The following is a 57,671-nucleotide window of genomic DNA, read 5'->3' on the forward strand; positions in this document are numbered from 1 at the left end:
GTGGCCGTAGCGGTCGTTGATGAGTTTGAACTCGTCGAGATCCAGGAAGCACAGACCGATCCGGTCGGTGGAGTCGGCCGCCGAGACGATCGCCTCCAACCGTTCGAGCAGGCAGTGCCGGTTCGCCAGCCCGGTCAGCGGATCGTGCCGGGCCTGCCACGCCAGTTTCTCCTGGATGGCCCGTCGCTCGGTGATGTCCTCCCCGACGGCCAGCAGGCGCAGGTCGCCGCCGCCAGCGCCGCGCACCAGCGTCATCGTCCAGGCACCCCAGCAGACGGTGCCGTCGGGTCGGCGGAAACGCCCCTCGAAACGGACGGTGCCCTGTTTGCGCTGGTACAGGTCGACGACCACCTGACGGAGTCCCTCGCGGTCGTCGGGATGCATCAGGTCCAGGCCGTCCACCCCCGGCAGGTCCTGCTGGTTCATCCCGACCATCCGGGCCGTCGTCGGATTGGCCTCGAGCGTGATGCCGTTGCTGTCGTAGAGCGCGATCGCGACCGCGGCATTGTCGAATACCACCCGAAACCGCTGGTCGGCGGCCTCCTGACTGCGGGCGTGCACCCTGGACAGCTCGGTGGCGTACCCGCGGCCCAGCTCACCCAGCAGCGCGCCGAACCGCTGTGCCCGATCCGATCGCGGCGACCGCTCCAGCAGGCTGGCCAGCGCCGCGGCGGTCGGCCCCATCATGCCGGGGCTGGTCAGATTGGCCCGCACCATCTCGCCCCCGATGCGGTACGCGGTCGCCGGATCGAACGCCTCGGCCGACAACGCGGCCTCCAACTCGGCCAGCCACCGCGCGGTCGACCGCCGAATATCACCCGACGCACCACCACATTCGATCAGCGCCGCCGACCAGTCCCGCACCGTGTCGGCAACCTCGCACCCGTTCATCCACGAGGACCTTCCTCCATCGCCGACCCATCCAGGCCCAGCACCGTCACCCCTCCGATAGCTACCACCCAGCATACGAAAGAACCCCTGCGCCCGTGCCGATCCCGACCAACCAGCCGCCCCCCGTGGAACTTGTCACCTGACCGGTTCGGAATACCCGGGAATATGCGCGAAATGTCCGGTGTAGCAACGTGATCGGATAGCCGCGCCACTCGATTGCCGTCCCGGGCCACCGACCCCGACCGAACTCCGCGCCCGTCCACCCGGGTTGCCGCCGCCGCTCGAGCGAATTCGTTGTCGCCGACAGGAACTCGTCCGCGATCGACACCCGCGACGCGTCCGGCACTCGCGACGCGTCCGGCACTCGCGACGCGTCCGGCATCCGCGACGCGTCCGGCACTCGCGAGGCATCCGGCATGGGTTCGCGAGTGGTTGAACGTGAAGCTGCATGCATCCGATTGGATCAGAGCCTGCCGACCGCTACGTCGACCGGTCGCGCCTCCGCTGGTCGCGCCTCCGCTGGTTGCGTCTCTGCCGGTTGCGTCTCCGCCGGTTGCGTCTCCGCTGGTCGCGTCTCCGCTGGTCGCGTCTCCGCTGGTCGCGTCTCCGCCGGTTGCGTCTCTGCCGTCGTGTCGACGATCACCAGCAGCAGCCCGGCCCAGAACACCGGGCCGAAAAGGTGTGGCAGCCGCACACGTTCGGCCTGCGATCAGATCAAGCGCGCTCGGGACCTGTCGACATGCGGCATTGTCGGCAGCGCCGAGTAGCTCGCTTGCGCAGTGACTCGAGTCGTATGGATCGCGTCCGGTCTGGGTGGAGTCCCTGTCGGACGGTCCAGACGCAGTGGCAATGCATCCAAATTTGATAGTATTGCGATTAATAGTATCAAGATTGATCGTATTGACGCGGAGGGGTGGGTCACGTGGACGGCTTCATCGGCCGAGAGCGTGAACTCGAATTGCTGCAACGGTCGGTTCAACGGGTCGTGGCGGGCGGCCGAGCGGGTCGACCGGGCCGCGCGATACTGATGCGAGGGCGTCGGCGAGTCGGCAAATCGCGTCTCGCCGAGGAGTTCGTGGAACGCTCCGACCTGCCATTTCTCTACTTCACCGCCTCGGCGCAACGATCGGCCGCACTGGATCTGCGGTTGTTCGTGGAGTCCGGCGAGGCCTCGTCGTTGCCGGGGGCGGATCGGTTCGCCGGGCAGCACCCGAGGGACTGGAATGCGGCACTGACGTTGCTCGCGTCGGCGTTGCCCGAGGACCGGCCCAGCGTCGTCGTCATCGACGAGATGCCCTATCTGATCGGCAACGATCCGGGTTTCGAGGGCAGTCTGCAGAAGGTGTTCGATCGGGAGTTGTCGCGCAAGCCGGTGCTGCTGCTGTGTATCGGGTCGGACCTGGCGATGATGGAAGCCCTCAACGCGTACGGCCGGCCGTTCCATCAGCGCGCGAGCGAAATGGTCGTTCCGCCGCTGAATCCCGCTGCGGTCGCGGAGATGTTGGGGCTGCCCGCCGCCGAGGCGTTCGACGCCTTTCTGGTATCCGGTGGTCTGCCGCTGATTCTGGACGAATGGCCGCATGCCGCCACACCGGCGGAATATCTGGCCGACGTGGTCGCGGATCCGACCTCGGCCCTGCTGATCAGCGGCGAACGCGCACTGGCCGCGGAATTCCCCGAAGACGCGCAGGCCCGGCGGGTGCTGGGCGCGATCGGGGCGGGAGAACGCTCGCACGCCCTGATCGGCAGAGCGGCGGATCTCTCGGCGGCCAGCCTCGGCCGGGCACTGCGATTGCTGACCGACAAGCGCATCGTCGAGGCGCTGACCCCGCTGTCGACACAGCCCTCCCGCGAGACCCGCTACATCGTCGCCGATCCCCACCTCCGGTTCTGGCTCGCCTTCCTCGGCCCCTACCTGCCCGAAATCGAAAGAGGGCGTGGCGATCTCACGCTCGCACGCATCGAGCGCGGCTGGACCTCCTGGCGTGGTCGCGCGGTGGAATCCATTGTCCGCGAATCACTTCGGCGACTACCCGAACTGCTCCCCGACAACACCAACGCCATCGGCGGCTACTGGACCCGCGCCAACGATCCGGAAATCGACATCGTTTGCGCGGACCGAGACCCCATCGCGAAGAAGATCACCGCGGTCGGTTCGATCAAATGGCTCGAGAAGCGCCAGTTCGACAGCCACGACCTCACCCGCCTGTACATGCACCGCTCACGGCTGCCCGGTGCGGACGACGACACCCGGATGCTGGTCGTTTCCAGAGCGGGCATCAGCGTCCCGGGCGTCACCGGCTTCACCCCGGACGATCTCCTCGCCGCCTGGCGCTGAGCTGTCGAGAAACGCGAACGCGCTACGGATTCACCGATCGGCTGCATCGGCGGTATGCGGAGCGGTTGCCGAATGGGTGATTCAAGTCACATAGATCTGATCTTACATAGATTGGATCTATGTAAGATGCGATCTATCTAATCTCTGTTGAAGGTGGGTGGCCGAGTGGAATTCACAGGGCGTGCGGCGGATCTCGACCTGTTGGGGAGGCAGTTGAACCTGGTGACGGATGCGGCCGGTGCGACGCGCGGGCGTGCGGTGATCGTGACCGGTCGGCGGCGGGTGGGCAAGTCGCGTCTGGTGCAGGAGCTCTGTGATCGCTCCGGTCTTCCATACCTCGTCTTCCAGGCGACGTGGGGGCGTAACTCTGCTGCGGAACGAGCGGATTTCGTTGCTGCTCTTGCGCATTCGCCATTGCGGGGCGCGGAACTCGTCGCGGGAATATCGGCTGCAGATTGGAGTCAGGCACTGCGGACATTGGCCGTCGCGTTACCGGACGATGCCGCGAGCATCGTCGTGGTCGACGAGGTGCCTTGGCTGGTGGAACAGGACTCCGAATTCGAAGGCGCGCTCCAGACGGTGTGGGATCGGTACCTGTCGGCCAAGCCGGTGCTGCTGGTGTTGGTGGGTAGCGACATCTCGGTGATGGAGGCGTTGCAGTCGCACGGTCGACCCTTCTTCGGGCGGGCCACGAAGATGACCGTCCAGCCACTGCATCTGGCGGATGTGCAGGCCATGACCGGCCTGTCCGCGGCCGAGTCGATGGACGCGCTGCTGATCACCGGCGGTTTTCCGGAGATCGTTCAGTCCTGGCGTCCCGGCATGAGTCGGAAGGATTTTCTGAGTGACGCCACGGCGAATCCGTTGTCGCCGCTGCTGGTCGCGGGCGAGCTTTCGATGCTCGGCGAATTCCCCGAGACGTCACGTTCCCGGGCCGTGCTGCAAGCGATCGGCAGTGGTGAACGCACCTACGGTGCGATCGCCGCCGCTGCGGGCAGCACCGGCGCGCTATCGGCCGGGACGCTGACGCCGCTGCTGAATACGTTGCAGGCCAAGCGAATCGTGGCCGCGGATGTGCCGTTGTCCACGAAGCCCGACAACAAGAACAAGCGATACCGCATCGCCGACTCGTACCTCCGGTTCTGGCTGGCCTTTCTCGAGCGTGGAATTCCGCTCATCGAACGGGGCCGGGGTGATCTGGCGCTGGAGCGGATCGAACGCTCGTGGACAACCTGGCGCGGTCGCGCGGTGGAACCGGTGATCCGGGATTCGGTGCTGCGTTTGCTACCCGATGCCCACTGGCCGGAGGTCGAGGCGGTGGGTGGCTGGTGGAATCGGCAGAACAACCCCGAACTCGACCTGATCGGCGCCGACCGCCAACCTGTCGCGGGGTCGGTGCATTTCGTCGGATCGATCAAATGGCTCGAGGATCGGCCATTCGACCGCCACGACTACGACAGCCTCGCACGCGCCGTACTTGCCGTCCCCGGCACACAGCACGACATCGCGTTGGTGGCGGTCTCGCGGTCCGGGGTGGATGGCGGTCTGCCGCTTGCGGCTAGTTGGGGGCCGGAAGAGCTGTTGCGCGCGTGGCAGTAACGGCGAAGGCGCGAACCGGAGCGGTTCGCGCATTCGGGGCGGGGTCCCCGACGTCCCAGCATACGAACCGCGAAATCCTGGTCGACGGGCAGCAGATCATGATCCGGGCGGTTGGGGCGGTGGTGCGGTAGGCGGGCTGTCCGATACCGGTCTTCGGTGTGGGACAGCCCGCCTTATCCCGTATCAGTTGGGCTGTCCGGCCACGGGGTATCGATCGCCGCGCCGTCCACGGCGGAGAATCCGATGAGGCCGATCAGCAGCACGCGTTTGCGTCCGACGTAGTCGGCGATCCTGCCGCCGAGCAGGCCCAGGCCCGCGAACGGCAGGGTGCAGGCAACGATCACCGATAGTGCCGTGGCGGCCCCCGCGGGGCGCCACTTCCGGACCAGGTCTCGTAGGCGACTATAACTTGCTCAGGTCCCGATCGGCGAGGCTCCACGTCTTGACGCCGTAGGAACCACCGAAATCGACCTTCATCTCGGTCGTGCCGACCTCGGTCACCCTGCCCATGCCGAAGGCCGTGCTGAGCACCCGGTCACCGATCGAGTACGCACTTCGCGTCCGCGCCATTGCGGTCGTCGAAAGATTCTTGCGTGGAACGATCTGGTTCAGGAACCGGGAAGGTTCGTTGTTGTGCCCCTTGTCGCTGTGTGAGGCACAGGAGAGTTCCAGCTGCTCCCTGGCCCGGGTCAGGGCGACGTAGAGCAGGCGGCGTTCCTCCTCGATCTCTTCGGGCAAAGTTGCATGAACGATCGGCAAGAAGCCTTCCGTGAGCCCCGGAAGCAGAACGGCGTCCCATTCCAGGCCTTTCACTTTGTGCATGGTGGCCAGCACGACTCCGCCGCTGCCGCGCGGAGTGTGCTCGGCGTCCGCCCGGCGTTGTAGTTCCGCAACGAGAACTCCCACCGTTCCGCGCACGTCGTCCGGCAACCCATCGACGAGCCGCAACAGCGCTCCCAACGCGTCCCACTGTGCCCGCGCGGCACCCACTCCGATCGGCGGAACGCCGGGATCAAAACCGTGCCGTCGAGAACCGTACGCAGCCCGGCCGAACCGACAGTTTGCGGCGATCGTCCAGCGAGATCGGCCAGTGCGCCCATCGCCTTGCGGATTTCTGGTCGTTCGAAGAACTTGTCGTCGTTGAAGGCCTCGGTGACAACTCCCGCATCCTGCAGCGCGGTCCGGTAGGACAAAACTTGGGTATTTGTCCGGACCAGGACAGCGATCTCGGATGCTGTCACGCCTTCGGCGATAAGTTCGTTGACCCGTTCCGCAAGCGCGGTCGCTTCGGCTGCCTCAGTATCGAAGGTGTGCCAGACCGGCTCGGGACCGGCTGGACGCTGTCCCCGGAGCGTTACGTCAGCCGAAGCCTGTGCCATGAGCCGGTTGGCGGTGCCCACAATCTGCGGTGTGGACCGGTAGTCCCGGTTCAGCGAAACACTCACCGTGCCGGGATGGCGGTCGGCAAACCCGACGAGCAAGGAAGGGTCGGCTCCCTTGAACGAGTAGATCGCCTGGTTGGGGTCACCGACGACAGTTACGTTGTCCCCAGGCCCGAGCCACGCGGTCAGCAGCCGCTCTTGCGCGGGATCGGTGTCCTGATACTCGTCCACCACGAAGCATCGATACCGCTGTCGAACCTGCTGTGCCACGTCATCGTTCTGTTCGAGGAGAAGCGCGCACTGCTCGATCGTGTCGCTGAAATCCAGCACACCATTGGATCGTTTCAGGTGTCCATACCGCTCAAACGCGGCTGCTAGTGCATCGGGGGGCAGGTTTCGCCGCCGCCCGGCCTTTTCTGCGGCCGCCGCGTACCCGGATGGGATGATGCGGCACGTCCGAGCCCATTCGACTTCGGCCTCGAGGTCACGGACATCCGTAGACCCGGCGGATGGCGCCACAGCCCTCAACGCAGTGCGAAGGAGTTCGCGCTGACCACCGGAGACATCATGGATCATCCTCAGTTGATCTCCGGGCAGACCGGTTTTCACCCAAAAGTGGCGCAACTGGGCCATCGCCGCGCTGTGGAAAGTTCGAGCCTGCACGGACACTCCCAGCGACCGGATGCGATCCCGCAGCTCGCCCGCCGCCTGATTCGAGTGGGTCACCGCCAGGACCTCAGTCGGACCAACCTGCCTGGTCACAGCCAGATATGCAATCCTGCGGGTTATTGTTCGCGTCTTTCCAGTACCGGCACCTGCCAGGATGCACACGGGCCCAGGTGGCGCCAAGACCGCCGCGCGTTGCTCCGGATCCAGCCCGTCGAGGATCTGCTCCCGCCGCTGAACAGCATCGGTCATGTGAACCTTCCTCAGTCCCTCGCGCTGTGCCGCCTTCGTCGAATCAAGACGATACGACGCAGCCATGTCGTCTAGGCCCAGGGATCGAGCACTCCTCTGGCTGACCGACGCCGACATAGCAATCCCGGACCTCGCTGATGTGCCGGAACCCATCGAGCCGATGCTGGCCTTCGACCCAACGGCCCAGCCGAAGGCCGAGGGAACTGCGCCTTCGTTGACCGTGGCGTTCGGGTCAGCCTATCGATACAGACATCACATCAGCTGCGGCGGATCGGCAGGACCGTCACGTCCGCGTTGCAAGCGGTCAGCTCGCGCAGCGCCTTGACGAGCGAGATCTGGGCGAATGCGAAGAGCGAATCGACGGTGATATCGATCCCGTCCTTGAGCAGGATCGCGAACACGACCTTCAGGGTGCCCATGTCGCTGAGCATCGGGTGGTCGGGTGTATTCAGGCGCACCTGGTCCAGGAATCGGGTCCGTACTTCCTTGTCGAGACGCAAGGTCGTCACGGCTACGACGGCCTGGGCGAACAGATGGTTGAGTGCGGCAGTGGAGGCGGCCTTCTTGACGCAGATCAGCTCGCCGTCGGGGCCGAGAACGTCGCAGATCTCCAGGCCGCCGCCCCGATACTTCGCGGTGACCACGGTCTTCTTGTCGAACAATTGGTATCCGGGTTTCTTGGCCACTTCCCTGTTGAACCAGCCCTCGTCGTGGACGTGGTCGTCGTCCTCGGTCTTCGTCCACGCCGGCACCGCGACGCGGGCGATCTTGGCCAGCAACGCTTCCAGTAGTTCACGCAGTGTGGCGAGGTATCCGGCGCCGATCTCGTGCCAGCGTCCCTGGCGGTAGAAGTATCGGCTCCCATCGGCGGTGTCGACTTCCGCGACGAGCCAATCGGTTCCGTGGGTGTCGGTCTCGAGTGCGGAGCCCTCGTTGTCGTCGGTATACATGACGATCTCCAGGCGGCGCAGGTATTCCAGGCGCCGCCCCGTCGGCTTGCCTTGCACGAAGGCCAGCAAGGAAGGCAGATCCAGTTCCTCAACGTCGAGACTCCGACGTCCGAGGGCCAGCCGAAACCGCTGTGCGGCACCGAATTCGTCCAGCACCGAGTCCGGAATGCCGATGGTGAGTCGATCGCGGTCATCGCCGGCCAGGAGCTTCTCGAGGGCGGCATCGGCCGCCAGTGCGGCAGGACTACGCTTGTGCAGCGCGCGGATTCGCTCGATGAATGTGAGATCGCCCAGCGGATCCTCACGCGCACAGACCTTTTCGATCTGCTCCAGATCCGACAGGAACTCCTGCGGTGAGGTGGCCAGCGGAAGCTTGATCGACGATCCCGAGCATTCCACCCGTACCCGGCATTTCGTGCCGGTCCGAGCGCTGAGCGCCAGGTCGGTGGTACCGCAGATCCGGCGCACCAGCGAGCTGAACCGGTCGACCCCGAATCCGTCGATGTCGCTTCCCCGAGCCATCGTGTATTCGTCGACACGACCACGGCGATCCATGATCTCGTTGCGGATCACCGTGATAGCGCCCGGATCGAGCGCGCGGACCGCGAATGTCAGGCCGAAATCGTCGTCGCGATAGGCGGTGTCGAGCATGTGGTGGCCGAGCCCGTAGGTGAGGGCATAGAGGCCGTGCGCGGTCCGGGTGAGCACCACGCCTCCGGTGAGCCGGGTCGGCTCCATGATCGGCAGCCCGGTCAGGCGTTCGGGGGCGCTACACCAGTCGGCGCGGTCAACCGGCGTCCCGCCGTGCGCGAGCACGCCGCTCAGGCCGTCGTTGTCGAACTCCCGGATTTGATAATCGGAGTCCTGGCGGTATCTCTCGCGCAGGAAGATCCGCGGGTCGACGGTGCCGTCGACGGGTTCGATCAGACGGTGCAGCGTCGTCCAGCGTGTATGGCTCCGGTCGGCGGTGGTGGGGGTCATCGGCTTCTCCTGAGGGGTGAGTCAGAGGCTTCTTCTCTGACCGGCTGCGGCCGTGCGTATGGGATGCGGCCTTCATGGTGGTCACCGCATCGCTCGCTTGTCGCTGTAGTGACAACTTGAGCATGGCATGTACTGAAAATATTCACAAGCGTAAATCTAGAACTTGACGTTTACGTGCCAGTAGTCAAGGATGGTCTTTGTACACGAGAGGGGTGACATGGTGAAACTGGTTCCACCCATGACGGCCACAGAGATCTCCAAGCTGGCAGGCGTGACCCGCGCAACGGTGAGCAATTGGCGTCGTCGACACGAGGACTTTCCGCAGCCTGTGGGCGGCACCGAAGCCCGGCCCGTGTTCGACCGGAACGAGGTGCAGTCGTGGTTGTCGTCGCGGGGCACCGATATTTCCGAGTCACCGCTGAGCCGTCTGCGTACAGCGGTCCGGTCATCGCTCACAGCCGACGAGTCCGTGGAGGTTGCGAAGCTGCTGGTACACCCGGCCGGTTCCACGTCGCCCGATCAGGCGAGCGATGCCGTGTCCCGGATTCTGAAGGCTGCGCGTGCGATCGTGCCATCGGAAGGGCTTGCGGCCGTGGCCGACGTGCTGACCGAGTCGGCCCTCACCGAACCCGGCACCTACGCGACCGCGGAGCCCGTAGCGGAATTGATGGTGACCCTGGCCGCAGCGGGTACGCCCATCGACACGGTGCTGGATCCGGCCTGCGGTAGCGGCTACCTGTTGCTGGCTGCAGCCAGGGAAGGGGCGACCGGCTTATTCGGTCAGGACGTGCTTGCTGTGCAGGCCACGCGGGCCCGACTGCTGATCGGCGCCGAAATTGAGAAACAACCGGAGATCGAGGTCGGCGACAGCTTGCTCGCGGATGCCTTCGCCGGCAAGGGCTTCGACGTGGTGCTGTGTGATCCGCCCGGCTCCGGGGCGGCCCCGAGCGAGGACGACCTCGCGCTCGGGGATCCCCGCTTGGCGTACGGAATTCCCCCCAAGAGCGAAGCGGAACTGGCGTGGGCGCTGCAATCACTGGTTCACGCCCGGATCGGCGGCTACGCGGTGCTGTTGCTGTCACCCGGTGCGGCATCACGTCCCACAGGCAGGCGCATTCGGAGCGCACTGTTGCGGGCCGGCGCGGTGCGCGCCGTTATCGCGTTACCGCAGCGGGTTGCGCAACCGTGGGCGTTCAGCCTGCATCTATGGGTGCTACAAGGGCCTGATCCCTCGACCCGGCCCGGGCACACGGTGCTGTTCATCGATACGGAGTCGCTCGGGGCCGACGGGGCCGTGGATTGGCCTACGGTCGAAGAGACCATCACGACCGCATGGCGAAGCTTCCTGCGGCCACGGTCGCGGCCGATCGCCGTGCCGGGGCTGGTCGCCGAGGTGGATGTGATCGGACTGCTCGACGACACGGTGAACCTGGCACCGTCGGCCTGGATGAGTTCATCGCTGGATCCGGAGACGATGGCGGGTGAAGCGACGGCCGCGCTGTCCGATCTCGAATCGACGGTGGCAGAGCTGGCCGCCGCGGTGACGGCAGTCGACACGTTCGAACCGGCGGTCACGGACTGGCGGACCGCTACTGTCCTGGAACTGGTCAATGGTGGTGCGCTGCACTGGTTCCCGCCGGGAACAACCGGGGTGGACTCCGGCGGTGACCATGCTGTGTGGCGCACGATCGAGCACCGCGACATTGCGCGCGGCACCGGCCCGTCCGGCACTGTACGGCTCGATAACCCAGACAGTCAGCTGATTGTGCAACCCGACGACATCCTGCTGGCGCCGCTACCGAAAAGCAGCACACATACGGACCTGCGCCTCAAGGTCGCGGGGCCCGACGATGTTGGGGCGCTCCCGGGCCGTGGCGTTGCCATTCTCAGAGCCGTGCCGGACCGGACGGATCCGTGGTTCCTTGCCGCCTTCGTCGCCGAGGGTGACGGATTGCCCACCGGAACCACCAGTTGGATTCGCGGCGACCGGCTCCGAACTCGAATACCGTTGCTGGCCATGGCGCAACAGCGACGGTGCGGCGCGGCCTATCGCCGGATTTATGAGGTTCACCTGGCCTCGGCACGGGTGACGGCGGAGGTCCGCAAGGCCACCGACCTGCTTACCGGCGGCCTGACCGCCGGCGTACTGGTCCCGGCCGCCGACGACACGAACGACAACAACTTTCGAGGAGGTAATGCGTGAACACCGGCAAACACAGCGAGCTGGCCAACCATGCATGGAAGGTCGCCGACCTGCTGCGCGGCGACTACAAGCAGTCCGATTACGGCAAGGTTATTCTGCCGTTCACGGTGCTGCGGCGGCTCGAATGTGTGCTGGCCCCGACGCGGGACGCGGTGGTGGCGCGCAACGCGGCGCTGAAAGATCTCAACGTCGACAAGCGCGAGTTGCTGTGTCAGGCCGCCGAGGCGAGGTTCTACAACACCACCGATCTGACATTGAAGAAGATCGCCGACGACGCCAAGCAGGCCCGGGCGAATCTGGAGGCGTACGTAAAAGCGTTCTCCGCGAACGCGTTCGAGGTACTCGAGAAGTACGAATTCACCCAGCAGATCCGCAAGCTCGACGCGGCCGGGTTGCTCTATCAGGTGTTATCAAGGTTCGCTGACCTCGATATGCGGCCGGAGGTGGTATCGAACCATCAGATGGGCTACATCTTCGAGGATCTGATCCGGCGTTTCTCGGAACAGTCGAACGAGACCGCAGGTGAGCACTTCACACCCCGTGAGGTCATCGAACTGATGGTGAATCTGCTGATCGCACCGGACGCGGACCTGCTGTCACAGGCGGGCAAAGTGCGGCGCATCCTCGATCCGGCCTGCGGTACGGGCGGCATGCTCACCTCCGCCGAGGCACATATCACCGCACTGAATCCCAAGGCGACAGTCGAGTTGAACGGACAGGAGCTGAATCCGGAGTCTTACGCGATCTGCAAGTCCGACTTGATGATCAAGGGCGAGGACGCCGACAACATCGTGCTCGCCAACTCTCTCGGGGACGACGACGGGCACAAGGGCCAGAAGTTCCACTACATGCTCTCCAACCCGCCATTCGGTGTGGAATGGAAGAAGATCAAGGACGACGTCGAATGGGAGGCCGAGCATCTGGGTGACTCCGGCCGGTACGGCGCCGGCCTGCCGCGCATCAACGACGGGTCGCTCCTGTTCCTGCAGCACATGATCTCGAAAATGCGCCCGGTATCCGATGGCGGTAGCCGGATCGCGATCGTCTTCAACGGCTCCCCGCTGTTCACCGGCGCCGCCGAGTCCGGCGAGTCGAACATCCGCCGCTGGATCATCGAGAACGACTGGCTGGAAGCCGTTGTCGCGCTACCGGATCAGCTGTTCTACAACACCGGCATCTCCACGTACTTCTGGATCCTGACCAACCGCAAGTCGCCCGAACACGAGGGCAAGGTGTTGCTGCTGGATGCCCGCGACTACTGGGTGAAGATGCGAAAATCGCTGGGCGACAAGCGCAAGCAGATCAGCGAGAGTCAGATCGAGGAGATCACCCGCCTGTACGGCGACGCGACCGCGATCGCGGCAGATCCGGCGCACCCGTTGCACGGCAAGGTGAAGATCTTCGCCAACGACGACTTCGGTTACCGGCGCATCACCGTCGAACGCCCCCTGAAGCTGCGGTTCGAACTGACCGCAGAGGGCCTGGACAAACTGGCGGGCTCGGCGCCGGTCCGCAAACTATACGGCGATTCCGATGCATTCACCCGCCTGCTCGCCCCGCTGATCGGCCAGACCTGGAAGGCGAAGGCCGACGCCATCAGCGCCCTGCGCGACGCGGTCGTCGCCACCGGCGAAACCTGGCCCAGCGGAACCCCGTTCGCGAAGATCTTCCGCGACGCCGTCGGCTTCCGCGACTCGGACGGCGAAGTGCAGCTGATCAAGGGCGCCCCCGAACCCGACCCGGAGCTGCGTGACTACGAGAACGTTCCGCTCGCCGAAGACGTGAACGAGTACCTGACTCGCGAAGTCCTACCGCACGTCCCCGACGCCTGGATCGATCACGCGAAAACCAAAGTGGGGTACGAGATCCCGTTCACCCGGCACTTCTACGTGTACACGCCACCCCGGCCATTGGCGGAGATCGACGCGGAGTTGAAGGCGTTGGAGGCGGAGATTCAGGAGCTGTTGGGGGAGGTGACGCGGTGACGCTGATGCGGGCAAAGTATCTGTATCAATTGATCGATAGACGTGCGGGATCGGATCAGCCTCCGCTATTGGCAGTCTCAATTCACCACGGGGTTGTTCCACGGGAATCGCTGACCAATGATCTCCCTCGTGCTGAAGATCTGAGCAGCTATAAGTTGTGCAATATCGGTGACATTGTTCTGAACCGAATGCGCGCGTTCCAGGGAGCCATTGGAATCAGTCCTATGCATGGAATTGTCAGCCCTGACTATATAGTGCTTCGCCCGGATGCTGATGTGGATGCTCGATACCTGCATCATCTGTTTCGCTCAAGCTGGTTCGTCGGAGAGATGGTTTCCCGACTGCGGGGTATCGGCAACACGGAGAGTGGAGCGGTTCGGACGCCGAGGATTAATGCCGACGATCTTGGCGACATTGCTGTAGAACTCCCTCCGCTGGAGGAGCAGCGCCGCATCGCCGACTTCCTCGACGTCGAGACCTCCCGAATCGACCGTCTCTGCCGCCTGCAGATCAGCGCGTTTTCTGTGCTTTCAGAACGTGAGTCGGCTCTGAGGGATCTGGCGATCGACGAGCTGTTGAATTCTGCGCCACCGGTAGAACTTCGCCGTTATGTGCGGTCGGTTGATCAAGGCTCAAGCCCACAGTGTGACGCGATACCTGCGGAGATCGGAGAGTGGGGGATTCTTAAGGTCAGCTGTTTGCGTCCCGGGGTCTTCGATCCGACCCAGAATAAACGGATTCCTGACGATCTGGTCGTCGATGCGACTAGCGAGGTCAAGAAGGGTGACCTTCTGATTACCCGTGCCAACACCCCACTGCTCGTCGGGTCGACGGCAGTCGTAGGCGACGTGCGTCCTGGGCTCCTGCTCTCAGACAAGATCTTCCGAGTTCGTCTTGATAGCGGCCTTGATCCAAAATTCGTTGCCGAGGTCGCCGCTGGCAGCCGAATTCGAGCCTTGTGTGGAGCTTCGTCGAACGGTGCATCTCAGTCAATGGCGAACATTCGGTTCGAGGAGGTCAAGGCCTGGCCTATTCCGCAGGTAGGGCTCACCAAACAGCAAGACTTTGTCCGCCGCATGATTCGGGGACGCGAGGAGATTAGTCGTTTAAAATCGGCAATCGACCGCCAACTCGCTCTCCTTGCCGAGCGCCGGCAGGCGCTCATCACCGCCGCCGTGACCGGTCAATTCGATGTCACCACCGCCTCCGGGCGAAATCTAACCCAGGGGGTTTAACATCCATGTCGATCTACGACGAGAACACGTTCCGAGAGGCCATCGTTACCTCGATGGTGGAAGACGGCGGCTGGCGGGAGGGGAATCCGCACGAGTACAACACCCAACTCGGGCTGGATATGGGCGAGCTGCTGGAATTCCTTGGGAGGACGCAACAGCAGGAGTGGGAAGAACTGGTCGCCGCGTACGGCGGTCAGGGTGAGGCGCAGCGGGGGTTCTCGAGGCGGCTCGGACAGGAGTTGGCCAGTAAGGGACTGATCACGGTGTTGCGGAAGGGAGTGAAGGATCAGGGGACGCTGATCCGGCTCGCCTACTTCAAGCCGAACCTGGTCGGTTCCGAGGAGGTGATGGAACGGTATCGAGCCAATCGGCTGACCGTGGTGCGGGAGCTGCTGTGCACCACCAAGCCGACCGCTTCCCGGCCGCGACTGGATCTGACACTGCTGCTCAACGGGATTCCGGTCGCCACCGCCGAGCTGAAGAACCCGCTGACACGGCAGGACGTGGAACGCGCGAAGAAGCAGTACCGGGAGGACCGGGATCCGACCGAGCTGATCTTCAAGCACCGGGTGATCGCCAACTTCGCCGTCGATCCGAATCTGGTGTTCGTCACCACCCAGCTGCGCGGTGCGAAAACGGTGTTCCTGCCGTTCAATACGGGATCGGAAGGCCCGGGTGAAAAGGGGGGCAAGGGCAACCCGCCGGCCAGCGAGCCCGGCAAGCACGCCACAGCCTACCTGTGGGAGCGGGTATGGCAGCGTGACGCCTGGTTGGACCTGCTGGAGCGGTTCGTACACACCGCCGAGCGCAAGGGCCCGGGTGGAAAGGCGGTGCGCTCCACCATTTTCCCGCGTTATCACCAGTGGGATGTGGTGAAGAAGCTGACCGCGCACGCCGCCACCCACGGCGCCGGACACAACTATCTAGTGATGGCGTCCGCGGGTTCTGGGAAGTCGAATACCATCGGCTGGCTGGCGCACCGGCTCAGCGACCTGCACACCGCGCAGCTCGAACAGCTCGACCCCGAGGCTCGTGCCGCGGGATTGAAGCCCGGCATACCGGTCTTCGACAAGATCATCATCATCACGGACCGCCGCAACCTGGACTCCCAGCTCCGCGACACTGTTGGCGGATTCGAACAGGTCCAGGGCCTGCTGGTCCCGATCGACGACAAACATGGCGCCAAGTCGCCGCAGCTCGCCAAGGCCCTCAACTCCGCCTCCGGCAAGATCATCACCGTCACCCTGCACACCTTCCCGGCGCTGCTGGACTATCTGCGCCGCGAACAGATCGCACTGGCGGAGGGGCGGTACGCGATCATCGTCGACGAGGCGCACTCCTCACAATCCGGAGACGCCGCGGCGGATGTGAAGACCGCGCTACGGGACCTCGGTCTGGATGCCGACGACGACGATATCGGAGCCACCGAGATCACCGTCGACGATCGCCTGCGAGCCAAGGCCGCCGCCCGGGGCAGGGCGGACAACATCTCCTATTTCGCGTTCACGGCCACCCCGAAGGCCAAGACACTGGAGAACTTCGGCACTCCCGACCCGGACAGCACCCCGGAGAAACGGAAATACCGTGCGTTCCACACGTATTCGATGCGCCAGGCGATCGAGGAAGGATTCATTCTCGACCCGCTGCGCAACTACGTCACCTTCAAGGCCTACTACCGGCTGGTGAACAACAATGCCGATGACGTGGAGGTGCCAGAAGGCAAGGGCAGCAACCTGCTTGGGCAGACCGCGACCATGCACTCGTCATCGGTGGCCGCGCACGCTCGCGAAATCGTCGAACACTTCGTCGCCCATACCCACGGCCGGATCGGCGGGCGCGCGAAAGCCATGGTGGTCACAGGATCACGGCGCAGCGCCGTCGACATGTGCCGGGCCATCCGGCAATATATCGCCGAGACCGGCTACGGCAAGAGGTTCCCGGATCTCGGTGTGCTGGTGGCATTCTCCGGTTCCATCGAAATCGATGGTGTGGAGACCAGCGAGGTCAAGGAGAACGGTGGCCTCAAGGAGTCCGCGCTGCCCAAAGCATTCGCGTACACCCGGGCCGACGATCGCGCCACTAGGTCCGGTGGTAACGGTCAGCCGGAATACCGGATCCTGGTCGTCGCCGAGAAGTACCAGACCGGCTTCGACGAGCCGCTGCTCACCTCCATGTACGTGAACAAGACGCTGGACGGCATCGCCGCCGTGCAGACCCTGTCCCGGCTCAACCGAACCCGGGACGGCAAAACACAGGGCGACCTGGTGGTGCTCGACTTCGTCAACGACGCCGAGAAGATCCGCGAAGCCTTCGTCCCCTACTACGAGGACGCCTTTACCCTCGCCACCGACCCCAACCTGCTCTACACCGCGCAGGACCGGGTGCGGTCCGCGCCCATCCTGGTTGATCAGGAAATGCAGGAGTTCGCGGCCGCGTATCTGGATGCAGAACAAGCGGCCGCCGGGTCGCCTGCCAAGTGGGCGCAACTGCACGCCGAGCTGTACCGGCACCTCGAGCCCGCCGTCCAACGGTTCCGGGAACTGCTGGAAAGCGACGACGAGCACGAAGCCGAGGTCGCCGAGACCTTCCGCGGCGCCCTGACCGACTACGTGCGCAAATACGCCTTCCTCGCCCAGATCGTGCCTTACCAGGACCCTGACCTGGAGCAGCTCTACTTGTACGGTCGGCATCTGCTCAATAGGTTGCCGCGCCGCGCCGACGGCGGCGTCGACCTCGGCGATATCGACCTGAGCCACCTCCGGCTGGACAAGACCGGCGAATACAACCTCAGCCTTTCCCCGGATGGTGCGCAGGAATTGCCTGGTTTCAGCGATGACGCCGGCGCCGCCAAGGATCCCGAGAAGTCGCTGCTGTCGGCATTGGTCGACCGATTCAACGAACAGCACGGCACAAACTTCGCCGAAGGTGACGTCGCCGCCCAGTTCTACGAAGCGGTCGATGAACCCGCGGTGGAGGACGCCGCCCTCTCCAACAACAAGGAAGATTTCGGCATCGTCTTCGACAAGGTGTTCAAGGACAAGATCGTCAAGCATTTCAACACCCAGACCGATCTCGGCAAGCGCTACTTCCACCCCGACCAGCAGTTCCGCAAGGACCTGGACCGACAGGCGCGCACCGCGGCATATCGGTTGATTCGCCGACGGCACGGGCTGCCGGAACTGTAATCGCCCCTTCCGGTGGCACGTATCCGGGCATGTACGCGATACTTCAAGCCGGACCGGAAGCGGGAAGGGCAAGGGGGACGCGGTGCGGCCACCGGATATCGGCGAACGCTACGACCTGATCGAGGAGATCGGATCGGGTGGGATGGGTGCGGTCTGGCGGGGCTACGACACGGTGCTCGACCGGCCGATCGCCGTCAAAATGATCCGGCTGCCAGAACAGCCGACCGGTAGCGAGGCTGCCGAAATCGCCGAACGGTTCCGGCGGGAAGCACGGATTACCGCACAGATCCTGCACCACGGGGTGCCCCAGGTCTACGACGCACTGCTGAAGGCCGATCTCACGCAGGTCTACCTCGTGATGGAGCTGGTCGAGGGGGCCACCACGCTGCGGGAATACATAGATCCGCACGCTCCGTTACCCGTCGCCTGGGTGGCATCGGTCGCCGCCCAAATTGCCACCGCACTGTCGTACGCCCATGCCGTGCCGGTCGTGCACCGCGATCTCAAGCCGGACAACATCCTGGTGACACCGGACGGCACGGTGAAGATCATCGACTTCGGAATCGCGGCTTTGCTGACCCCGGGCACACCCCGGCTGACCAAACTCGGTGGGTGGGTCGGCACCTGCCAATACATGGCACCAGAACAGGGCGCCGGCGCTCGGCCCACCCCACGCGCCGATCTGTACGCACTCGGCTGCATCGTGTATGAAATGCTCAGCGGCTACGCGCTATTCGATGGGATCGACGCGAAGGTCCTGCACGACCATGCGTTCACCCCGCCGACCCCGCCGCGAAATATCCGTGCCGATGTTCCGGACGAACTCGACGAGCTGGTCATGGAGCTTCTGGCAAAGGAGCCCGAACAACGTCCGGTTGACGCCGCCACCGTGTACGAACGGTTGTTTCCGCTGTTGCCTCCGCCCGGCAGCCCGATGCCGCCGAGCGACGGATATCTACCGGAACGCCCCGACCCCACACGGATTTTCCGACAGCCGAACGCCCCACTGCGACCAGACCGCGTGACGCCCGCCGTTCGATTCCCCGGCGCGACACCCGCAACGGTGCCGATCGACGCCGCAGTGCTCAACGAGCGAATCGAGCAGCTCCAGAAGGAGTACCTCGAACTCATCGACCAAGGCCGCTGCGTGCAGGCGGCGGACCGTCTGAGCAGCGTCATCGAAGCCGCAGTGCAGGTGCATGGCGTCGATAGCCGACCGGTGCTCGACCTCCGATTCGATGTCGCTCTCGCGAATCTGGCCGGCGGCGAATTCCGCAAAGCCCAACCGGAATTCGATGCGCTGGCCCCGGCGTTCGCCAAACTGTCCGGATTCTCCGACGAATCGGCACTGCAATGTCGGCGGCACGCAGCCGAATGCCGATTCGAACTCGGCGCGGGGACCGAGGCATTGTCCGGGATGCAGGCCGTACTCACCGACGTGCGGGCTGTTCACAGTGACGGCAGCATGCTGGTTCTCGAAATCCGCCAGGCGCTCGGCACCCTCTTGGCCGCCATGGGCCGGAGCGCCGAGGCTCGCACAACCTTGAACGACCTGTACAGCGACCTGGTAATGCTTCGCAGCACCGACGATGACCTGACTGCAGAAGTGGCGGATGCGCTGGAGCGCCTCCCGGTAGAGGAAGCTTAGATTGGCAGTGACGAACGCCCAAGGCGCGCTCGTCACGCGGGATATCATTCGGGTAACGGCCAGACCAGGACGACCGCACGAGGGGGATCGTGACCACCGCACCGCCGCAGGTAGATCATGTACGGAAAGCCATCCATCGTGAGTCCGATGGCCTCGTCGACATGTCGGACGTTGAGACCAAAGACCCGCAGGTCGCCGAGCAGTGTTTCGTCTCCCGCGGTCTCGCGGCGCTGGCGGCTCGGATCCTCGTCGGGTGCGACGCCGCCACCGCAGCCTCCTATGTCATCGACGGCCGCGGAGACCACGGCATCGACGCCATCGCATTCGCCGATGGAACCCCGGACCTATACCTGATCCAGGCGAAGTGGAGCGACAGGGGAACCGCGGGCATCAAGGCCGCGCATGTTCGAGACCTCGTCGACGGTTTCCGGAAGATCGAGGACCAGAGTTTTACACGCTTCAACACCCGGTTCCACGCCATGTCGGGTCGAGTGAAATCGCTGATCCAGAACCCGAAGGTTCAGGTTACCCTGGTTCTTGCGGTAATGGGCGACGGCTATGTTCACCCGGATGTTCAAGCCGAATTCGATGAGGCGGCTGATCATTTCAACAGTCATGGTCGGTTTGTCCATAAACGGGTCATATCGGCGTCGGAATTCTGGGAGTTCGTCCGTGCCGACATGAGCCCCAGCCCTGTCCAGCTGGTATTGCCGATGTCCCGCTGGCTACCCTGGAATGGGCTCCCGGACTCCTATTTTGGCATCGTCTCGGTGGACTGCCTGGCAAAATGGTACGAGGAGTACGGAAATCGGTTGTTCGAGTCCAACGTCCGGAAGGCGCTCGGGCTGACCTCCGTCAATCAAGGCATGATCGAGACGCTGACCCAGGACCCGGAAAGCTTCTGGGCCAAGAACAACGGAATCACTATCCTGTGCTCGGACGCCGTACGGACCAGGCATTACGGAAGTCGCCTCCGTAATGACGAGCCTCTCGAACTGACGTTATCGGACGCGGCGGTCGTCAACGGCGCCCAAACTGTTCAGGCTGCCCATCGCGCCGCGCAGGAGAATTCTGAGCAGGTGGCTGAGGCCGATGTGATGGTCCGAGTCATCACGGTGCCGGCCGATATGAAGGATCTCGGCAAGACGATCACCCAGAGTACGAACACTCAGAATCATATCGAGCCACGAGACTTTATTGCCCTTGACGATACACAGGCGCGGATCAGGGACGACTTCATGCTGAGTCTTGATCTCATCTACGTCTACCACCGCGGCGAGCCCGATCCACCCCGTGACTCCGGATGCTCGGTCGTCGAAGCCGCGACCGCGCTCGCCTGTGCCCACCCCAATCCGGCGATTGCCATCCGCACGAAGATCAGCCAGGACACGCTGTGGGAGCAGGGGAAAGGCGGTACCTATCCGCTGCTGTTCGGCAATCAGCCTCCGGCGGTTGAGATTTGGCGCTGCGTGCAGCTGCATCGGCGCATCCGCGATCGGCTCGCCGCCGAAACCAAACGGTTGCGCGAGCGCGAACTGGCAGTCGCTGAATACAGCGACCTGCTCGTGGCGCACATGGGTTTCCGTCTTGTCGAATCGGATGAGCTGGAAAATCCCGAAAGTGATTGGGATCAGGTGCTGGATCGGGTCGGCGCCCAGGTCGGGGCCCTCCTGAAGTGGCTGATCGTTGAGAATGACCGGGAGCTCGGCTCCAAGTCGTTCGTTTCGAAGACGTTCACTGACGAGGAGAAATGCCGACTCCTGGCTGGCCAGGTGTTGATACATGTGCGCGATCAGGACGAGGTCCCCAAGCTGTCGTCCGAATTTATGACACTGAGGAAGGTCTCGAAGTCTCGGGCCAAGAGTGCCGTTTCGGTTATTCTTGACGCAAATTACCTCAAGTCGGGCACTCCGTTGCATTACCGTCCGCTGAATCCGCGCGAAGATGCCGCTATATCCGAATGGATACAACAGGATCCGCGCCGGGGTCGTGCGAGCTGGGTAATCGACCGCAGTAAGCCGGTGCTGTGGGAAGCCGACGGGAAAAGATACTCGCCCACCGGGCTTATCATGCACATGTGGAGCCTCGCCGGATGGAACGAGGCCCCGGTCGCGGTGCAGGGGCCAAAGTGCTGGCTGGTGCCCGATCAGGGATCGTTGGCGAGTATTGCTGAGATTCTCCGTAGGCCGCAGGAGGAACTGTCGCCGCTGGACTCGGCCGACAGGATTACAGTTGTCGTCGGCAGGGATCAGATCGAATCAGGCGATGTCGAATCGATACTGAAAGTTCTCGAGCCACTGTTCGATTTACCTGACCACGCCAGGAAGGCCATGGGCATCCTTGAGCTACTCATCGAAGGCTACAACGACACTTCAGTTGAGCTTTCCGAAATGGAACCGGTTCGCGCGTACATCCAGGGTCTCGATGCCCGGTTCCCGTATTGGCTGTACTTCTCGAACCTGGACAGCTCATCATTGGAAATGATCGCCTTGTGTTTCCTGCCGCCATTCCTCGCCGACGAGGCGAAGAAGGCAGAGTTCGGACCGCGGCTCGGAGACTTTCTCACCAACCGTTGGATTCCTGCGCTCAACTATATGGCGCAGTTCGCTGGCTTGACGCCCGGTGAGCTGAAGGAACGGTCCGACGCCGCGATCGGATACTTCGGCGACCGAAGGTGAACGGCAACCTACGGTCTCTTGGTGGCCTATGAGATCCAACCGGTTGTCGTGCTGCGGCCAGAAGTTGCCGACGTTGGCCGCGGACACGTGGAGGTGATCCAGTTGCGGAAGATCCGGACGTTCTGGTTGGCCGCGTATAAGAGATAATGAAATGGCGCACATATGTGATGTAATTCATATGTGGGTCATGACGAAATGAGGGCGTTGATCGAGGACTTGGTAGCCAAGGTAACGACTACCGCCGTCGACCGACTGGTTCCGGTATTTCGTATCTGGCTGGACGATGGCACAGGCGACAGGAAACCTTCTGGTCCCGGTATGCAAACCACCCTTGGGGGGCGGTTTGCATACCGACACGCTTGGGGTGGCTGACGGGACTCGAACCCGCGACACCCAGGATCACAACCTGGTGCTCTACCAGCTGAACTACAGCCACCATGCCGGTAACAACCGGCGCGGTAGATACTAACGCGTACCGGGGTTCGGGACCTAATCGGTGGGTTACGCTGGGCTTTTGCCGGGGGTGCCGAGTTGGGCGGCGATGGTGGCGATCTCGGCGGTGGAGGGGCCGGGGGCGGGGACGAAGGCGGTGCGGCGGTAGTACTCGAGTTCGCGGATGGATTCCTTGATGTCGGCCAGGGCGCGGTGGGCCAGGCCCTTCTCGGGCTGGCCGAAGTAGATGCGCGGGTACCAGCGGCGGCACAGTTCCTTGATCGAGCTGACGTCGATCATGCGGTAGTGCAGGTGTTCGTCCAGGGCGGGCATGTCGCGGGCCAGGAAACCGCGGTCGGTGGCGATGGAGTTGCCCGCCAGCGGGACCGTGCCGGGGGTCGGCGCGAACTCCTTGATGTAGTCCATGACCCGCTGTTCGGCCTCGGCCATGGTGACCGTGGAATTGCGCACCTCCTCGGTGAGTCCGGAACGCGCGTGCATCTCCTGGACGACCGGGGGCATCGCGGCCAGCGCCTCGTCGTCGGCGTGGATGACGATGTCCACACCCTCACCGAGGACGTTGAGATCGCTGTCGGTGACCAGCGCGGCCACCTCGATCAGCTTGTCGCTGTCCAGCCGCAGGCCGGTCATCTCACAATCCATCCACACCACAAGTTTCTCGGACACCTGGGCAACATTAGCCCCGCGACCGGCCGACGGGGCCCCGGCCGGGCCGCGGGCAACCGAATCGGCAGCATCGTCCACCGTCCGAACGAGGTAGTGCGTGCGATGCGACGGTGCGCGGTGCGGCCCACGACCGGTGCCGCGACGACCGGGCCGAGAGTCGTACGGAACCCGCTACCCGAGATCCCGGGCGAGCAGATCCGCCGGAGTCTCGCGGCGGATCCGCTCGTGGCAGCGGCCGTTGCGGACCGAGATGATCGGCGGGCGGCCGACGCCGTTGTAGGTCGAGGCCAGGCTGTGGTGGTAGGCGCCGGTGCAGGGGACCGCCAGCACCTCGCCGGGGCGCAGATCGGCGGGCAGGCGGACGTCGGCGGCGAGGATATCGCCTGCCTCGCAATACCTTCCGGCCACGGTCGCGGTCAGATGCGGGCCGGTGGGGTGGCGATTGGCGACGACGGCGTCGTAGCGGGCGCCGTAGAGGGCCACGCGCGGATTGTCGTTCATACCGCCGTCGGCGATGACGAAGGTGCGACCGCCCTCGACGTGTTTGATCGCCATCACCCGATACAGCGTCACCCCGGCGTGCGCGACGATGGCACGGCCCGGTTCGAGCGAAATCCGCAGGCGCGGAAAGTGATTCAGCGCGCAGGCCGCGTCCAGGGCGTCCTCGAGGATGTCGGCGAGTTCGGGCAGATTCATCTCCGCGTCACCGCAGCGGTAGGCGACCGCGTGACCGCCGCCGAGATCGAGCTGCGGCAGTGTGCGGCCGTATTCGGTTCGGATACGGGACATTTCGGCGATCAGGCGACGCACCGCCTCACCGTAGAAGTCCGGATCGTGGATCTGCGAGCCGAGATGGCAGTGCAGGCCGACCAGGTCGAGCATGGGCTGCCGCATGACGCGATCGATCGCGTCGAGCGCGGCGGCGCTGCCGAGCGGGAAGCCGAACTTCTGGTCCGCCACACCGGTTTTCACCGCCGGATGGCCGTGCACATCGATATCGGGGGACAGCCGCAACAGCACCTGCTGCGGCCGGGTGGCGACCGCGGCCAGCAGGGTGATCTCGGTGAGCGAGTCGATCACGATCCGGCCCACCCCCGCATGCACCGCGGCTTCCAGCTCCGCGAACGGTTTTCCACTGCCGTGCAGGACGATTCGCGCCGGATCCACGCCCGCGGCCAGGGCGACGACGAGTTCCCCGGCCGAGCAGACGTCGACCGACAGCCCCTCCTCGGCCACCCACCCGGCCACCGACTTGGTCAGCAGAGCCTTTGCCGCATAGACGATTTCGGCATCCGGGAAGTACTTGCGGTACGCCCGGCAGCGTCGCCGCACCTCGGACTCGTCCAGGACGTACACCGGGGTGCCGTACTGATCGGCGATATCGGCCAGTGCCACCCCGCCGACGGTGATCCGGCCCAGATCGTCGTAGTGCGTCTCGCACGGCCAGAGGGTGGCGTCCAAACGCGGGGACGGCATTCCCGACCGCAGCGACGGGAAGATCTCGAGCAGCGTCACGGCTTCTCCTGTGTGTTCCCCGCTTTCTCCTGTGGTGCGGGGCCACTGTCAGGATTACGCCGCCCACCCCCGGCCGAAGCGGTCGATTACGCGTCCTTGACCAGCTCCCGAGCGATCTTGACGCGCTCCTGACACCACTGTGATCCGGCCGATCCGGCAGCTGGGAGATGCGGGTACGGCCGACGCCGGGCACCTCTGCCCGACGCACCGGTATTCCCGCGAATCATGTTGCAGCGCGGTGTACTTCGGAGTTCGAATGCGCGCTGCAAAACCGTCTCGCGATGCCCACCCTGCTCGGAGATGGGCACCGAGGGGCGGTATTACCCGCCGAGTTTCTTGTAGAACGCACCCACGATCGGCGCGGTCAGCGCGCGCGGCGAGTACTGCCCCGCGACGCTCATTCCCTTGCTGATCAGCCCCGGGACGACGCGCATCTTGTTGCGCTCGAGGGCGTCGATGGAGAGCTTGGCGGTGTAGGCGGCGGTGACCCAGATGAATTCGGGGACCTTGCTGCCGACCTCGTCCTGGTCCGGGTTGTCGGTGCGGACCGGGCCGGGGGCCAGCAGCGTGACGTTGATGCCGCTGCCGGTCAGTTCGCCGCGCAGGGATTCGGAGAAGCTGTTGGTGAACGCCTTGCTGGCCGCGTAGGTGGCGTTGTTCGGGATCGGCATGTTCCCGGCGGCGGAGCCGGTGATCAGGATGCCGCCGCCGCGCCGGGACAGCATGCCGGGCAGCACCGCGAGGGTCAGATCGTGCACGGCGACGGCGTTGAGCTCCATCACCGCACGTTCGAAGTCCAGATCCAGCTCGGCGACCGGGCCGAAGGTGGCGACCCCGGCGTTGTTGCACAGGATCGCGATATCGCGGGAGGCGAGTTCGGCCGCGAGCGGCGCGCGCTGGTCGCGGTCGGACAGATCCACCGCGCGCACCTCGGCGGTGACGCCGTATCGGTCGGTCAGCCGCTGGGACAACTCGGCGAGCAGGTCGCCGCGGCGGGCGATCAGGATCACCGAATAACCGCGGCGGGCCAGTTCCTCGGCCAGCGCGGTGCCGATCCCCGAGGAGGCTCCGGTGACGACGGCACGATTTTCTGAGGTGGGTGCGGGAAGACTCACGCCGGGGAGCCTACCGGGCGGGCCGGGGTCGTCGACGGCGAGCACGCACCGGATTCCACGACATCGCATTGTGCGCGGGCACAGTGCGCCGGTGCGCGCTCGTCGCAGGGCTCAGCGCGCGGGCTCGTAGAACGCGATGCCCCAGTTCAGATGGCCGGACCACGCGCTCGCGATCCGGCCGCCCTGGACCGCGGGTTTCGGATCGCTGATCGGACCGTTCGCGGCCCGCACGGCGGCCACGGTGGCATCGAGATCGCGTGTGCCGAAAGCGATTCCGGGAAGACTGGCGGGCTTGCCCGAGGCCACCACCTCGATGACGGCCCCACCCGAACGGAAGAACGCCATCTCGGGCCCGGAGGGTCCGCGCGGCCGGAAACGTCGGCGGGGTCCCTCACCCAGCACGGCGGTGAGCGCGGCGACGGCGTCGTCCAGATCGGGCACCCAGTACACGACGTGATCGATGAAGCCGACCGCGTTGGGATGCACTGTGTCACCGGGCAATTCGTCCCGATCCCCGGACAGCAGCTCCGGAATGCCGAGCAGTTCCGGATCGGCGATGGCGTCGTCGAAACCCCAGCTGGGCCGGGTATCGATCGTGCAGCTGATGCCACCGGCCAGGAAACCGCCGTCCGAGACCGTGAAACCCAGTGCGGTCCAAGCCTTCTCGTCACCAGGCAGGCCCAGGCGGGTGAGGATGCCCATCAGATCCCCGCCGCCAGCCGGGTACCCTGATCGATCGCGCGTTCGGCGTCGAGTTCGGCGGCCACGTCGGCGCCGCCGATCAGGTGGATCCGCACGCCCGCCGAGCGCAGCGGTTCGACCAGTTCGCGCACGGATTCTTGTCCGGCACACAGGATCACGTTGTCGCAGTCGATGACGGTCGGTCGGGCGCGGTTCTCCCCGAAGCTGATGTGCAGGCCGCGATCGTCGATGCGTTCGTAGTTGACTCCGCCGATCTGCTCGACGCCCTTGGCCTTCACCGCCGCGCGGTGCACCCAGCCCGTCGTCTTGCCCAGGCTCTTGCCGAACGAACCCGATTTACGTTGCAGCAGTACGACTTCCCGGGTCGCGGGGGAGGGGCGTGCGGTCGCGAGCTGACCGCGCACCTCGGGATCCTCGGCGGTCACGCCCCACTCCTGTTTCCACTCGTCGAGTTTCAAGGACGGATGACCGTCGACGGTGAGGAATTCGCTGACGTCGTAGCCGATTCCACCCGCGCCGATGACCGCGACCTTCTTGCCGACCGGCTTCTCCTCGCGCACCAGCTCAGCGTAGGTCAGCACCTTCGGATGGTCGATACCGGTGATATCCGGAATACGCGGGCGCACACCGGTGGCCAGCACGACCTCGTCGTACCGCCCCTCGATCAGCTCGGCGGCCTCGACCCGGCGATTCAGGAACACTCGTACACCGGTGACCTCCAGTTTCCGCGTGAAATAACGGATGGTCTCGGTGAACTCCTCCTTGCCGGGGATGCGCCGGGCGATGTCGAACTGCCCGCCGATCTTGTCCTCGGCCTCGAACAGATCCACCTTGTGCCCGCGTTCGGCCAGATTCACCGCGGCCGACAGCCCGGCCGGACCCGCCCCGACCACCGCGATGCGCCGCATCCGCCGGGTGGGCAGCAGCCGCAGTTCGGTCTCGTGACCCGCGCGCGGATTCAGCAGGCAGGACACGGTCTTGTGCACGAAGGCGTGATCCAGGCACGCCTGATTACAGGCGATGCAGGTGTTGATCTCGTCCTCGCGGGTCTGCCGCGCCTTGTTCACCCAGTCCGGATCGGCCAGCAGCGGACGCGCCATCGAGATCAGCTGCGCCTCGCCCCGGGTGAGGATCTCCTCGGCGGTCTCGGGCATATTGATCCGGTTCGACGCGCACACCGGAATATCCACGTGCGCAGTGATTTTCGCGGTGAACTCGACGAACGCCGCGCGCGGCACCGAGGTCACGATGGTCGGCACCCGGGCCTCGTGCCAGCCGATGTCGGTATTGAGCACGCTGACCCCGGCGGCCTCCAATTCCGCTGCCAGCGCGAGGATCTCGTGTTCGGTCTGGCCGTGCTCGACGAATTCGGCCATGGACAACCGGAATACGATCAGGAAGTCCGGTCCGAGCGCCGCGCGGATGCGCCGCACGATCTCCACGGCGAACCGGCGGCGGTTCTCCGGCGAGCCACCCCACCGGTCGGTGCGCTTGTTGGTGCGCGGGGCCAGGAACTGATTGATCAGATACCCCTCGCCGCCCATCACCTCGACGCCGTCGTATCCGGCGAATTTCGCCAGTTCCGCACAGCGCACGTAATCGGCGATGGTGCGTTCGACGCCCTTGCCGGACAGCTTGCGCGGCCGGAACGGATTGATCGGCGCCTTGGTCGAGGAGGCCGAAACGCTGAACGGCACATAGGCATAACGCCCGGCGTGCAGGATCTGCAACGCGATCCGGCCGCCCTCGGCATGCACCGCGCGGGTGATCGCGCGATGCCGGTACGCCTCGGTCCGGTTGGTCAGTTTCGCGCCCAGCGGCAGCAGCCAGCCCTCCCGGTTCGGCGCGTACCCACCGGTGATGATCAGCCCGACGCCGCCGCGCGCGCGTTCGGCGAAGTAGGCGGCCAGGCGGTTGGTATCCCAGGCCCGGTCCTCGAGTCCGGTGTGCATCGAACCCATCACCACCCGGTTGCGCAGGGTGAGCGAGCCGATCTCGAGCGGTTCGAACAGATGCGGATACGGGTTGGCCGATGCGGCCGCCGCGGGGTTCGCGGTCATGGATCTCACCTTTCGGGGAAGGAATCCGGTTGTGAGGCAGCGGAATTCGGGCTGTTCCGCGAGGTCCGGGCGAGGCTGTTGCCGAGCGCTCCCACGACCTCGTCACACCATTCGACGAAGCCGGTCTCCACTCGGATGCCGCCGCGCAGCACCAGATACTGATGTAGCGCGGGGCCGGTGAGCCGGTCGGGCGCGGGGAAATCCCGCTTCTCGATCTGCCGGTACAGCTCGAGCCGTCCGGCGTGATTGTCGCGATGCCGGGCGATCTCGGCGCACAGCGCGGGCAGGTCGCCGTGCGCGGCGGCGCGGATCTTGATGCCGAGTTCGCTACGCTGGAAGGCGGCGTCGTCCTCGGTGGGTTCGGCGATCCAGCGGGAGAGTTCGGCGTGGCCGCTGGGGCCGACGGTGTACACCTTCTTGTCGGGGCGGCCGTCCTGCGGGACGGTTTCGCCCACGACCCAGCCGCGTTCCTCCATCCGTTTGAGGACGCGGTAGATCTGCTGATGCGTCGCGCTCCAGAAGAATCCGATGGATTTGTCGAATCGGCGGGCCAGTTCGTAGCCCGAACCGGCCCGCTCGGTCAGTGACACCAGCAGCGCATGCTCGAGGGCCATGCCGCGAGGCTAATTGATACCCGCCGTACTATGCAACGTGGTGCATAGGCTCTTGACGTTCCGATTTGCCGTTCGGTGCGGTAGCGTCGGGCTCGGTGCTCGGAGCACCATCTTGGATACGGGAAGAACGTCTCGCGATCCCGGGAGGCTCGCGGGGCGTTCTTCTGTTTCGATCTACGGCGTCGAACGCCAGGCGGCCATGCCCAGGGCGATCAGCCGGACCTGACGTACGGTGCGCTCCACGAGTTCCGGGCGTTCGCGGGGCAGCGCGGCGACGTAATCGGCGATATGGCTGGCGACCGTCGAGACGATCAGATCCGCGGCCAGCTCCAGATCCTCCGGCGACCAACTGTCCAGTGCGCGCAGGCGCGAGAGGTCCACGACCAATTCCCTGGTGAGCAACTGCATTTCGATCGCGATGGCGCTGCGCAGTGCCGCGGAACCACCGTGCCGTTCGCGGATCAGGAAGCCGTACAGCGCGTCGCGCCCGGCGATCTGAGCGAAGACGAAACGCACCGTCTCGGCCAGGCGGGCGTCCGGGGTGCGGCGCAAATCCCGTAGGGCCAAACGCAATTGGCGCACACCCTCGTCGACCAGGGTGGTGCCCAGCTCGTCCAGCGAACCGAAATGCCGATAGAAGGCGGTCGGCACGATTCCGGCCGAACGCGCGACCTCGCGCAGGCTCAGGGCGGCGAAACCGCGTTCGGCGGCCAGGGCCAGGGTGCCCTCCAGCAATGCCTGCCGGGTGCGCTCCTTGCGCTCACCCCGGGTTTCGGCCTGATCGGTCCGCTCGCTCACGTCGGTGAGCATACATCCGTTCACGATACGTCCATTCCTCAGGATGTTACTGCGGTCACATGACCTGCTGGTTGAACTTCCATGCCCCGCTCGGGCACACTTGGTCAGTGTACAGATGTGCACCGAAATATTGGTGGACTACCACCCCCCGATGAGGTGGACTACCACCCCCGATGAACAGCAGTGGGAGATCGCAATGGCAGGACTCGTCGATCTGGTTCAGACGTTGACAACGCCGCATGCCCTCGATCGCTACCTGGAACTGGTGCGGCCGACGTTGACCGTGCGCGACATGCGCGCGGAGATCATCGCGGTGCGGCGCGGCACCCCGGGTTCGGTCACTCTCACCCTGCGGCCCACCCGGCAGTGGCGCGGCCACCTCGCCGGGCAATACGTGCAGATCGGCGTGCTGATCGACGGTGTCAAGCACACCCGCTGCTACTCGCCGATCGACGTCGCGGCCGGTGCGCAGCGGCGCTTGCAGCTCACCATTAAGGCGCATCCCGAGGGCCTGGTCTCGCAGTACCTGCACCGGCACGCCGCGCCCGGCATGGTCGTGGACCTCTCACCCGCGGCCGGGGTGTTCACCCTGCCGGCGATCCGCCCGGACAAGATCGTGCTGATCAGCGGCGGCAGCGGCATCACCCCGGTGCTGTCCATGCTGCGCACCCTGGATCGGGAGGACTACCGCGGCCCGGTGACCTTCCTGCACTACGCGCAGTCCCCGGAGGCGGTCCCGCACCGCGACGAACTCGACGCGATCGCCGCGCGACGCACCAATTTCCGTGTCGCACTGTGTTATCCGGAACTGAACCTGTCCGAGGTGCTGCGCGGCGCGCCGTGGAGCTGCGCGGCCAGCCCGGTCTCCGGATTCTTCGACCGCGAACAGCTCGAACGGGTCGCGCCGTGGTTCGCCACCGCCGAGACCTACGTCTGCGGACCGGCCCCGCTGATGAACTCCGTGCGCGAGGTCTTCCGGGCCGAAGGGCTCGAAAACCGGCTGCACTCGGAGGAATTCGTACTCACCGCGGCCCCGGTCGATCCCGCGCAGATCACCGGCGCCACCACCTTCTCCGCCAGCGGCGCGGAGGCGCGCAACACCGGCGAGAGCCTGCTCGATCAGGCCGAATCCGCCGGTCTCACACCGGAATACGGCTGCCGGATGGGAATCTGCTTCTCCTGCACCGCGATCAAGCGCTCGGGCTGCACCCGCAACCTGCGCACCGGGGAGCTCGACAGCGATCCCGACCAGCCGATCCAGCTCTGCGTCAACGCCGCCGTCGGCGACGTCGACATCGAAATCTGAGAGGGGAAACGACATGGCAATCCTCACCGAGACCAAGGACGGCCCGCTGGTCCTGAGCCCGGAGCAGGTCGAGGAGATCGGCCGCGTGCTCGACGAACTGCGCGAGCGCGTCACCGCCGACCTGGGCGAGCAGGACCGCGAGTACATCTACTCGATCATCAAGGCGCAGCGCGGATTCGAAGTCGCCGGGCGCGGCCTGATGTACCTGGGCTTCCTGCCGCCGTTCTGGCTGGCGGGCGTGGCGGCGCTGAGCCTGTCCAAGATCCTGGACAACATGGAGATCGGCCACAACGTCATGCACGGCCAGTGGGACTGGATGCGTGAGCCGGGGCTGAATTCCCGTGTGTTCGAATGGGATACGGTCTGCCCGGCCGACCAGTGGAAGCATTCGCACAACTACATGCACCACACCTACACCAACATCCACGGCCGCGACCGGGACATCGGCTACGGCATCCTGCGCATCGACGAGGGCCAGGAGTGGAATCCGTACTACCTGGGCAACCCGGTCTACGCGTTCCTGCTGATGGTGCTGTTCGAGTGGGGCGTGATGGTGCACGACCTCGAGGCGGACAACATCGTCCAGGGCAAGCGCTCCTGGTCCGACCTGAAACCGCTGCTCAGGGGGCAGTGGCGGAAGGCCGGCAAGCAGGTGCTCAAGGACTACGTGATCTTCCCGCTGCTGTCGGGGCCGCTGTTCTTCTCCACCCTGGCCGGTAACGCGACGGCGAACCTGGTGCGCAACGTGTGGGCGTACTCGATCATCTTCTGCGGGCACTTCCCCTCGGGCGTACAGACGTTCACCGAAGAGGAGACCGCGCAGGAGACGCGCGGCGAGTGGTACGTGCGGCAGATGCTGGGTTCGGCCAACATCAGCGGCAGCAAACTGTTCCACATCCTGTCCGGCAACCTGTCGCACCAGATCGAGCACCACCTGTTCCCGGACCTGCCCGCGAACCGGTATCCGGAGATCGCGCCCGAGGTGCGGGCGCTGTGCGAGAAGTACGGACTGCCCTACAACACCGGTTCGTTCAGCCGTCAGATCGGTTCGGTGTGGGGCAAGATCTTCCGGCTCGCACTGCCCCCGGCGCTCGTCGGCAAGGGCCCGCAGCCCGGTGTTATCGTGATGCGTAGCGGCTCGACCAGCAACGAGTCGCGGCCGGATCCGAGCGAAGCGGGCGTTGAATGATCGGAAAATTCGAGAGCAACAAGGATCTGATCCAGGAGCTGACCTCCTCGGGGGCGCGCCACGTCGGCAATATCGCCTCGATCATCACCGGCACGGTGTCCGAGGTGACCCGCGAGATCGGCGACTGGATCACCGACGCGATCGAGATGCGCGAGGCGGCCGCGGCCGCCGAACGCGACCGGGAGGCCGCGGCGCGCGTGAACGCGGGCCGGGAGGAGCCGGACGTCCTCGTGGACGAGCCGAAGCCCAGTGCACGGGTGTCCGCCGAGCAGCCGTACATCGACGCGGACGTCGAGATCATCGATCCGGAGCGCTGAGCCGCCGCGGTGATGCCGAGGGCGGGCCGCCGTGCGGCGTCGTGCTCAGAACACCGGTAACCGGCGTCGTCGTTCGGCGACATCGGTGATGAGATCCTGGTAGCCGTCGGTGAGTTCGGCCAGTCGCACCCAGTGCAGATGGGCTTCGAGGTCCACCCCGCGATGCTCGTCGCGGGGCCGGCCGGACTCGCTGTCGGATCGGAACAATCCCAGCGCGTCCTGCGCCACCACCCATTTCGCGGCCAGCCGGTCGATCACCGCGCCGAGGGTTTCGGTGTGCAGGGTCGCGCCGGTGCGGTGCGGAATGGTGTCGGCCACCCAGATATCTATCGCCGCAACGAGTTTCGCGCGTTCGGCGTCGATGGTGCCGACCGTCCGGCTGCACTGCGCGAGCCGGTCGCTGTCGATGCCGCGGGTGTGCGCGGTGGCCACCGCGTGCTGTCGCCGCTCGTGGCAGCCGACCAGCGCGTGCGCGGCCCGCAGCACCGCGTGCGGTCGCACCTGTCGGTCCGCCGGGGTGTGAAAGGCCCGTAGCAGTTCCGGCGCCGTCGGCAGCTCGTCGAAACCGTTACGGCCACCGGCATATTCGGTCGCCATGGCATTCCCGCCCTCGTATCCGATATCGGATCGTGGTCACCTCCGCGTTCCCGCGCAGGGCGATCCGCTGTCGGACGCACGCTGACGGACCGTGAAATCCGCGACTGTGCGACGGGGCGGTCCGGGAAAAGGGGGCCCTTTCAGGAAAGCGCGTGGCAACATCGCGCGCAACCGGCGCTACCCCCATCGGTGGAAGCTGCCGGTGAATCGTTATACACAATTACGGCGGGGTCACATGATCGCGAAGATCGATGCTTCCGTAACCTGGTATTTCGTGTCCGCCTATGTGTCCTCGCCGGAGCTGACCTTCGGCTTCCTGTTCGCGCTGGAAGATCCCGAGCGAATCGCCGAGGTGGTGCGTGGGCTGATGGAGCGGCAGGTGGTCTCGGTGTTCCGGATGGAGCCGATGTCCGGGGCCGACGGTCCGCCCGAACGCTACGTGGTCAATTGGGCGTCCATTCCGCAGATCGCGATCACCACGGCCGCGCCGGAGCCCGATGTGCTGCACGAGCGTCGCACGATGCTGATCAACGCCTTCCTCAGCGAGAGCGGCGAGATCAGTTTGTATTCCGCTGAAGGTAAAACGCCTGGTAGGTAGGGGAGCGGCGGATATTCGCGGGCTCGGTTCCCGATGCCGGGGTGATCTTAAATACGGTCGCTTCTTATTCTCCTCATAGCTCCGATACAGCGCGCGTAGACATTGCCTTGTCAGGGTGGGATCTGTTCGGCCGACCGGTACGGAAGGCCGACGAGTTCCACTCCCGACAGAGAGGTTGACCTCCATGATCCCGCTGATCCTGAACACCGGCTCCGCCGCACTGCACGGCCTGATCGGCACGGGCAGTGCCGCCACCCACGGCCTGCTGAGCACCCTGTGGACCGGTTCGTTCGGCTAGATCGAGCGAGTACGGATACGCGCCTCGCGCGGAATTCGGCACCGCCCCGGCATCGCGCGGATGCCGGGGCGGATTCATGTCCGGGGTCGGCGGGGATCAGCGGTTCAGCTCGCGCGCACCGAATGCGCGGCCAACCGGGCGGCCAGCACCTGTTCGAGCAGCACCACCAGTACCTGCTTGACCGACTCGCGATCGCGCGCGTCGCATTCCACCAGCGGCACCGCCTCGCGCACCCCCAGCGCCTCGCGCACCTCGGGCAGTTCGAACCGCTCGCCCTCGGCGAACCGGTTGACCGCCACCACGAACGGGGTCTCGTGCTGTTCGAAGAAATCCAGTACCGGATAGCAGTCCTGGATGCGGCCGGTGTCGACCAGGATCACCCCGCCCAGCGCGCCGTCGAGCAGATCGTCCCAGAGGAATTCGAACCGCTCCTGGCCCGGCGTGCCGAACAGGTACAGCACCAGCGACCGATCCAGGGTGATGCGGCCGAAGTCCATCGCCACGGTGGTGGTCGTCTTCTCGGTGCGTTGGCCCGGATCGTCCACGCCCACCGAGACTTCCGTCATCGCGGCCTCGGTGGACAGCGGCTCGATCTCGGAGATCGCGCCGATGAAGGTCGTCTTGCCGACCCCGAAGCCACCGCTGACCACGATCTTGACCGAGAAGGCCGACGGCTCCGGTGGTGCGGGTGTCGGCTCCGGGGTGTTGCGAAACTCAGAGTGCCCGAACAAGATCCCTGATCCTCTCGATGACTGCGGTGGAAATTTCCTGGGCCTGTGCCACCGACGCGTGTCCGGCGGCCACCAGATCGCCGACCACGACCCGGGCCACACCGATCGGAACATGTAGTGCGGCAGCGATTTCCGCGATCGACTGCGGCTGCTGGCACAACCGTACGACAGTTCGCAGCTCGAAGCGCAACGGGGCCGACAGCGCCGAAGGTGTGGCGTGGACCAGGGTTTCGATGCGCAGTCCCTCGATCGTCGGGGTGGTCCGGCCGCCGGTCATCAGGAACGGGCGCACCACGGGTTCGGGATCCGATGGCCCCGCGGGTGCGCCGAACTCGGGGCCATCGGGTGCGTGCCGGGCCGGTCCGATCGGTGGATCGGGGGCCCGGTGCTGACCGCTCATCTGCGTAGCGACTCTCGCAACTCGCTGATCAGCGCCGGAGTCAGCAGCGATCCGGCCCGCTCGGCCAGCACGGCCATCTGGTAACCGACCAGTCCGATATCGCTGTCGCTGTCGGCGATCACGCCGATGCAGCTGCCGTCCGCGACCGCCGAGATGAGCAGGAAACCGCGCCGCATCTCGATCATGATCAACTTGAGACCGTCGAAATCGTAACTGCGCGAGGCGCTTCGGGACAGGCTCACCAGACCCGACACCATCGCGGCCAGCCGGTCCGCCCCGGCGCGGTCCAGCCCGTCCGACATCGCCATGAGCAATCCGTCCGAGGACACCGCCACGGTGTCGCGGACTCCGTCGGTGGTACGCACGAAATCGGCGAGCAGCCAGTTGAAGGTGTGCGGACCGGAATCCGGCAGTTGTGTGGTCACCGGGTTTCCTCCTGTGCGATCGATGCCGGAACCCCTGGGGTTTCGTCGGATTGGCCGCGCCGATGGCCCGCGCGGAAGCTGGTGAGCATCCCGCGGACCTGCTCGGGTGAGCGATCGACGGCGGGCGCTGTCGGATTCCCGGGCGGGACGACCGCCGGTGTGGGTGCGGTGGTCGGTCCCGGAATCTTCTTGGCGCGCTTGACGAGACCGTTGCGGGTCCGTTGCACCGCGGGGTCGGGTGCGGCATCAGTGTAGTGAATTCCGTTGGAGTCCGAAGCAGGTGCCGGATGTTTCGGCGCACCGAGCTGATGACGTTGCGCCGCAGTGGTGTTCAGCGCCTTCTTCAGCGGGCCCGGCGGCAGCGTCGGGAACGGATCCGGGCGGTCGCCGAGTTCGACCGCGGCGGGGTCGAGTGCGGGACGTTCGGGCTGTTCGCGGCCCTGGGGCGACGCTTCGGGCAGTTCCGGGAGTTCGGGGAGCTCGCGTCGGCCCGCGGCGTGGTTCGCCTGCGGCGCGGGCCAGCCCGGGACCGCGAAACCGCTGTACCCGTCCTGCGACGCACCGGCCGGCACCGCGGCCGGGATCGCGGCGGCGGTGCGGCCCGGGGCGAGCTCGGGCAGATCCTGCGACACCGGCTCCAACGCGGGCAACCGTTCGGCGGACGGCAGCGAGACCGTCGTCCAGACCGGTTGTGCCGGTTCGAGTTTGCGCGCGCCCAGGGCGATGTCGGTGCCGATCAGGGCGGTGGGCAACAGGATTCGCGCCGCCACCCCGCTGATCGGCGACGCGGTCAGCTCGACCTCGATACCCAGGCGCTTGGCCAGCCGCCCGACCACGTAGTGGCCCAGGAACCGGGTCGGCGCGACCAGGAAGTCCGCGTCGCCGCGCAGCCGCGCGTTGGCCGCGGTCAGCTGATCCTCCGGCATGCCGATGCCGTGGTCGACCACGGCCAGCATGTACTGCTGGCCCAGGCGGCGGCCGTAGATCTCGACCTCGACGTCGGGCGGGGAGAAGGCCAGGCCGTTCTCGATCAGCTCGGCCAGCATGTGGGCCAGTTCGCTGACCGCCGAACCGGAGATCGCGATCTCGTCGATGCGCCGCAGCACCACGCGGCGGTAGTCCTCGACCTCCGAGAGCGCGGCCCGGATGACATCGCTCAGCGGGATCGGCTCACTCCAGCGCCGCGGGCTCGCCGCGCCGACGAGCACCAGCAGGCTCTCGGCGTTGCGGCGCATGCGGGTGGCCAGATGGTCCAGCTCGAACATGTTGGACAGCGTCTTGGGATCGAGTTCCTCGCGCTCGAACTCGCTGATCAGGCCGAGCTGGCGGCGCAGCAGGTTCTGATTGCGGCGACCGAGGTTGCCCAGCGACTCGGTGATGTTGCGGCGCAGCAGCGCCTGCGCCGAGGCGAGTTCGAACGACGTGGTCTGCAAACGATCGAATGCCTCTGCGACCGAAACGATTTCGCTGCTCGCGTTGTGCGGCGTGCGGATCGGTTCGGGCGGATCGGGCGGGGTCGCGTTCTCCTGCTGCCAGGCGGCGATCAGCGCGGGCAGCCGCTGGGTGGCGACCTCGTCGGCCTCCCGGGCCAGCGCGGCGAGCGGGCGCACGATCGCGCGCACACCCGTGACCACCAGCATGACCAGGATCAACAGCGCCACCACCGCGGCGGCGGTATAGGCGATCAGGGTGATCTCCGAGATGCGGCGCAGATCCTGCGCGCGATGCTGGATGTCCGCGCCGATCGAGCGCTGCACATCGCGTTCGGCGTCGATCACCGAGCTGGTCTGCGACCACCACTGGCCGGGCGGGACGAGCTCGGAGAGCTGGCCGTCCTGCGCGGCGGCGGCGATGGTCAGCGACAACGCGGCCGCGGTCGCGTTGGGTGAATGCAGGGCGTCGTCCAGGCGGGCACGTTGACTCGCGGTGGCGTCGCGCGGAAAGGCCGCCAGCGCAGCCTGTTTCGCGGCATCGATCTGGAGGAACTGCACGTATTCGCCGGGGTGGAAGGCGTTGGCGGCGAAGACCCCGGCGAGGAATCCGCGTTCCTGGCCGGTGAACTCCTTGACATCGCCCAGCGCGTACAGCGCCTGCACGCCGCGCCGGATCTGCGCGTCGTTCGTGCTGTCCTGGCCGGGGCGGGCGCGGTCCAGCGCGGCGACGGCGTCGGTGTAGAACGAGAACGCGTCGGTGCGGTCGATGCGCTGCCCGTCCACCTCGGCGCGGGTGCTGCTCAGCGAGGCCAGCTGCGCCAGGGCCGTGCGCACCTCGGTGGTACCGGGGGCGTCGGCGGTCAGTGCCGCGTTCAACGCCAGCAGCGCGCGATCGGTGGCCGGGCGCTGGGCGTCCAGGGTCTGACGCATCTCCGCGTCGCCGCCCAGCATGCCGTTGGTGAGACCGCGTTCGCGCTGCACCTCGTGCACCAGATCCTGGACCGACAGCGCCAGCGACACCGCGTGCACCGTGTCGCCGCTGTCGCGATAGGCGCGTACCTCGGTGGTCAGCACGACGCCCAGCAGCGCGAGTACCAGCACGACCGAAACCACGAGTACCCGGATCAGCTGCCCGCGGATGGTGCGAGGACGCAACAGCCTGGCCGCCGGGTTGCGCCTTTTGTCACTTTTCGGTGACATCCGCGCTCGACGGAATTGCACTTCCACTCCTCATTTCCCTCTCCGCGGCCCGGTGGCTCGAACGTCGCGGAGAATCAGAAGCAAGGTGTCACATACGGGTCGTTCGCGCAACACGTAAGGTGGGCCCGACCGGGCGATGTGACGCGCCGGGGCCGGATCGGCGCGACGCGCCGGGGCAACTGCCGGATCCGTCCGATAAATGGGTCTGAATGTGACCTCGGTGCGAAACAATTGGGGGTGCCAGGGCTCGGCCGCGAGCCGGTAACGCCCGAGAGGAGCGTGGTCATGCAACCCGATACCCCCGTTTACCCCGTCCGAGTTCGGGGTGATCTGGATCCGGCGCTCTCGCGCTGGCAATGGATCATCAAATGGATTCTCGCGATTCCGCATTACATTGTGCTGTTTTTCCTGTACATCGCCTACTTCGTGGTCACCGTGATCGCATTCTTCGCGATCCTGTTCACGGGCCGTTATCCGCGCGGGCTATTCGATTTCAATGTCGGGGTCATGCGCTGGGGCTGGCGGGTCCGGTTCTACGCGTTCGCCCCGCTGGGCACCGATCGGTATCCGCCGTTCAGCCTGCGCCCGGACGAGAACTATCCGGCCGACCTCGACGTCGAGTATCCCGAGCAGCTGCATCGCTGGCTGGTGCTGATCAAGTGGTGGCTGCTGGCCATTCCGCAGTATCTGATCGTCGCGGTCATCGCCGGTGGCGGGATGCGGTACTGGGGTGGTGGCGGCGGGTATCGCGGCCATCACGGGCACGGTCACCACGGGCATCACATGGCCACGCACATGGGCGGTATGAGCTGGGTGTCGCTGATCGGTGTGCTGGTGATCATCGCCGCGATCGGGCTGCTGTTCACCGGGCGGTACCCGCGCGGGCTGTTCGACTTCGTGATGGGTCTGCTGCGTTGGACGATCCGGGTCCGGGTGTACAGCTCGCTGATGCGTGACGAGTACCCGCCGTTCCGGTTGGACCAGGGTGCGCGTGAACCCGGTGACGCGGGGGCTGTCGTGGCCGCGCCCGAACCCGGTCCCGCGCCCGAACCCGGTGCGGCCGCGGACGCCGGTGCCGAGGCCGAAACGCGCGTCAGCCCGGAGCCTGGAACCGAAAACACCTGAGCCGCAGTATTATCGGCTTCCCTACTCTTGCGCGTCCCCGTCGACAGTCGGCGGGGACGCGCTGCTGTGCGGGGCAGGGTTCTGCGTGCTGTCCTGGGACTGATAGATGCGGCGCACCACGTCCTCGATATCGGGCTCCTCGATGGACAGGTCACGCACCTCCACCCGCGCCGAGACGGCCGTGAGCACCTGGGCGGCGGTGACCACCTGGGGATCGAAGGCCAGTCGCTGCCGGATGCCCCCGCCCTCGCTGGCGACCAGTTCGGCCCCGGGCAGGTCGGTCAGATCGGGTGCGGGTGCGGCCAGATCCACCACCAGCTTGCGGCGCACCCGCACGGTGGCGGCCAGGCCGGTGAGGGTGCCGTCGTAGACCAGGCGGCCGCGGTCGACCACCAGCACCCGTTCGCACAGCCGCTCGATATCGCCCATGTCGTGGGTGGTCAGCAGCAGGGTGGTGCCGCGTTCGATGCGCTCGTAGGACAGGAAATCGCGTAATCGCTGTTTGGACAGCACATCCAGGCCGATGGTGGGCTCGTCCAGGATCAGCAGTTCGGGCGAATGCAGCAGTGCCGCAGCGATTTCCGCGCGCATGCGCTGGCCCAGGGACAGCTGCCGCACGGGGGTGTCCAGGGTGTGCGCCATCTCCAGCTGTTCGATCAGTTCGTGAATGCGTTTGCCCGCGCGATCCGGATCCAGGCGGTGGATGGCCGCCAGGATGGTGAACGATTCGCGCAGCGGCAGATCCCACCAGAGTTGGGAACGTTGTCCGAACACGACGCCGATGTGTCCGGCCAGTTCCCGGCGTTGCCGCACCGGTTCGAGCCCGCAGGTGCGCACCGTGCCCGAGGTGGGTACCAGGATGCCGGTGAGCATCTTGATGGTGGTGGACTTACCCGCGCCGTTGGCGCCGATATAGCCCACTGCCGCACCGGGTTCGATGCTGAAGCTCATCCGGTCGACCGCGGTGATCACCTCGCGACGTCGTCGTCGCCAGCGCCCCTCCTGCTTGCGGTGGATGACGAATTCCCTTGTCAAATCGGTGATCTCGATGGACATCGCTATCCACCGCCTCCCTGGTAGTGCCGAACTCCCGAACGCCAGCACAGCAGTGCGATACCCCAGACCCACACTGCCGCAAGCGGACTCGCCCAGGCCAGCCACGCGGGCAGCCACTGCGGACCGGGCAGGTCCAGCAGGGCGATCGTGGGCAGATAGGCGACGAAGGACACCGGCACGGCGAAGCCGAACAGCAGCGTCATCGGGTGGCCGAACACCGATGTGGGCTGCTGGGCGGCGAATGCGCCACCGTAGGTGAAGCTGTTGGTCAACTCGGAGCCGTCGATGAGGAAGAATTGCAGGCCGGCCGCGCACACGAACAGTCCGGCGAAGATCGCCGTGCCCGCCAGCAGCGAGATCGTGATGAGTGCGAATGTGGTTGCGGTCCAATCGATGTCGTCGGTGACGATGCCGACGCCCAGTACCGTCGCGGCCACGCCGGCGCGGGCCACCCGACGCAGCGAGATGTCGCTGGTGATCAACTGCAACAGCAGCGGTTGCGGGCGCAGGTGGAATGCGTCCAGAGTGCCCGCGCGCAGATAGGTCGGCAGGGTGTCGGTGTGCCCGACCAGGATCTGCGCGAGCGAGAAGGCCAGATTGGACAGGCCGAACAGCAACAGCATGGCGTGCATGTCGAGTCCGCCCAGTACCCGCACGTTGTGGTAGATGACCCACACCTCGGCGAATTCCACCACGCCGATCAGCAGGGAGGACAGCATATCGGCGGCGAAGGACAGCGGGTAGGCGCGCTGTGAGCGCATCCGGGAGCGCAACACCGCGCTGTAGGGGGTGAACCAGGTCCCCGATCGGCGCGTGGCGTCGAGCAGTTCAGCCACCCTGCACCTCCAGCTTGTGACGCCCTGCGCGCAACAGGATCCGGCCGAGGAGAACCGCGACAACTATCCAGAATAGCTGTACGCCAAGGATTCCCAGTGCTTGCGAACCGACCGCCCGGCCCGATAACACATCGATCGGCGCTTGCAGCAGTGACGGGAACGGCGTGAGGTCGGCGACGGTCCGCAACCATCCGGGAAACAGGTGTACCGGGACGAACAGTCCGGCCAGGAAGGTCGCCACGATCTGGTAGAGCAGCCGGACCCCGCGCGTCTCGACGGCCCAGAATCCGGTGAGGCAGACCGCGAACAACAACAGCAGCGAGATCATCACCGCGAGCACGACGCTCAGCCCGCCGAGCAGATACGGCCACACGCTGTGCGGCAGCGTGAGCTGGAACGCCGCCAGTCCCACCGCGACGCTCGGCGCCCCGCGCAGCAGCAGGGTGCAGGTGGCCCGGCCCAGATCGGTTGCCAGATAAGAGAACTGGACGTCCACCGGGCGCAGGAAGTCGATCGCGACGTCACCGTTGCGGATGCGATCGGCGATGTCCAGCGGCGGCCCCATGATCCGCAACGCCGCCAGCAAACCCTGGGACAACCAGACGTACGCGCCGATCGAATCGGCTGTGTACCCGCCCAATCCGGCACTCGCGCGCACCGCGGCGAGCATCACCGCGGCCCGCACCAGCCCGAACACCACATTGGTGACCATGCCCGCGAACATGGCGAGCCGGTAGTGCCACTGTCGGAGGAACCCCGCTCCCACCAATCGCCAATAAACCCCAGGGCCGCGCACAAAGATTCAACGCTACGGCCCCCCAATGTTGTTACACAATATCTTTGGCCTCCGCTTCGCTCCGGCGGTTCGCGGCCCCCTGAGGCTCACCGGTCGGCCCCGTGTCGGGCACTCGTTCCTCGCACCCGCCACGCGTCCGACCGGCGAGCCGGGCCGCGAACTTTGCTGTTGGCGTTCAACGGGGTTGGCGGAACTGGGTGGAGCGAAACCCATGTCGGGCACTTGTTCCTCGCACCCGCCACGTGTCCATCAGCGAGCCGGGCTGCGAACACGAGGCTGAGATCTGGAGCTTGGTGGAACGGCGTCGGAGCGGCCGCGAGCGTGTCACCATTGAGGGTAAGACGTGAGCTGCGCCACACCGTTGTGCAATTGTGACCTCCGCCGCCCTCTGAGTGCCATATGTTGTTGCCTACAACATATGGCACTCGTCATCCGGTCCCTACCCGAGCCCGGCGACGAGTGTCGTCGGCTCGAAAGGTTCACCTGATGAGGATGAAACACTATGGGGCGGTGGCCGTTGCGCTGGCCGGGCTCCTGACCCTCACCGCTTGCGGATCCAACTCCGCGAGCAGCGGCGGCAACTCCACCAGTTCGGGCGGTGGCGGCGGAGGTAAGAACGGGACCGTCGGGGTGATCTTGCCGGAGACCGCCACCTCGGCCCGCTGGGAGGGCTTCGACCGTCCCATGCTCCAGAAGGCCTTGAGCGCACAGGGATTCGACTCCGATATCGAGAACGCCCAGGGCGATGTGCAGAAGTTCAGCACGCTGGCCGACGGCATGATCGCCAAGGGGGTGAAGGTGCTGGTCATCGCCTCGATCAACAGTGAAGTCGGCAACGCCGTCGCCAACAAGGCGCACAAGGCCGGTATCCCCACCATCGACTACGACCGGTTGAACCTGGGCGGGTCCTCGGACTACTACGTCTCCTTCGACAACGTGAAAGTCGGTGCGCTGCAAGGCCAGGACCTCGCCGACGCGCTCAAGACCAAGCCGGGCGCGCAGGTGATCGAGGTCGAGGGCGCGCCGACCGACAACAACGCCACCCTGTTCCACCAGGGCCAGGAGCAGGTGCTCAAGCCGCTCTACGACTCCGGTGCGCTCAAACTCGTTGCGAGCCAGGCGATCGACGGTTGGGACAACCAGAAGGGCGGCCAGGTCTTCGAGCAGCTGCTCACCGGTAACGGCAACAAGATCGACGGCGTCGTCGCCGCCAACGACGGCCTCGCCGGCGCCATCATCACGGTGCTCAAGAAGAACGGCCTCAACGGCAAGGTGCCCGTGACCGGCCAGGACGCGACCACCGAGGGTCTCAAGGCGGTGCTGCGCGGTGATCAGTACATGACCGTGTTCAAGCCGATCGAGGAGGAGGCCGCCTCCGCCGCGAAACTCGCCGCCGCGCTGGCCAAGGGCGACAAGGCCGCCGCGGATGCCATCGCGACCGCCAGCTCGCAGGATCCCAAGGGCAACCGGACGGTGAAATCGGTGCTGCTGGATCCGCAGTCGATCACTCGTGACCAGGTCAAGGTGGTCGTGGACAAGGGTTATGTCAAGGCGAGCGATCTGTGCTCGGGCGACGTGGCCTCGGTCTGCACCCAGCTCGGGATCTCCTGACATGAGTGAGCCGCTGTTGCAGATCTCCGGGCTCAACAAGAGCTTCGGTGCGGTTCATGTTCTGCACGATGTCGAGTTCACCGCACCGGCGGGCGAGGTGACCGCGCTGGTCGGCGATAACGGCGCGGGCAAGTCGACGCTGGTGAAATGCATTGCCGGAATCCATGGTTCGGATTCGGGATCGGTGAAGTTCCGGGGTGAGGAAGTGCACCTGCACGGCCCCAAGGATGCCGCGGAACTGGGTATCGAGGTCGTCTATCAGGACCTCGCGCTGGCCGACAATCTCGATATCGTGCAGAACATGTTCCTCGGCCGCGAACGCGGCAAGCCGTGGTTCCTGGACGAGGCCGCCATGGAGGATGCGGCGCGGCGCACCCTGGCATCGCTGTCGGTGCGCACCGTGAAATCGGTGCGCACCCCGGTGGCGTCGCTGTCCGGTGGGCAGCGGCAGACGGTGGCGATCGCGAAATCGGTGCTGTGGAACAGCAATCTGGTGCTGCTCGACGAGCCGACCGCCGCGCTCGGTGTGGCGCAGACCCGTCAGGTGCTCGATCTGGTGCGACGGCTCGCCGAACAGGGCCTGGGTGTGGTGCTGATCAGCCACAACCTCGCCGACGTGTTCGAGGTCGCGGACCGGATCGCGGTGTTGTACCTGGGCCGGATGGCCGCGCAGGTGCGGACCAGCGAGGTCACTCAGAACCAGGTCGTGGAATTGATCACCGCGGGACGTTCCGGCGAGTTGGGCCTGGCCCGGCCGGACTCCGCGGTGCTGTAGCAGGATCAGCAGGAAAGTAGTTGCGATGACGCAAGTTTCGGCGGAGACAGCGGGTGGCGGCGACAGCCCCGAGTCCGCCAACGGGGACCGGACGGCGATTGCCGATTTCGGTATCGACACCACCACCGTATCCACGGCGGAGGCCGTGCGTTCCTATCTCGCCCGCGTGAGGGGCGGCGAGATCGGTTCTCTGCCTGCGCTGTTGGGGCTGGTGGTGCTGATCGTCCTGTTCACCTCGCTGTCGGATGTATTCCTCTCACTCAACAACATCGCGAATCTGCTCGCCCAGGGAGCCGGGCAGACCATCATCGCGATGGGCATCGTCTACGTGCTGTTGCTGGGTGAGATCGATCTGTCGGCGGGTACCGCCTCCGGTGTGGCGGGGGCGGTACTGGCGATGCACTATGTCGACAACGGAAATCTGTTGTCCGGCATGGGAAATACCGTCTTCTTCATCTTCAACGGACTGCTGGTGCTGGCGGCGGTGCTCGCGGGGCTGCTGCGGATCTGGCCCGGGGTGGCGATGTCGCTGCTCGGGATCCTGATCACGGTGGTGGGCTTCCACGCGAATCCGTGGATCGAGATGCTGCTGGCGGTGTGTGTGGGCACCGCCATCGGCTGCATCACCGGATTCCTGATCTCCAAGATCGGGATGCCGTCGTTCGTGGTGACGTTGGCGCTGTTCCTGGCCTGGCAGGGTGCGATCCTGCAACTCATCGGCGAGGGCGGCGTGCTGGGTATCAGCTCCTCGCACGTGCTGGACGCGGTGGCCAACGGCAATCTGTCGGTGCTGTGGAGTTGGGTGCTGTTCGTGGTCGGCGCCGGTGGTTACGGCGCGGTGACGCTGGTCGGTCATTTCCGCAGGCGCAGTAAGGGTTTGGTGACCCAACCGACCCCGCTGGTGCTGGGCAAGGTGATCGTGCTGACGGTGCTGGCGGCGGTGGCGACGGCGTTCATGTCGGTGAACCGGTCGCCGAGTCCGCTGATCAAGATCTCCGGGGTGCCGTACGTGGTGCCGATCGTGCTGGTGCTGCTGGTGGTCGGAACGTATGTGCTGAACCGCACCACCTACGGTCGGCACCTCTACGCGATCGGCGGCAACCGGGAGGCCGCCCGGCGCGCGGGTATCAATGTGACGCAACTGCGTTCGAGTGTGTTCGTGATCAGTTCGGGCTGTGCCGCGGTGGGTGCGATCGTGTACTCCTCCAAGGTCGGTTCGGTCGATCCGCAGGCCGGTGGGCTGAACACGCTGCTGTTCGCGGTGGGTGCGGCGGTGATCGGCGGCACCTCCCTGTTCGGTGGGAAGGGGCGGATCGCCGACGCGGTCATCGGCGGTACTGTGCTCGCGGTGGTTTCCAACGGGCTGGGCCTGCTGCGCCAGCCCGCCGCCGTGGTCTCGGTGGTCACCGGTCTGGTGTTGCTGCTGGCGGCGACGGTCGACGCCCTGTCACGTCGCCGGGCCGCCGCATCGGGTCGATGAGTCCAACGGTCGTTCGGCCGAATGTCATTGGTGCGCACGGTGTCCGGACCCGGTCCGGACACCGGTACCCGGGCGGTCCACTGCCCGAACGGCATTCGGCCGAGCGGCCCGGGACGAGTGGAAGAGGGAGTGTGGTCGCGAATGTCGGTGAAGGTGGAATCGTGAGTGAGTTCGTGCGCGGCGGCGAGCAGTGGCGAGGTGGCATCGTGAGCGCTCACGGCGGAGTTGTGCGCGCATGAATGTTGCGCGGCCGGACGAGGTGCGCAAATTCAATCGCGCCTCGCTGCTGCGGATCCTGCACGTCGGCGGACCGGCCACCCGCGCGGCCCTGGCCACCGAACTCGGGTTGAACCGGTCGACCATCAAGATGCTGGTCGACGGTCTGGCCGGGGACGGGGTGGTCGAGGAGCGGGTGCCGCGGGTGCCGCAGGGCGCGGGACGGCCGTCGCTGCTGGTGCTGCCGCAGGCGCAGGCCGCGGTGGTGCTGGCAGTGGACGTGCAGGTCGAACACGCGGGTATCGCGCTGGTCGGTCTGGGCGGTCAGATCCTGGGGCGCAACAGCTGGAATCTGCGTGGGCGGCAACGGGATCCGGACGAGGTGGTGACGCACGTCGCGGAATCCTCGGCGATGCTGGCACAGGATCTGGACCTGCATCCGGTGGCCGCGGGGATCTCGGTGCCCGGGGTGGTGCGCCGCGCCGACGGGATGGTGCACGACTCGACCAATCTCGGCTGGACCGATGTGCCGTTCGGCGAGCGGATGGGCACGGTGCTGGGCGTTCCGGTGGTGGTGGGCAACGACGCCGAACTCGGCGCGCTGGCCGAATACGTGCGCGGGGTGGGGCGCGGCGCCTCGGACGCGGTGTTCGTCTCCGCGGATGTGGGCGTCGGCGGGGGGATCATCGCGCAGGGCGGGCTGCTGCGCGGTTCGGGCGGCTATCTCGGCGAAATCGGCCATATGACAGTGCATCCCGGCGGTCGCCCCTGCCACTGCGGGAACGACGGCTGCTGGGAGACCGAGGTCGGGGAGTTGGCGTTGCGGCGGGCGCTCGGGCTGGCCGAATCGGTGCCGCGCGGTGCCATCGTCGCGGAACTGCGTGAGCTGCAACGAGATTCGGATCCGGTGGCGCGCCTCGGCGGCTACGTCGACTGGCTGATCCTGGGTCTGGTCAACGTGGTCAACATCCTGGGCCCGGAGTTGGTGGTGCTCGGGGATCTGTTCGCGATTCTGCCCGAGGCGGTGGTGCAGCGCGTGCAGCAGGAGGTGCGCACGCGCAGTATGGTCAGCCGCGCGCTGGGCGGCGTGCGGATCGAGAAGTCTTCTCTCGGTGCGGATCTCAAACTTCTCGGGGCCGCGGAGGCGGCGTTCGAGGACGTGCTCACCTCGCTGTGAGCAGTGCACGGTCTCACCGGGCCGATCGCCCGGAGGGGACATCTACGCGCGCGGTCCCATGCCCGAACAACGGGCATGGGACCGTGTCGCACTCGTCCTGCTACGCGGCCCTCATCTGCCGCGTGGAACTACTTGTGCGGGCAGGCGGGCGGCTTACCGGCGGGCGGGTTCCCCGGCGGCTTCTGGTGGTTGCCGGGCGGCGGGCCCTGCGGGTGCCCGGCAGGCGGAGCGCACTGACCGTTCGGTGCGGGGTTCTGCTGTGGCGCCGGAGCGGCACTCGCCATTCCCGCACCCGCACCCACCAGCGCGAACGTCACGGCGCCCGCCGCAACACCCGCCGCCAACCTCGACTTGATTCGCATCGCATCTCCTTGTCTCGCCGGACATCGTCCGATCCGTCGACCCGGCAGCACCGAACCGACCAGCAGAGCTTCGCGAGTGATCTTGTGGCGTGCGTAGGTGGAAGTTAGGTGTGTGCTGTGAGAATGCACAACTCGAGGTGTCCGGGCGGTTTCGACAGCGGTGTCGCGTGGGCCATATCCGCACTGGCACTGTGGGTTTCGCTGTCCCGGCTGTCGTTGGGTCAGCTGTGAAGTCCCGTCCCGTGGTGGAATATGCCTCTCGCCGGTGGCAGATCCGGGATCGGCCACCCGGTCACCTCACTGCTGCGGCCCCTGCGGGGGAGTCGGATACGGCGACGGCTGCTGCGGTGGAGTGCTGTACCCGGCATCGGGTTGGCTGGGGACTTGCGACTGTGCCTGGGGCTGTTGAGGATTCGGATACTGGTCCGGCCGTTGTGGGGGAGGGTTGTATCCGGCGTCGGGTTGGCCGGGAATCGGTGATTGCGCTTGGGGCTGTGGGGGATTCGGATATTGACTCGGCTGCTGAGGGATGGGCTGCTGCCATCCTGGGGTTTGGGGTGGGGTCTGCTGGGGCGTTTGGTAGGTCGCGGGGGTTGCCGGCGGCTGCGGGAATTGGCCGGGTTGAATGGGGAATTGTTGTTGTGGTTGAAAGGCATTCGGACCGAATTGCGCGGGGGTGCCCGATGCTGGCTCGCGGAGGTTCGGTGCGGACGCTGGTGACCATACTGGGGCCGGGGCGAGCGGAGCGCCTGGCTGCTGCGGACTGGATGCAGCGGCCACCGTCTTGCTGTCGGAAGCCACCGCGACCAAAACGGAGATGAGGGATACCAGGGCCAGCACCGTGATCGAAACCGCGGGCAGAATACCGCTTCTCCCGATTGCGCTGTGAACCAAGCCGCCCACAAGTGCGGCTGGTGCGAGACCGAGCAGCTCATCCATGGCGTGGGTGAAGAACACGCCACTGCTGATCGCGGCAAGAAGACGAGCCGTCGTGGAGCGTCTGCCGAGAACCAGCATCAGCCCGGCGACCGTCGCGCTGATGGCGGCCAGTATCCAGGCCAGTTCCGTCAGGAAATAGTGGTACCCCTCGACGAGAGCCACTACGAGAAAGACGACATATACCAGTGCGGCCAAGATCAGCGATACAGCTGCAACCAGCTCCGCTTTGTTGCGCTGCTGAGCAAGATTCGGTGCCGGTAGCACCGAAACCGGCTGTCCCGGAAACAATCCGGGCTGCGGCCAACTCTGCGGTGGAGGCGAGGGTTGCGGGATCGATCCGGGTTGGTACGGGTTGGCCACGGCGATTCTCCTTGCTGGAACAGCGATCTCGTGCAGCCTATGGGATCGCGGCCGCAGCGGCAGATCGGACTCGACGCCGAAAGGCCCACCGCACTGGGGATTCGGTGCGGTGGGCCTGGTGGGGATGCCGTGGGGCGGTGGGTCAGCTGGTGGGGGTGGGGGCGGTGGATGCGGACGGTGTGGTGGAGGGCTTGGCCTTGGCCGCCATGATCGCGGTGGCGGTGATGGTGGTGCCGGATTCCTTGCCGCGCACGACGACCTTCTCGCCGACGGTGAACTGCGACTTCTGCGCCGGATTCTTCTTGCTGCCGAAGGTGGTCTGCGGCGTGATGGTGACGGTCTCGGTGGAGCCGTCCTTCTTGGTGAGCGTCCAGGTGTCCGCGTTCTCCGAGGCGATGGTCCCCATCACCCCGTGCCCGCGATGCATCCCCTTACCCGGCTCGGCCGAGCTCGAGGCCGCTGCCGAGGTGGACGACGCCGCCGTGGAAGTCCCCGACGACCCGCACGCACTCACCCCCGCCACCACCGCCACAGCCAGCCCAGTACTACCGATGACCAGCGTAATCCTGCGCCGCCGAGACGAAGCGGCCGATCCCTCGAGGGGCGTCGAATCTGTCATGGCGGCAACAGTATGGGCCCTCCCTGTGAGCCCTCTCCGTACTCACTGGCAGTCCCACTGGTACCTCCTGTGAGCTTCCTGGGATGTTATGGCACGGCGGGCGTCCGGGCGACACCAAATCCTGCTGAAGCAGCGCGTCAGGCGCGCAGGAGAGTGACGGATCTGCCTGCGGGACTGGTTGTTTCGATGAATCGGGTGCGCTCGGCGATCGGTTCGGCGGTGTTCCGTCGATCGAAGACGACCAGGACTCCGGTGTCCAGGTCGATACGGTCGAGGTAGCCGTCCAGCTGGGCCAGCCCCTCAGCGAGCGGATCCGGGTCCTTGTCACGCCAGACCTTCAGTTCGAGCGCTTCGCGTTGCCAGGCCCGCCGTCCGTCGGGATCCGTGTAAGGCTGCCGCAGGAGCAGGTCGATGCGGCCGCGGCCGAGTCCGTACTCACGGTCGATATAGCCGCCGCCGTTGACGATTCGGTGCAGATACGCCATGAGCACGAGTTGCGCGGCGGCCTCGTGGTAGCCCTGTTTGACGGTGAGGATCTCCCCGTTCTGTTTCCAGAACGCCGCGAACTCGGCGAGCAGACGCGGGAAATCCAGACGCCCGTCCGGTAGACGGAAACTGCTGGGCTGCGCCAGGATTACGCTTTCGATGCCCGCACCCAGCACCCGGACGATGACCTCTTTGTAGACGGGGTTGGCGATGCGAATCGTCTTCTCGTCGGCGATCAGTCCGAGGTCGCGGACGTAGGACGCGTCCTCGTTGAAGGTGGGATCGACATCGGGCAGGGTTCCGGTGATCAGCGGTTCGATCACGCGTTGTACCCGCGGTTCGTGCAGCCTCGCGACCAATGAGTCCAAATGTGTTGCGCGCGCGAGGATCAGGCGTTCCTTGGCTTGGTCGATGTGGTCGTCGGTGATGGTCGTCTCGACGCGCATCCTGTCGATGACCTCGGCGGCCAGGGCATTGACCAACCACGGTTGGCCCTGCGTGTAGTAATGGGCGAGATCGATTGCGCGAGAGGTGAATTGCTGGCCGGTCTCGGTGGTGTGCTGGGTGTACAGCGTGGCGACCTCGTCATGGGTGAAGTCTCCGATGCGCACGGAGTCGACCTTGATGTTGAACGGACTCGACGAGCCGAAGCGGGACGGATCGTCACCGGATGCCGCCTTGTAGTCGCGTACGTCGCGCAGACCGCACAGCACGATCGAATGTACGAACCCCTCGCGGTCGATGGTGTAGCCGTCGCGCAGTTGCCGCAGCACGCTGTGCAGGCTGTTGCCGCGGACGGCATCGATTTCATCGAAGAGCAACACGAGTGGGCGGGGGCACCTGGAGACCCAGTCGGATAGTCCGAAGTTGATCCGTAGGCCCGGTGTCGCAGTAGGCCATGGAGTCGGTGGCTGCAATTCGAGAGGAAGCCTCCAGCGGGCGGTGTCGGCGATAACATCCAAGATTTGCATTTCGGCTCGTTCGTAGTCCTCACCAGCAGGTTCGGCAGTTTCGCAGGAGAAATGCAATGCCGCGTACTCACCCTCGTCGGTGAGTTGTTGTGCCAGCGCCGCCAGGCTGGTGGTCTTCCCGGTCTGACGTGGTGCGTGAACCACGAAGTACTGTCCGCGATCGATGATGAACTGGGCGTCGCCGAGTCTCTGGGCAGCGGGCAGCATGTAGTGCCGCTCGGGGTCACACGGACCGGCGGTATTGAAATACTTCTTCACAACCCCTCCTTGCCCAGCTCATGATGCATGGAGGCTCGGCGCAGCCCCGTCGCGAGTGTAGTCGAGGATGTCGGCTGTCCCAGCCGAGCGGCCGTCGTGGGCCCGGCGGCCCGGCGGGGTGTATGGGTCAGCTCAGGGGGAGTAGGGCCGTGGGGGCGTCGGTGGGGGATTCGGCGAGGTCTTCGAATTCGGTGATCGCGTCGATATCGGTTGTGCCCATGGGGATGTTGGTGACTTTCTCCAGGATGATCTCTACGACGACCGGGACTCGGAACTCGGTGGCGAGGGCCTCGGCTCGGGCGAGGGCGGGGGCTATGGCTTCGGGGGTTTCCACGCGGATTGCCTTGCAGCCCAGGCCCTCCGCGACGCGGACGTGGTCCACGCCGTAGCCTTTGGCGAGGCCGATGGTGTCGTCTGCGTTGATGTTGTCGAAGCCGAGTTGGACGAAATAGTCCATGTCGAAGGCGCGTTGGGCCTGGCGGATGAGGCCGAGGTACGAATTGTTCACCAGGACATGGATGTACGGGAGGTGGAACTGCGCGCCGACGGCGAGTTCCTCGATCATGAACTGGAAGTCGTAGTCGCCGGACAGGGCCACCACGTGCGCGGACGGGTCCGCGGCGACCACGCCGAGGGCCGCGGGGATGGTCCAGCCGAGCGGTCCGGCCTGGCCGCAGTTGATCCAGTTGCGCGCCCGATAGACGTGCAGCAGTTGCGCGCCCGCGATCTGGGACAGGCCGATGGTGGACACATAGCGGGTGTCGCGGCCGAACGCGCGGTTCATCTCCTCGTACACCCGTTGAGGTTTCACCGGGACGTCATCGAAATGGGTTCTGCGGTGCATGGTTCGCTTGCGGTCGAGGCATTCGGCCACCCAGGACGAGTAGTCGGGCAGGGTGCCGGAGCGTTCGCGGACCACCGCGATCATCTCCCGCAGTGCCGCAGCGGCGTCGGAGGTGATGCCGTAGTCGGGCGCGAAGACTCGGCCGATCTGCGTCGGTTCGATGTCGATGTGTACGAAAGTGCGTCCCTTGCAGTATGTTCCGAGGCCACCGGTGTGGCGGTTGGCCCACCTGTTGCCGATGCCGAGGACGAAGTCCGAGGCGAGCAGGGTGGCGTTACCGTAGCGGGTGGCGGTCTGTAGCCCGGCCATTCCGGCGGCCAGATCGTGATCGTCGGGCAGGACGCCCCAGCCCATCAGGGTCGGGATCACCGGGACGTTCAGCAGCTCGGCCAGCTCACGCAGCAGCTCCTCGGCTCCCGCGTTGACGATTCCGCCGCCCGCGACGATCAGCGGCCGCTGCGCGGCGGTCAGCATACCGATGGCCTTGGCCGCCTGGGCGCGGGTCGCGGCCGGTTTGTACACCGGCAGTGGCGAATACGTGTCCGGATCGAAATCGATCTCGGCGACCTGCACGTCGATCGGCAGATCGATCAGCACCGGACCGGGACGGCCCGACCGCATCAGATGGAACGCCTGCTGGAAGACGCCCGGCACCTGGGCCGGTTCCAGCACGGTCACCGCCATCTTGGTGACCGGCCCGGCGATCGCGGCGATGTCCACGGCCTGGAAATCCTCCTTGTGCAGCCGCGCGCGCGGCGCCTGTCCGGTGATGCACAGGATCGGAATCGAGTCCGCCGCAGCGGAATACAGGCCGGTGATCATATCGGTCCCGGCGGGTCCGGAGGTGCCGACGCATACGCCGATATTGCCGTGCGCGGCGCGGGTGTAACCCTCGGCCATATGTGCCGCGCCCTCGACGTGCCGGGCGAGGATATGGTTGATGCCGCCGTGGTCGCGCAGCGCGGCGTAGAACGGGTTGATCGCCGCGCCCGGCAATCCGAATGCCTGTGTGGCGCCTTCCAATTCGAGAATCTTCACGGCCGCGTCGACGGCCCGCATGCGTGTCACGTGCGGTACTCCTTCGTGTGTGGATGTTTGGATCGGTGTTGTCTGCTGAGGAGCCGTCATCCTCGGCAGTTCGGTTGCGCTTCGGGCGGGCCTTGCGGCGGTAACTCGCCCGGAGAGGATTGGACGGCCGCAGCCCTCGATCACGGTGACCCCGTTGGTTTTCAGCAGCCCCGCGACACCGTCGGTCAGTCCCTTGGCGATCCCGTCCTTACGCAGTGCTTCACTGCGGCGAAGCAAGGTCCGTTGATCTGTGGGTCATACAGTGGCGCAGGTGGTTTCGAGGGTGCGATCGATGCTTCCGGTGTGCGGATCAGTCGGGGGCCGATGACTCGCGGTAGGCGCGCCAGTCGCCGATATCGGAGATATCGATGAGATCAGGGGAGTCGACCAGGTTGGTGCGCAGGACGGTGGCAAGGCAGGCAGTGCCGTCGTCGAGTTCGATCAGCCCGAGTTCGAGCTCGGGGGGCTCGTGGGGAATAAGATTGTCCCGCAACACTTCCAACGGAAGGTCGTAAACTTCGCCGCTCACCGAGCGACCGTTGTCGGTGGTGCTGACCATGGCGGGGAAGCGGTCGCCGATCGAGTAGTAACGGTACTTCGCGGCACTGCGAGCGGTGCGTAGCAGCGGTGCGCCGTCGAGTCGAGCGTTCAGGGCGCCGCCGCGCATGCCGTCGCCGTTGAGAAACATCAGGACCATGCGGCTCCTTCTTCAGTGGGCGGATATTGCTGCGGTGAAACGGTTTTCGAGGTATGTGCGTCCGGCGAGCGTGATCCGGCCGAACAGTCGCAGGCGGGCGATACCTCCATCCGGAAATACGTTGAGTCGCACCTGATGGACCGGGGTGTCGGTGTCGAGGCGGAATCGATGTGGTGCGTCGGGTTGCAGCGTGACGGGCTCGAGCAGACCGATCAGCTCTCCGTCGGACGTGTAGCCGTCCAGTGAGATCCGGGCCGGAGCGTTGCCCTTGTAATGCGTGGTATCCACTTCGAGCACCGCCGGGATCGCCTCGGCGGCCAAAGCCACCGTGGCCCAGTCATTTCCGTCGTCACGGCGGCGTCGCATCTCCCAGCCGTCGGCCATGAAACGCGAAATACCCTGCTGCAACATATTGTTCGGCGGCGAGAAGAACCCGTCACTGCACGCGGTCACGCGGCCGCCGTTGTGCAAGGCCAGCAGATCGAAGGGAATGTCGTCGATCCACTGCGGATCGGGAATCGCATTGCCGTGCACGCGAACCCGTGCGATGCCACCATCCGGGTGCATGTTCACCCGAACGTGCGTGATCCGGCGATCGGTATCGACCTCGAACGAATTGAGGGTGTCGCCTTCGACCGCCGATACCGGAACCAAGGTGTGCCAATCGGCCTCGAGCAACTGCTCCACCGAAGGATGACCGGGCACATCACATCCCTCGACCGAAACTCGCGGCGGGAAGTTCCCGACGAAATGCGCTGTGTCCACGATGATTCCGGCCGGAATCCCCGCGATCCCCAGCCGGATCACCGCCCAGTCGGGCCCCGCACCGCCATCCCGCCGACGTCGGGTCTCCCACCCGTCGTACACCTGCCCCTTGGCATTGAAGGTGTGCGGCCGATACGTCGGCGGCTCGTCCCGGACGAGATTTTCCCGCTCGGCGAAGAATTCGTCATTGGCGGCGACCACACTGCCGCCGCCGCGCCGGGCGGCCAGATCGGGAAGCTGCGACCAGTCACTCATCGATACCTCATTTCTGCAACAGGCGGCCGCGCGGACGATCGCCGGTGATCTGCTCACCGCGCAACCAGGTGGAACGGACCACGCCGCGCAGGGTGCGGCCGTGGTAGGCCGAGATCGGATTGCGATGCCGCAATCGGGCCGCGTCGACCACGAACTCCTCGTCCGGGGCGAAGACGCACAGGTCCGCGTCCGCGCCGATTGCTATGCGGCCCTTGGTTTCCAAGCCGACCAGGTCGGCGGGTGCGGTGGCCATCCAGCGGGCCATATCGGTCAGATCGACCCAGTCGGGTGCGGCCGTCCACACCGCGGGCAGGCCGACCTGCAAGCCCGCGATACCGCCCCACGCCTTGCCGAAATCCCCGTCACCGGCACGTTTCAGCGCCACGGTACTCGGCGAGTGATCACTGACGATGCAGTCGATGATCTTGTCCCGCAACCCGTTCCACAGCTCCCGCTGATTCGCGCGATCACGGATCGGCGGACAACACTTGAATTCCGTTGCGCCGTCGGGAATCTCCTCGGCGCACAGGGTCAGATAGTGCGGACAGGACTCGGCGGTGATCCGCACGCCCCGCGCCCGCGCCGCCGCCAGCATCGGCAGCGCACTCGCCGCCGACAGATGCAGCACATGCACCCGGGCGGCATACCGTTCGGCCAGCTCGATCAGGTTCGCGATGGCCCGGATCTCCGCCTCGGCCGGACGTGACGCCAGGAAATCGGCGTAACCGGGGCCGTTCGGCTCGGGTGCGGCCTCGATGACGTGCGGATCCTCCGCGTGCACGATCAGTAGCGCGTCGAGTTCGGCGACGGCCCGCACCGCATCCTCGAGCTGCGCCGAATCCAGATGACAGAACTCGTCGACCCCCGAGGGCAGCAGAAACGCCTTGAACCCGAACACCCCGGCCCGCACCAGCTCACCCATATCGGCGAGATTGCTCCCGACCGCACCGCCCCAGAACCCGACATCGATACTGCACTGCGCCGCGGCGACATCCCGCTTCGCCCGCAACGCCGCCACATCCACGGTGGCGGGAATACTGTTGAGCGGCATATCGATCAACGTCGTCACCCCACCCGCGGCCGCCGCACGGGTAGCGGTGGCGAACCCCTCCCACTCGGTCCGGCCCGGTTCGTTCACATGCACGTGACTGTCGACCAACCCGGGCAGCAACGCCGCGTCATCGGGCACTTCCACGACGTCACCGGCGTCGGGCACCGCGTCGTACGGCGCGATATCGATGATCCGTCCCGCGGCGACCACCACGCTCGCCGCGATCTCACCCGTCGGCGTGATCACCCGTCGCGCACGGAATACCTTGTCGGCCTGTTGTTTCGGTGTGTTCATGGGCACTGGGACTCCTGGATTTCCGTAAGGTTCGATCGCTTCGGGTCGGCGACCACGCGGGCGGCTCTCTGGCTCAGGCATCGCAGCGCCACCGTGATAGCGACTGCGTGTTGTGTGCAGGACTCCGGCGTGTTGCTGGAATCGGGGCTTCGGGATTGGCGGCCCGGCCGGTTGTTTCGTGCCGGAAGGACCGCCGATCGTCGTGGTTCGCCCGCGCCCGCCGAAGGGGTGGAAGTCGGAAACCCTTTGACGGCGTAGGGTTTCCGGCTTCCGCCCGGACAGCGGGCGTGGTCGGCATCATGGTGTGGCGGCGAGCTGTTCGCGGGCAATTCGTTCCCCCTGCTGTCGCAGCAGTGCCGCGGCCTCGCTCTGACAACGTCGCAGATCGGGCTCGAGATCGGTGAGCGGGTAGGCGGCCGCGAACCCGGCGGTGCGCAACTGGTCCGCATCCAGCAGCTGCCGACCGGCGACGGCGATCGTCCGCACTCCGGCCCGTGCGGCGCGGTCGGCCACACCGACGGGGGCCTTACCGTGCAGGGTTTGCGTGTCGAGTGAGCCCTCACCGGTCACCACGAGATCCGCGTCCCGCACGACGTGGTCGAATCCGACCAGGTCCAGCAGCACATCGATACCGCCGGACCGGCGCGCGCCGAGTACCGCCAGCGCGGCGAACCCGATCCCTCCGGCGGCCCCGGCTCCGGGACGATCGGCGACGTCGAGCCCGGTGTGCTGCGCCACCAGCCGAGCCCAATGGGTGAGACCGGCTTCGAGCGCCGCCACCTCGCCCGCGCTCGCACCCTTCTGCGGCCCGAAAATCGTAGCGGCACCGTGGATTCCGAGCAGCGGATTGTCCACATCACTGGCCAGTACCAGATCGGCGTCCCGGATACGCGGATCGATCCGGTGCAGATCCAGATGAGCGATATCGATCAGGCTGCCTCCACCGGGACCCACCTCCCGGCCGTCGGCATCCAGTAGCGAAGCGCCCAGCGCGGCAACCAATCCGGCCCCACCATCGGTGCAGGCACTCCCACCCACACCGAGAACCACTGTGCGACAACCGGTATCGAGCGCGGCCAGAATCAATTCGCCGACACCACGGCTGGTCGCCGTCAACGGCGCGAGCACACCACCGGGCAACTGGTACAGCCCGCACGCCGCGGCGGCCTCCACCACGGCGACGGATCCGTTGTGCGCGAAGGATGTTCGCACCTCCTCAC

At 65.8% G+C, this 57,671-nt stretch carries 46 protein-coding genes and 1 tRNA gene (2 of these 47 cut by a window edge); 17 read left to right on the plus strand and 30 right to left on the minus strand.

Annotation, left to right across the window (positions count from 1 at the left end; genetic code table 11):
• On the minus strand, positions 1 to 891 hold the 5' portion of the coding sequence (locus NRB20_RS16365; RefSeq protein WP_194289884.1) for a sensor domain-containing diguanylate cyclase. The gene continues 360 nt to the left of window position 1, outside the view; only the first 891 of its 1,251 coding nucleotides appear in the window; its start codon is at positions 889 to 891; the stop codon falls past the left edge of the window.
• A gap of 1,075 nt (positions 892 to 1,966) precedes the next feature.
• Here NRB20_RS16365 and NRB20_RS16370 point away from each other — a divergent pair.
• Both NRB20_RS16370 and NRB20_RS16375 read left to right on the plus strand, forming a co-directional pair.
• A complete protein-coding gene (locus NRB20_RS16370; protein ID WP_319944994.1) occupies positions 1,967 to 3,229 on the plus strand; it encodes an ATP-binding protein in 1,263 nt (420 codons plus the stop codon).
• A 165-nt stretch (positions 3,230 to 3,394) separates the two neighbouring features.
• Complete coding sequence (locus NRB20_RS16375; protein ID WP_319944995.1) at positions 3,395 to 4,828, plus strand: ATP-binding protein; 1,434 nt, start codon at positions 3,395 to 3,397, stop codon at positions 4,826 to 4,828.
• Between the two features lie 173 nt (positions 4,829 to 5,001).
• Here the strand turns inward: NRB20_RS16375 and NRB20_RS16380 are convergent, their stop codons facing one another.
• The 4 genes from NRB20_RS16380 to NRB20_RS16395 form a co-directional block, all read right to left on the minus strand.
• Positions 5,002 to 5,172, minus strand: coding sequence for a hypothetical protein (locus NRB20_RS16380; RefSeq protein ID WP_153410990.1), 171 nt, complete (start codon positions 5,170 to 5,172; stop codon positions 5,002 to 5,004).
• Between the two features lie 58 nt (positions 5,173 to 5,230).
• Positions 5,231 to 5,662 carry a 3'-5' exonuclease gene (locus tag NRB20_RS16385; protein WP_153410991.1) on the minus strand — a complete coding sequence of 144 codons (432 nt, stop codon included), beginning with the start codon at positions 5,660 to 5,662 and terminating at the stop codon, positions 5,231 to 5,233.
• Complete coding sequence (locus tag NRB20_RS16390) at positions 5,638 to 7,128, minus strand: ATP-dependent helicase (RefSeq protein ID WP_194289885.1); 1,491 nt, start codon at positions 7,126 to 7,128, stop codon at positions 5,638 to 5,640. The genes NRB20_RS16385 and NRB20_RS16390 overlap by 25 nt, the downstream gene beginning before the upstream one ends.
• Positions 7,129 to 7,385: 257 nt before the next feature.
• Positions 7,386 to 9,059 carry a DUF6119 family protein gene (locus tag NRB20_RS16395; RefSeq protein ID WP_153410993.1) on the minus strand — a complete coding sequence of 558 codons (1,674 nt, stop codon included), beginning with the start codon at positions 9,057 to 9,059 and terminating at the stop codon, positions 7,386 to 7,388.
• A 238-nt stretch (positions 9,060 to 9,297) separates the two neighbouring features.
• Between NRB20_RS16395 and NRB20_RS16400 the strand changes: the two genes are divergently transcribed.
• The 6 genes from NRB20_RS16400 to NRB20_RS16425 all read left to right on the plus strand — a co-directional run bounded on the left by NRB20_RS16400 (position 9,298) and on the right by NRB20_RS16425 (position 21,993).
• Positions 9,298 to 11,262, plus strand: coding sequence for an N-6 DNA methylase (locus NRB20_RS16400; RefSeq protein WP_194289886.1), 1,965 nt, complete (start codon positions 9,298 to 9,300; stop codon positions 11,260 to 11,262).
• Positions 11,259 to 13,247, plus strand: coding sequence for a type I restriction-modification system subunit M (locus NRB20_RS16405; protein ID WP_319944996.1), 1,989 nt, complete (start codon positions 11,259 to 11,261; stop codon positions 13,245 to 13,247). The genes NRB20_RS16400 and NRB20_RS16405 overlap by 4 nt, the downstream gene beginning before the upstream one ends.
• Positions 13,248 to 13,252: 5 nt before the next feature.
• The gene (locus NRB20_RS16410) at positions 13,253 to 14,482 is read left to right on the plus strand and encodes a restriction endonuclease subunit S (RefSeq protein WP_227833602.1); all 1,230 of its coding nucleotides are present in this window, start codon (positions 13,253 to 13,255) and stop codon (positions 14,480 to 14,482) included.
• A gap of 5 nt (positions 14,483 to 14,487) precedes the next feature.
• Positions 14,488 to 17,667, plus strand: coding sequence for a type I restriction endonuclease subunit R (locus NRB20_RS16415; RefSeq protein ID WP_153410996.1), 3,180 nt, complete (start codon positions 14,488 to 14,490; stop codon positions 17,665 to 17,667).
• Positions 17,668 to 17,749: 82 nt separating this feature from the next.
• A complete protein-coding gene (locus tag NRB20_RS16420) occupies positions 17,750 to 19,315 on the plus strand; it encodes a serine/threonine-protein kinase (RefSeq protein WP_319944997.1) in 1,566 nt (521 codons plus the stop codon).
• A gap of 89 nt (positions 19,316 to 19,404) precedes the next feature.
• Positions 19,405 to 21,993 (plus strand): AIPR family protein, encoded by a 2,589-nt coding sequence (locus tag NRB20_RS16425; RefSeq protein WP_153410997.1) that lies wholly within the window; start codon positions 19,405 to 19,407, stop codon positions 21,991 to 21,993.
• Between the two features lie 360 nt (positions 21,994 to 22,353).
• Here NRB20_RS16425 and NRB20_RS16430 read toward each other — a convergent pair.
• The 8 genes from NRB20_RS16430 to NRB20_RS16465 all read right to left on the minus strand — a co-directional run bounded on the left by NRB20_RS16430 (position 22,354) and on the right by NRB20_RS16465 (position 29,928).
• Positions 22,354 to 22,429 (minus strand) — tRNA-His (locus tag NRB20_RS16430).
• Positions 22,430 to 22,494: 65 nt separating this feature from the next.
• Positions 22,495 to 23,112, minus strand: a complete 618-nt coding sequence (gene orn / locus NRB20_RS16435; RefSeq protein WP_319944998.1) for an oligoribonuclease — start codon at positions 23,110 to 23,112, stop codon at positions 22,495 to 22,497.
• 171 nt (positions 23,113 to 23,283) lie between these two features.
• Positions 23,284 to 24,627: a diaminopimelate decarboxylase gene (gene lysA / locus NRB20_RS16440; protein ID WP_319944999.1), complete on the minus strand. Its 1,344-nt coding sequence runs from the start codon at positions 24,625 to 24,627 to the stop codon at positions 23,284 to 23,286.
• Between the two features lie 320 nt (positions 24,628 to 24,947).
• A complete protein-coding gene (gene cmrA, locus NRB20_RS16445) occupies positions 24,948 to 25,742 on the minus strand; it encodes a mycolate reductase (protein WP_319945000.1) in 795 nt (264 codons plus the stop codon).
• A 111-nt stretch (positions 25,743 to 25,853) separates the two neighbouring features.
• Positions 25,854 to 26,444, minus strand: a complete 591-nt coding sequence (locus NRB20_RS16450) for a VOC family protein (RefSeq protein ID WP_153410999.1) — start codon at positions 26,442 to 26,444, stop codon at positions 25,854 to 25,856.
• Positions 26,444 to 28,504, minus strand: coding sequence for an NADPH-dependent 2,4-dienoyl-CoA reductase (locus tag NRB20_RS16455; RefSeq protein WP_153411000.1), 2,061 nt, complete (start codon positions 28,502 to 28,504; stop codon positions 26,444 to 26,446). The genes NRB20_RS16450 and NRB20_RS16455 overlap by 1 nt, the downstream gene beginning before the upstream one ends.
• 5 nt (positions 28,505 to 28,509) lie before the next feature.
• Positions 28,510 to 29,118, minus strand: a complete 609-nt coding sequence (locus tag NRB20_RS16460; RefSeq protein WP_153411001.1) for a PadR family transcriptional regulator — start codon at positions 29,116 to 29,118, stop codon at positions 28,510 to 28,512.
• Positions 29,119 to 29,292: 174 nt separating this feature from the next.
• Positions 29,293 to 29,928 (minus strand): TetR family transcriptional regulator, encoded by a 636-nt coding sequence (locus tag NRB20_RS16465; RefSeq protein ID WP_153411002.1) that lies wholly within the window; start codon positions 29,926 to 29,928, stop codon positions 29,293 to 29,295.
• Between the two features lie 184 nt (positions 29,929 to 30,112).
• Here NRB20_RS16465 and NRB20_RS16470 point away from each other — a divergent pair, with 184 nt between their 5' ends.
• The 3 genes from NRB20_RS16470 to NRB20_RS16480 are packed head-to-tail and all read left to right on the plus strand — an operon-like array spanning position 30,113 to position 32,728.
• Positions 30,113 to 31,222, plus strand: a complete 1,110-nt coding sequence (locus NRB20_RS16470) for a ferredoxin reductase (RefSeq protein WP_153411145.1) — start codon at positions 30,113 to 30,115, stop codon at positions 31,220 to 31,222.
• A 13-nt stretch (positions 31,223 to 31,235) separates the two neighbouring features.
• Positions 31,236 to 32,411 (plus strand): fatty acid desaturase family protein, encoded by a 1,176-nt coding sequence (locus NRB20_RS16475; protein ID WP_153411003.1) that lies wholly within the window; start codon positions 31,236 to 31,238, stop codon positions 32,409 to 32,411.
• Complete coding sequence (locus NRB20_RS16480; RefSeq protein ID WP_153411004.1) at positions 32,408 to 32,728, plus strand: hypothetical protein; 321 nt, start codon at positions 32,408 to 32,410, stop codon at positions 32,726 to 32,728. The genes NRB20_RS16475 and NRB20_RS16480 overlap by 4 nt, the downstream gene beginning before the upstream one ends.
• Before the next feature lie 45 nt (positions 32,729 to 32,773).
• Here the strand turns inward: NRB20_RS16480 and NRB20_RS16485 are convergent, their stop codons facing one another.
• On the minus strand, positions 32,774 to 33,325 hold the full coding sequence (locus NRB20_RS16485; protein WP_153411005.1) for a DUF4254 domain-containing protein: 552 nt from the start codon (positions 33,323 to 33,325) through the stop codon (positions 32,774 to 32,776).
• A 91-nt stretch (positions 33,326 to 33,416) separates the two neighbouring features.
• Here NRB20_RS16485 and NRB20_RS16490 point away from each other — a divergent pair, with 91 nt between their 5' ends.
• The gene (locus NRB20_RS16490; protein WP_227833573.1) at positions 33,417 to 33,923 is read left to right on the plus strand and encodes a hypothetical protein; all 507 of its coding nucleotides are present in this window, start codon (positions 33,417 to 33,419) and stop codon (positions 33,921 to 33,923) included.
• Between the two features lie 402 nt (positions 33,924 to 34,325).
• Here the strand turns inward: NRB20_RS16490 and NRB20_RS16495 are convergent, their stop codons facing one another.
• From NRB20_RS16495 to NRB20_RS16510, 4 genes are read right to left on the minus strand one after another with little or no spacing between them, the layout of a single operon-like run.
• Positions 34,326 to 34,955, minus strand: coding sequence for a GTP-binding protein (locus NRB20_RS16495; RefSeq protein WP_454786544.1), 630 nt, complete (start codon positions 34,953 to 34,955; stop codon positions 34,326 to 34,328).
• Positions 34,936 to 35,352 (minus strand): DUF742 domain-containing protein, encoded by a 417-nt coding sequence (locus NRB20_RS16500; RefSeq protein ID WP_153411007.1) that lies wholly within the window; start codon positions 35,350 to 35,352, stop codon positions 34,936 to 34,938. The genes NRB20_RS16495 and NRB20_RS16500 overlap by 20 nt, the downstream gene beginning before the upstream one ends.
• Complete coding sequence (locus tag NRB20_RS16505; RefSeq protein ID WP_040831726.1) at positions 35,349 to 35,777, minus strand: roadblock/LC7 domain-containing protein; 429 nt, start codon at positions 35,775 to 35,777, stop codon at positions 35,349 to 35,351. The genes NRB20_RS16500 and NRB20_RS16505 overlap by 4 nt, the downstream gene beginning before the upstream one ends.
• Entirely contained in the window at positions 35,774 to 38,410 is a 2,637-nt protein-coding gene (locus NRB20_RS16510; protein ID WP_153411008.1) for a sensor histidine kinase, read from the minus strand. Before NRB20_RS16510 ends, NRB20_RS16505 begins: the two co-directional genes overlap by 4 nt.
• Before the next feature lie 285 nt (positions 38,411 to 38,695).
• On the opposite strand from NRB20_RS16510, the gene NRB20_RS16515 reads away from it, so the two are divergent.
• Entirely contained in the window at positions 38,696 to 39,535 is an 840-nt protein-coding gene (locus NRB20_RS16515; RefSeq protein WP_153411009.1) for a DUF4389 domain-containing protein, read from the plus strand.
• A gap of 21 nt (positions 39,536 to 39,556) precedes the next feature.
• On the opposite strand, the gene NRB20_RS16520 is transcribed toward NRB20_RS16515, so the two are convergent.
• From NRB20_RS16520 to NRB20_RS16530, 3 genes are read right to left on the minus strand one after another with little or no spacing between them, the layout of a single operon-like run.
• Entirely contained in the window at positions 39,557 to 40,591 is a 1,035-nt protein-coding gene (locus tag NRB20_RS16520; protein ID WP_153411010.1) for an ABC transporter ATP-binding protein, read from the minus strand.
• 2 nt (positions 40,592 to 40,593) lie between these two features.
• Positions 40,594 to 41,427 carry an ABC transporter permease gene (locus NRB20_RS16525; RefSeq protein ID WP_319945001.1) on the minus strand — a complete coding sequence of 278 codons (834 nt, stop codon included), beginning with the start codon at positions 41,425 to 41,427 and terminating at the stop codon, positions 40,594 to 40,596.
• A complete protein-coding gene (locus tag NRB20_RS16530; RefSeq protein WP_319945002.1) occupies positions 41,420 to 42,193 on the minus strand; it encodes an ABC transporter permease in 774 nt (257 codons plus the stop codon). The genes NRB20_RS16525 and NRB20_RS16530 overlap by 8 nt, the downstream gene beginning before the upstream one ends.
• Positions 42,194 to 42,709: 516 nt before the next feature.
• On the opposite strand from NRB20_RS16530, the gene NRB20_RS16535 reads away from it, so the two are divergent.
• The 4 genes from NRB20_RS16535 to NRB20_RS16550 all read left to right on the plus strand — a co-directional run bounded on the left by NRB20_RS16535 (position 42,710) and on the right by NRB20_RS16550 (position 47,482).
• A complete protein-coding gene (locus NRB20_RS16535; protein WP_153411011.1) occupies positions 42,710 to 43,834 on the plus strand; it encodes a sugar ABC transporter substrate-binding protein in 1,125 nt (374 codons plus the stop codon).
• A gap of 1 nt (position 43,835) precedes the next feature.
• Positions 43,836 to 44,609, plus strand: a complete 774-nt coding sequence (locus NRB20_RS16540; protein WP_040831732.1) for an ATP-binding cassette domain-containing protein — start codon at positions 43,836 to 43,838, stop codon at positions 44,607 to 44,609.
• A gap of 25 nt (positions 44,610 to 44,634) precedes the next feature.
• Complete coding sequence (locus NRB20_RS16545; RefSeq protein ID WP_153411012.1) at positions 44,635 to 46,089, plus strand: sugar ABC transporter permease; 1,455 nt, start codon at positions 44,635 to 44,637, stop codon at positions 46,087 to 46,089.
• Positions 46,090 to 46,324: 235 nt separating this feature from the next.
• On the plus strand, positions 46,325 to 47,482 hold the full coding sequence (locus NRB20_RS16550) for an ROK family transcriptional regulator (protein WP_153411013.1): 1,158 nt from the start codon (positions 46,325 to 46,327) through the stop codon (positions 47,480 to 47,482).
• 128 nt (positions 47,483 to 47,610) lie between these two features.
• Here NRB20_RS16550 and NRB20_RS16555 read toward each other — a convergent pair whose 3' ends face one another.
• From NRB20_RS16555 to NRB20_RS16595, 9 genes are all read right to left on the minus strand, one after another.
• Positions 47,611 to 47,844 carry a hypothetical protein gene (locus tag NRB20_RS16555; RefSeq protein WP_153411014.1) on the minus strand — a complete coding sequence of 78 codons (234 nt, stop codon included), beginning with the start codon at positions 47,842 to 47,844 and terminating at the stop codon, positions 47,611 to 47,613.
• A 297-nt stretch (positions 47,845 to 48,141) separates the two neighbouring features.
• Entirely contained in the window at positions 48,142 to 49,143 is a 1,002-nt protein-coding gene (locus tag NRB20_RS16560) for a hypothetical protein (protein WP_153411015.1), read from the minus strand.
• Between the two features lie 142 nt (positions 49,144 to 49,285).
• Positions 49,286 to 49,762 (minus strand): hypothetical protein, encoded by a 477-nt coding sequence (locus tag NRB20_RS16565; RefSeq protein WP_153411016.1) that lies wholly within the window; start codon positions 49,760 to 49,762, stop codon positions 49,286 to 49,288.
• A 137-nt stretch (positions 49,763 to 49,899) separates the two neighbouring features.
• A complete protein-coding gene (locus NRB20_RS16570; RefSeq protein WP_319945003.1) occupies positions 49,900 to 51,477 on the minus strand; it encodes an ATP-binding protein in 1,578 nt (525 codons plus the stop codon).
• Between the two features lie 127 nt (positions 51,478 to 51,604).
• Complete coding sequence (gene gcl / locus NRB20_RS16575; RefSeq protein ID WP_319945004.1) at positions 51,605 to 53,389, minus strand: glyoxylate carboligase; 1,785 nt, start codon at positions 53,387 to 53,389, stop codon at positions 51,605 to 51,607.
• A gap of 310 nt (positions 53,390 to 53,699) precedes the next feature.
• A complete protein-coding gene (locus NRB20_RS16580) occupies positions 53,700 to 54,086 on the minus strand; it encodes an allophanate hydrolase-related protein (RefSeq protein ID WP_153411017.1) in 387 nt (128 codons plus the stop codon).
• A 12-nt stretch (positions 54,087 to 54,098) separates the two neighbouring features.
• Positions 54,099 to 55,106: an allantoicase gene (gene alc, locus NRB20_RS16585; protein WP_153411018.1), complete on the minus strand. Its 1,008-nt coding sequence runs from the start codon at positions 55,104 to 55,106 to the stop codon at positions 54,099 to 54,101.
• Positions 55,107 to 55,113: 7 nt separating this feature from the next.
• Positions 55,114 to 56,451: an allantoinase AllB gene (allB, locus tag NRB20_RS16590; protein ID WP_153411019.1), complete on the minus strand. Its 1,338-nt coding sequence runs from the start codon at positions 56,449 to 56,451 to the stop codon at positions 55,114 to 55,116.
• 297 nt (positions 56,452 to 56,748) lie between these two features.
• Positions 56,749 to 57,671 carry the 3' portion of a glycerate kinase gene (locus NRB20_RS16595; RefSeq protein ID WP_153411020.1) on the minus strand. 211 nt of this gene lie beyond the right edge of the window, so only the last 923 of its 1,134 coding nucleotides appear in the window; its start codon lies off the right edge, out of view; its stop codon occupies positions 56,749 to 56,751.

This window comes from Nocardia macrotermitis, from assembly GCF_009604405.1.
In the GTDB taxonomy this organism is placed as follows: Bacteria; Actinomycetota; Actinomycetes; order Mycobacteriales; family Mycobacteriaceae; genus Nocardia; species Nocardia macrotermitis.

What these genes read in the sequence shown, in the direction of transcription:
- NRB20_RS16390 (WP_194289885.1), bottom strand. Translation starts at nt 7,128, where the DNA reads ATGACCGATGCTGTTCAGCGGCGGGAGCAGATCCTCGACGGGCTGGAT.
- NRB20_RS16395 (WP_153410993.1), bottom strand. Translation starts at nt 9,059, where the DNA reads ATGACCCCCACCACCGCCGACCGGAGCCATACACGCTGGACGACGCTG.
- NRB20_RS16400 (WP_194289886.1), top strand. Translation starts at nt 9,298, where the DNA reads ATGACGGCCACAGAGATCTCCAAGCTGGCAGGCGTGACCCGCGCAACG.
- NRB20_RS16410 (WP_227833602.1), top strand. Translation starts at nt 13,253, where the DNA reads ATGCGGGCAAAGTATCTGTATCAATTGATCGATAGACGTGCGGGATCG.
- NRB20_RS16415 (WP_153410996.1), top strand. Translation starts at nt 14,488, where the DNA reads ATGTCGATCTACGACGAGAACACGTTCCGAGAGGCCATCGTTACCTCG.
- NRB20_RS16450 (WP_153410999.1), bottom strand. Translation starts at nt 26,444, where the DNA reads ATGGGCATCCTCACCCGCCTGGGCCTGCCTGGTGACGAGAAGGCTTGG.
- NRB20_RS16455 (WP_153411000.1), bottom strand. Translation starts at nt 28,504, where the DNA reads ATGACCGCGAACCCCGCGGCGGCCGCATCGGCCAACCCGTATCCGCAT.
- NRB20_RS16460 (WP_153411001.1), bottom strand. Translation starts at nt 29,118, where the DNA reads ATGGCCCTCGAGCATGCGCTGCTGGTGTCACTGACCGAGCGGGCCGGT.
- NRB20_RS16465 (WP_153411002.1), bottom strand. Translation starts at nt 29,928, where the DNA reads ATGCTCACCGACGTGAGCGAGCGGACCGATCAGGCCGAAACCCGGGGT.
- NRB20_RS16470 (WP_153411145.1), top strand. Translation starts at nt 30,113, where the DNA reads ATGGCAGGACTCGTCGATCTGGTTCAGACGTTGACAACGCCGCATGCC.
- NRB20_RS16475 (WP_153411003.1), top strand. Translation starts at nt 31,236, where the DNA reads ATGGCAATCCTCACCGAGACCAAGGACGGCCCGCTGGTCCTGAGCCCG.
- NRB20_RS16480 (WP_153411004.1), top strand. Translation starts at nt 32,408, where the DNA reads ATGATCGGAAAATTCGAGAGCAACAAGGATCTGATCCAGGAGCTGACC.
- NRB20_RS16485 (WP_153411005.1), bottom strand. Translation starts at nt 33,325, where the DNA reads ATGGCGACCGAATATGCCGGTGGCCGTAACGGTTTCGACGAGCTGCCG.
- NRB20_RS16500 (WP_153411007.1), bottom strand. Translation starts at nt 35,352, where the DNA reads ATGAGCGGTCAGCACCGGGCCCCCGATCCACCGATCGGACCGGCCCGG.
- NRB20_RS16510 (WP_153411008.1), bottom strand. Translation starts at nt 38,410, where the DNA reads ATGTCACCGAAAAGTGACAAAAGGCGCAACCCGGCGGCCAGGCTGTTG.
- NRB20_RS16515 (WP_153411009.1), top strand. Translation starts at nt 38,696, where the DNA reads ATGCAACCCGATACCCCCGTTTACCCCGTCCGAGTTCGGGGTGATCTG.
- NRB20_RS16520 (WP_153411010.1), bottom strand. Translation starts at nt 40,591, where the DNA reads ATGTCCATCGAGATCACCGATTTGACAAGGGAATTCGTCATCCACCGC.
- NRB20_RS16535 (WP_153411011.1), top strand. Translation starts at nt 42,710, where the DNA reads ATGAGGATGAAACACTATGGGGCGGTGGCCGTTGCGCTGGCCGGGCTC.
- NRB20_RS16540 (WP_040831732.1), top strand. Translation starts at nt 43,836, where the DNA reads ATGAGTGAGCCGCTGTTGCAGATCTCCGGGCTCAACAAGAGCTTCGGT.
- NRB20_RS16545 (WP_153411012.1), top strand. Translation starts at nt 44,635, where the DNA reads ATGACGCAAGTTTCGGCGGAGACAGCGGGTGGCGGCGACAGCCCCGAG.
- NRB20_RS16550 (WP_153411013.1), top strand. Translation starts at nt 46,325, where the DNA reads ATGAATGTTGCGCGGCCGGACGAGGTGCGCAAATTCAATCGCGCCTCG.
- NRB20_RS16555 (WP_153411014.1), bottom strand. Translation starts at nt 47,844, where the DNA reads ATGCGAATCAAGTCGAGGTTGGCGGCGGGTGTTGCGGCGGGCGCCGTG.
- NRB20_RS16565 (WP_153411016.1), bottom strand. Translation starts at nt 49,762, where the DNA reads ATGACAGATTCGACGCCCCTCGAGGGATCGGCCGCTTCGTCTCGGCGG.
- NRB20_RS16580 (WP_153411017.1), bottom strand. Translation starts at nt 54,086, where the DNA reads ATGGTCCTGATGTTTCTCAACGGCGACGGCATGCGCGGCGGCGCCCTG.
- alc (WP_153411018.1), bottom strand. Translation starts at nt 55,106, where the DNA reads ATGAGTGACTGGTCGCAGCTTCCCGATCTGGCCGCCCGGCGCGGCGGC.
- allB (WP_153411019.1), bottom strand. Translation starts at nt 56,451, where the DNA reads ATGAACACACCGAAACAACAGGCCGACAAGGTATTCCGTGCGCGACGG.